Below are 55,590 nucleotides of genomic sequence, written 5' to 3'. Positions count from 1 at the left end.
GGGAGCCGCCGACGACCTCGTCGAGGGTGTTGCTGCGCAGGCCGGAGAGCTCGGAGAACTTCGTCGGGAGGTAGACGAAGGCGACCACCACGGAGGCGACGGCCGCGATGGCCGAGGAGATGTAGAAGGACTTGTTGATGGTCGTCAGCCCGCTCTCCCCCACCTTCGGGCGGGTCAGGTAGACCCCGGCCACGGCGGTCAGCGCACCGATCGCGGGGACCAGCAGCGGGAAGACCAGGCCGGCGTCGCCGAACGCCTGGGAGCCGAGGATCAGCGCGGCGACCAGCGTGACGGCGTAGGACTCGAAGAGGTCGGCGGCCATGCCGGCGCAGTCGCCCACGTTGTCGCCGACGTTGTCGGCGATGGTGGCCGCGTTGCGCGGGTCGTCCTCGGGGATGTTGTGCTCGACCTTGCCGACCAGGTCGGCGCCGACGTCGGCGGCCTTGGTGAAGATGCCGCCGCCGACGCGCATGAACATCGCCAGCAGGGCGGCGCCGAAGCCGAAGCCCTCCAGCACCTCGGGCGCGTCGGCCTCGAAGAAGATCACCACCAGGCTCGCGCCGAGCAGTCCCAGACCCACCGTGAGCATGCCGACCATCGCGCCGGTGCGCAGGCCGATGTTCATGGCCACCTCGCGCCCGGAGGTGTTGGCGGCCGCAGCCACGCGGAGGTTGGCGCGGACCGCCAGCGACATGCCGAGGTACCCGACCGCGGCCGAGAAGCCCGCACCGACGACGAAGAAGACCGACCGGAAGATCCGCACCGTCGCGTCGTCGGCGGGCAGGGCGAGCAGGGCGAAGAACGCCAGGGCGGCGAAGATCGCCAGCGTCCGGAACTGCCGGGTCAGGTAGGCGTCGGCGCCCTCCTGCACCGCTTGTGCGATGGCCTTCATGTTGTCGGTGCCTTCACCGGCAGCAAGCACTTCCTGGCGGAACATCGCAGCCATCGCCAGCGCGCCGAGCGCGATGAGGGCGACGACGATGACCAGGACGAGGTTGCCGCCGGAGACTTCCACGACAGCGGGAGCGATCCCCGTCATGTGTTTTCCTCCTGCAGGCTGGGGGGGGTGGAGCAGGTCTCAGGACGAGCCGGAGTCTACGCAGACGAGACGTACGTCACGCAGCACGGTGTGACCGGGACCACACCCGTGTCACCTGCGTGGTGCCGCGCACTCCCCCAGGGAACGACGACGCCCCGGCGTCCGCGTCGAGGCGGCCGTCCGGGGCGTGAGGTGGAAGCTGTCAGCTGCTGGCGAGCGCTGCGTCGGCGGAGTCGTGGATGACGAACACCTTCGCGAGGCCGGTGATCCGGAAGATCTTCAGCAGCCGGTCCTGGGTGCAGACCAGGTGCAGCGAGCCCTCGTGGGCGCGCACCTTCTTCAGCCCGCCGACCAGGACGCCGAGCCCGGTGGAGTCGAGGAACTCCACGGCCTCCATGTCGATCACGAGGTCGTAGACGCCGGCAGCGACGAGCTCGGTGATCTTGTCGCGGAGCTTGGGCGCCGTGTAGACGTCGATCTCGCCACCGACGGCAACGATGGTCTTCCCATCGACGTCGCGCGTTGCAAGAGTCAGGTCCACGTGTGCTCCCCTGGAGGTCTTCGGCCGTGCCGTCCGGGCGCGTCCCACGTCCGGTCGGACAATGAAACCATGCCTGCCGCTCGGACGCACAAAGATCTGAACAGCCCCTGCAGTCGGGGGCGTCGCTGTCGGCGCCCCCTGCGAGGATCGGTGGTGTGACCACGACCGCCAGCACCCCGGTCTCGGCGCGGCTCGCGCGGCTCGCGGCGGTGCCGGGCCGCGAGGACCGGATGACCCACCTCGAGGTGCTGCCGGCGCGCGCGGGCGAGCGCGCCGCCTGGCCCGCGTGGGCCGCGCCCGACGTGGTGGCGGCCTTCGAGGCGCGTGGCATCTCCTCCCCCTGGCGGCACCAGGCCGCGGCCGCCGACGCGGCCCACCACGGGCAGCACGTCGTCCTCGCCACCGGCACGGCCTCCGGCAAGTCCCTCGCCTACCAGCTCCCGGCGCTCTCCCGGATCCGCGAGGCGCGCGGCCCGCGCGGGCGCCGCGGCGCCACCGTCCTCTACGTCGCGCCGACCAAGGCGCTGGCCCAGGACCAGCTGACCTCGCTCACCGGGCTGGGGCTCGACGTCCGCACCACGACCCACGACGGTGACAGCGGCCGCGACCAGCGCGACTGGGCGCGCGACCACGCCGAGTACGTCCTGACCAACCCCGACATGCTGCACCGCTCGCTGCTGCCCGGCCACGCGCGGTGGTCGGCGTTCCTCGGGTCGCTGGCCTACGTCGTGGTCGACGAGTGCCACCACTACCGCGGGGTGTTCGGCGCCCACGTCTCCCACGTGCTGCGCCGGCTGCGGCGGATCTGCGCGTCGTACGGCGCGCACCCGACGTTCGTGCTGGCCTCGGCCACCGTGGCCGAGCCGGAGGTCGCCGCCGGGCGGCTCACCGGGCTCGACGTGCTCGCGGTGACCGGCGACGCCTCGCCCCGCGGCCAGGTCTCGCTGGCGCTGTGGGAGCCCCCGTTCACCGCGCACACCGGCGAGAACGGCGCCCCCGTGCGCCGGGCGGCGTCCTCGGAGACCGCCGACCTGCTCACCGACCTGGTGCTCGACGGCGTGCGCACCCTCGCCTTCGTCCGCTCGCGGCGCGGGGTCGAGCACGTCGCGATGACCGCGGCCGAGCTGCTCGGCGAGGTCGACCCGTCGCTGTCCTCCCGGGTCGCGGCCTACCGCGGCGGCTACCTGCCCGAGGAGCGCCGCGCCATCGAGGACGCACTCCGCCGTGGCGACCTGCTCGGCCTCGCGGCCACCAACGCGCTCGAGCTCGGCATCGACGTGAGCGGGCTGGACGCGGTGCTGATGGCCGGCTTCCCCGGCACCCGCGCGGCGCTGTGGCAGCAGCTGGGCCGCGCCGGCCGCGAGGGCCAGGACGCCCTCGGGGTGCTGATCGCCCGCGACGACCCGCTCGACACCTACCTCGTCCACCATCCCGAGGCGCTGCTCGGCCGCCCGGTCGAGGCGACCGTCTTCGACCCCGGCAACCCCTACGTCCTCGGCCCGCACCTGTGCGCGGCCGCGCAGGAGGCGCCGCTCACCGAGGCCGACCTGCCGATGTTCGGGCCGGGCGCGCGCGACGTCGTCGACGCGCTGACCACGTCGGGGCTGCTGCGCCGCCGTCCCCGCGGCTGGTTCTGGACCGACCGCCGGCGGGCCGCCGACCTCACCGACATCCGCTCGGCCGGCGGGTCGCCGGTGCAGCTGGTCGAGGCCGGCACCGGCCGGGTCGTCGGCACCGTCGACGCCGCCGGGGCGCACTCCTCCGCCCACCCCGGCGCGGTCTACGTGCACCGCGGGGAGACCTGGCTCGTCGAGTCGCTCGACCTCGAGGAGCACGTCGCCGAGATGAGCCGCGCCGACCCCGTCTACTCCACCTCGGCCCGCGAGCTCACCGAGATCTCGATCGTCCGCGAGCGCGACCACCGCGACTGGGGCGGCTGCCGGCTCTCCTTCGGCGAGGTCGACGTCAGCCACCAGGTCGTCTCCTTCCTCAAGCGCCGCCAGCCCAGCGGCGAGGTGATCGCCGAGGAGCCGCTCGACCTGCCGGTGCGCACGCTGCGCACCGCCTCGGTCTGGTGGACCGTCCCGGACCACGTGCTCGCCGAGAGCGGGCTGGCCACCGCCGACCTGCCCGGCGCGGCCCACGCGGCCGAGCACTGCTCGATCGGCCTGCTCCCGTTGTTCGCGACCTGCGACCGGTGGGACATCGGCGGCGTCTCGACCGCGGTCCACCCCGACACCGGTGTGCTGACCGTCTTCGTCTACGACGGCCACCCCGGGGGAGCCGGCTTCGCCGAGCGCGGCTTCGCGGCCGCGCGGGCCTGGCTCTCGGCGACCCGCGACGCGATCGTCGCCTGCGGGTGCCTCGAGGGATGCCCGTCGTGCATCCAGTCGCCCAAGTGCGGCAACCAGAACAACCCGCTCGACAAGGCCGGGGCGGCCGCGCTGCTGGACCTGCTGCTGGCGGGCGCCCCGCCCGAGTAGCCTCCCCGCATGCTGCTCCTCGGACTCCTCCTCATCGGCGCCGGCGCCCTGGTCATCGTCGCCGCGGTCTTCACCGCCGAGGTCGACGGCGGGGCCGTCGAGATCCTCGGCACCGAGGTGGGCGTGCTGACGCTGTTCCTGCTCGGGGTCGGCGCCGGCCTGGCGGTGCTGTGGGGCTTCGGGATCCTGAAGTACGGCACGAAGCGGTCGCTGCGCCAGCGCCGGGAGAGCAAGCGCCTCGAGGAGCTCTCCTCGAAGCTCGAGGTGGCCGACCGCGAGCGGCACCGCGACAACGACGACGCCCGCGACCACCCGCGCGGCTGACGCACACCCGACCCGCACGCCGCACCCGCTCAGGCCGGTCCGGCCCGGGCCTCCGCGGTCGGGTCGACGTCGAGCCCCAGCCACCGCGGGCCGTCGACCGCGACCGTGACGCGCACGTCGCGGCCCTCGACCGCGCACCCGGTCAGCCGGGCGGCGTTGGCGGCGGCGACCGCGCCGGCCGCGGCGCACCCGTCGTCGCCGTCCGCGAGTGCCACAGCGGCCGCCAGCGCCCCCAGGTCGGCCGCGGACTGCGCCGCGCGGTGCGCGACGACGAGGGCGGCCACCGCGCCCAGGGCGGCACCGACGAGGAGCAGCACCGCGAGGCACGCGACGGCCGGCACGCTCGCGGAGCCGCGCTCGGCACGCACCCTCACGGCACCGCCTCGTCGGCAGCGACCGCCTCGGCGCGCACCGTGACGCCCGGCAGCCACCCGAAGAGTCCGCCCGGGCCGCGCACCTCCCCTGACGCCACCGCGCGGACCCGCCCGTCGCCGCGGACTACGGTGACGCTCGCCCCGGCGGGGGCGACCTCCCGGCCCCGCGCCACCGCCTCGCCGTCGGCGTCGCCCCGGGCGGCCGCCCGGGCCGTCTCGCGGGCGGCGTCGACGACCCGGACCTGCGCCGCACCGACGGCGAGCAGCCAGACCAGGCCGACGGTCACCGCCACCAGGAGCGGCAGCGCCATCGCGAGCTCGGCGGTGACCGCGCCGCGCTCGCCGCGGCGATCCCGCCAAGGGCGGCGTCGGGCGAGGCGTCGGGTCACCCGATGCCCAGCAGGCCGAGCACGTGGTCGAACAGCGTCTTCAGCAGCTTGTCGCCGAAGCCGCCGGTGAGCATCTTGTAGAGCAGCCCGGCGAGGCCGGCGCCGGCGGCCGTGCCGACGGCGTACTCGGCGGTGGTGATGCCACGCTCGTCGGCGCGGGGTGCGTGCTGGTGCATCTCGTCTCCTTCCGTGGCCGCGGGGCGCGGCCGACTGGTCCGAGCCTCGACCTGGAGCCGGGACGGCGCCTCCGGCCGCGGGCCGGCTGTGCAGACGCCGGTCGGGGCGGGCCCGGTGGACGACAGGTGGTCCGTCACAGGCCGACGGTGGCGAGCAGCCCGGCCACCAGGGGGACGATGCCGACCAGCACGAACGCCGGGAGCAGGCACAGCCCGAGCGGCAGCGCGGCCTTGACGCCCACCGCGCGGGCGCGGTCCTCGACGTCGGCCCGGGCGGTCGCGGCGAGCTCGTCGGCGAGCCGCTCGACCGAGCGCACCACCGGGACGCCGGTGGTGTGGGCCCGGGCCAGGGCGCGGCCCAGCGGGCCCAGCGAGTCGTCGGCGGCCAGGGACTCCCAGACCCGCACCGGGTCGGCGCCGAGGGCGAGCCGCGCGGCCGCCGGCGACAGCCGTTGCGCCGCGGCACCCGGGAGCGCGGCGCAGACCACGGCAACCGCCTCGCCGGTCGACGCACCGGCCCGCAGCGCGGAGCCGAGCAGGCCGACCACGTGCGGCAGGTCGGCGCGCGCCTGCTCGCGGGCCCGGCGGACGGCCGGCGGCTCGGCCCGGCCGATCACCACCCAGACGGCGACTGCGGCGCCAGCACCGACCAGCGGTCCGACCTGGCCGCCCACGAAGACCGCGCCCGCGAGCCCGGCCAACACGCACCACAGCGGCCGGAAGCGCAGCATCCAACCCACCGCCGGGGCGGCGGCCGGTGACGGGACGGCCACCGGATCGGCGCGGATGCGGGGCCGGGACGGCACCAGCAGCGCGGCCGCTGCCCCCGCCCCGAGGACGGCGACGAGGACCAGCCCGGACACCGCGCTCACCCCGCCCGGTCGACGTCGGCGGCGAGCGCCTCGATCCACCACAGGCCGGCACCCGCGAAGCACAGCCCGCCCGCGAGGCAGGCCAGCCCGACCGGGTGGCCGAGCAGGAACCCCAGCGGGTCTCCCCCGGCCCCGGACCCCATCAGCAGGGCCAGCACCGGGAGGCCGGCCACCAGCCGGGCGGTGGCGCGGGCGGAGGCGAGCTCGCCGCGGACCACCCGCCGGGTCGCCTGCGCGGCCCGCAGCCGCGCCGCGACCCGGTCGACGGCCTCCGCGAGCCCCTGGCCGGTGCGGTGCGAGACCTGCCACGCGGCGGCGAGGTGGCGCAGGTCGGCGGCACCCGGTCGCGCGGCGACCTCGCGCCACGCGGCCGGCACGTCGGCGCCGACGCGGAACGACGCGGCCACGCCGTCGAGCGCCGGCCAGGTCGCGGCCACCCGGGCCAGCGCCGGTCCGGGTGGCTGCCCGACGCCCAGCTCGCCGGCCAGCTGCTCGCAGGTCTCCAGCACGCGCGCGGACGTCGCGTCGGCCTCCGCCTGCGCCCGCCGCCGGCGCCACAACGCGGCGCCGCCCCACCACGCGCCGCCGGCCAGCAGCGCCAGCGCCGCCGCCCGCGGCGTCGTGCCGAGGAGGACGGCCGCGCCGGGCAGCAGGAGGGGCACGGCGAGGAGCGCGCGCCGTCGGTCGCGCGGGTGGGGAACCCTCGGGACCGGCGGCAGCAGCAGCGCCGCGGCCGCGGCGGCGGCCAGCACCGCGACGAGCGCCTCCGGGGACAGCGCCGGCGCCGGGGTCACGCGAGCCCCGCCAGCGCCCGCTCGAGCGTCTCGGTCGCGGGGCCGGTGGTCTCGCCACCACCGCGCTCGAACCGGACGGCGGTCTCCATCCGCACAAGGCCGCGCTCGTCACGCACGGGGACGGCGACCTCCCGCAGCCGGCGTACGCCGTCGCGGTCGCGCACCAGGTGCAGGACCAGGTCGACGCCCGAGGCGAGCTGGCTGTGGGCGGCGTCGCGACCGAGCCCGGCCGCCAGCGCGAGGGCCTCGACGCGGGCGGGCACGTCGGCCGCGGAGTTGGCGTGCAGGGTGCCGCAGCCGCCCTCGTGGCCGGTGTTGAGCGCCCCGAGGAGATCGACCACCTCCGCGCCGCGCACCTCGCCGACGACCAGCCGGTCGGGCCGCATCCGCAGCGCCTGCCGGACCAGGGTGCGCACGTCGATGGCGCCGGCGCCCTCGATGTTGGGCGGCCGGCCCTCGAGCCCCACGACGTGCGGGTGGTCGGGGCGCAGCTCGGAGGCGTCCTCGACGACGACGAGCCGCTCCCCCGGGGGCACGGTCGCGAGGAGCGCCGCCAGCAGGGTGGTCTTGCCGCTGCCCGTGCCGCCGCTGACGAGGAAGGCCAGCCGGGCCGCGACCACGGCGGCGAGCAGCCGGGCCCCGCCGGCCGTGAGCATGCCGGCCGCGACCAGCTCGGGCACGGAGAACTGGCGGGCGCGCGGGACCCGCAGCGAGATCACGGTGCCGGGCCGGGCGACCGGCGCCAGGACCGCGTGGAACCGGCTGCCGTCGGCGAGCCGCAGGTCGGCGTACGGCGTGGCGTCGTCGAGGCGACGCCCGGCGGCCGCCGCCAGCCGTTGAGCCAGCCGGCGCACCGCCTCGTCGTCGGGGAAGCGGACGTCGGTGAGCTCGAGCCCCGCGCCCCGGTCGAGGTGGACCGCGTCGGCGCCGTTGACCAGCACGTCGGTGACGCCGGGCAGGCGCAGCAGCGGCTCGAGCGGCCCGGCGCCGAGGATGTCGCGCCGCAGCGCGTCGTGGACCGCCAGCACCGTGGCGTCGCCCACGGGCCGGCCGGCGCGCCGCAGCGCCTCGGCGACCCGGTGCGGCGTGAGGGCACCCGGGCTGCTCACCAGGTCGTCGCGGACGGCGTCGACCACGCCGGCCGGCAGGTCCACGCTCACGCCGCGGCCCGGCTCAGCGCCACCCGGTCGAGCACGGCGCCTGCCGCGCGGCCGAGCGGGCCGCGCCGGGAGCGCACCGGGCCGAGCCCGAGGTCGATGCCCTCGTCGAGCCCGCGCTGGTCGGTCATCTCGACCAGCACGGGCGCCCCGGTCGCCCGCGCCACCTCGCGGGCCGCGAGCCCCCGCCCGCGCACGACCAGCCGGACGCCGCCCGGGTCGGGGAACCGCGCGCACAGCCGCGCGGCCGAGGCCACCCCGGCGACCGTGGGCGTGACGACGACGAGCAGCAGGTCGCAGCGTGCGGCGACCTCCTCGGTCAGCGGGTCGCCGGTGCGGGGCAGGTCGACGACGACCGTGTCGTGGCCCCGCTGCGCGGCCGAGAGCGCCTCGCGCACGGCGAACGCCGGGAGCGCGGCGCGGGTGCCGGCGTACCAGGTGAGCACCCCGACCCCCGCGCGCCGCGGCAGCGCCTCGCGCAGCGAGCGCGCGCTGAGCCGGCCGGTGGTCTGGCCGAGCGCGTCCCAGCGCACCCCCTCCCGGGTCTCGACGCCGAGCACCCGGTCGATGCCGGGGCCGAGGGGGTCGACGTCGACCACGACCGAGAGGCCCGACCGGGCCGCGACCTGGCCGAGCGCGCACGCGAAGGTCGTGGCGCCGGCTCCCCCGGACCCGCCGGTCACCCCGATGGTCAGCCCCCGCGCGGCACCGTGGTCGCCGAGGTCGGTGAGGGTCTCGATCACCCACGCGTCGGACCGCGGGAGGTCGGTCACCGAGTCGGCGCCGACGTCGACGGCCGTCCGGAAGATCGCGTCGGGCGAGCCGCCCCAGGTGAGGATGTGCAGCCCGTCCCGCGGGGGTGGGGCCAGGCGGGCGGCCTCGGCGGCGACGTCGGCGCCGAGCAGCACCAGCGGGGCGGAGGTCCACGAGCGCAGGGCTGCGCCGGGATCGCGGGCCACCTCCGGCGTCACCCCGGCCGCCGCGGCGAGCCGGAGCAGCTCCTCGAGCAGGGTGTCGTCGCGGGTCACGATGAGGGGCGGGTTCATGACCGCGACGATCCCCGTCGGCACGGACCGGGCACGCCGAAGGACAGGGTGCCTGGGGAGGAGCCGCGCGCCGGGACGGCCTGTGGGTGACTCGTGGGCCGGGCGTGGCCCGCCGGTGCCTACGATGGTGCCCATGACGAGCTCGTCGGCAAGACCGACCGCGGCGTTCTTCGACCTCGACAAGACGATCATCGCCAAGTCGAGCACGCTCGCCTTCAGCCGGCCCTTCCAGGCCGGCGGGCTGATCTCGCGCCGGGCGGTGCTCCGGTCGGCGTACGCGCAGTTCGTCTACCTCGTCGGGGGCGCGGACCACGACCAGATGGAGAAGATGCGGCAGTTCATGTCGCAGCTCAGCGCCGGCTGGGACGTCGCGACGGTCCGCGAGATCGTGGCCGACACGCTCCACAACGTCGTCGACCCGCTCGTGTACGACGAGGCGGTCTCGCTCATCGAGGAGCACCGGCTCGCCGGCCGCGACATCGTGATCGTCTCCACCTCGGGCAGCGAGGTCGTCGAGCCGATCGGCGAGATGCTCGGCGCCGACCTGGTGATCGCGACCCGGCTCGAGATCGCCGACGGCCGCTACACCGGCGAGATCGCCTACTACGCCTACGCCGAGGAGAAGGCGCGGGCGATCCGCGAGCTCGCCGCGCAGCGCGGCTACGACCTGGACGCCAGCTACGCCTACAGCGACTCGGTCACCGACGTGCCGATGCTCGAGACCGTCGGCCACCCGCACGCCGTGAACCCCGACCGCGACCTGCGGCGGATCGCCGCCGCCAAGGAGTGGCCGGTGCTGGTCTTCAACAAGCCCGTCGCGCTCCGCAGCCGGGTGCTGCCGCCCGCGGGTCCGACCCTGGCGGCGCTCGCCGTGGGCAGCGCGGTCGCGGTCGGCGGGGTGCTGTGGGCGAACGCCCGCAAGCGCCGGCTCGGGGCCTGATCCCGTCCGCCGTCACCCCTCGATGTCCCGGAATGTCAAGGGTTGAACCCTGGCCCGGAGAGGCGTACACAGGAGGACACAACTCCACAGACGCACACGTGAGCCGAGGTACCCACGCGGCGACCTACCCTTCCTTCAGGGCGCTGACCGACCGGCTTGTCCGGCGGCAGCAGTTGGCAGTGCACGCTTGGTAGCCGACGGTCTCACGTGTCAGGCGGTGGCACCCGAGTCCTCGAGATGCGGGTGCCACCTGCATGTCCGGACTACGTCTCGTCCTGCTCCGCGCCCCGCCGCAGCGGGCTCGCCTCCGCGGCCGCGGCGAACGCCTCGGCCGCGTAGAGGAACCAGGCGTGCACCCCGGCGCGGCCGCCCTCGGCGTACCCCCGCAGGTTGGACTCGTACGCCGCGCGCAGCGCCAGGTGGGCGGCCTCCGGCACCACGAGCGACTTCTCGTCGACGCCCCGCGCGGCCAGCAGCAGCCGCTCCGCGGCCCGGGCGACAATCCCGTTGTGGGACGCGAACGGCGCGGCGGTGACCAGCTCGGCGTGCACGAGCGCGGCGACCAGCAGCGCCGGCGCCTCGGTCGGGGCGGTGAGCACGGCCGCCAGGCCCCGCAGCCGCTCGGCCGCGGCGGCGTCGCGCGGCCGGCCCAGGCGCTCGGCGTCCACCGCGCCGGAGGCGGCGACCGCGTGCAGCCGCGCGAACGCCTGCAGCGGCGAGGAGCGCACCGTCGGCACCAGCCCGAGCAGCTCGGTGGAGAGGCGCACGGCGTCCCGGGCGACGTCGTCGCCGGCGCCCTCGCGGACCTCGGCCAGCGTGGAGGCGGAGCCCTCGAGGACCGCGCTGGCGTGCGCGCCGCGGAGCAGCGACTCGGCGGTCGTGCCGGGCGAGGTACGGCGCAGCCCGCGGTCGCGGAGCACCACGTCGATGCCGTCGCGGGCGGCGGCGAACGCGCTGGGCACGCCCTCGAGGGACACCAGCCACGCGAGGGGGTCGTCGTTCACAAGCGGAGGCTACCCGCGGGATACCCTGGGCCGGATGAGTGACCTCCCCGCCCGCTCCTTCGGCGCCGTCGCCGAGGCCTACCACCGCGGCCGACCGGCGTACCCCCGCGAGGCGGCCGCCTGGCTGGTCGGCGACCAGCCGACGACCGTGCTCGAGCTCGGCGCCGGCACCGGCAAGCTGACCCGCGACCTGGTCGCGCTCGGCCACGACGTGCACGCCACCGACCCCGACGAGGCGATGCTCGAGGTGCTGCGCCGCGACCTGCCCGACGTGCGGGTCTCGGTCGCCGGGGCGGAGGAGATCCCCGCGCCGGACGCGTCGTACGACGTGGTGGTGAGCGCGCAGGCGTTCCACTGGTTCGACCTCGACCGGGCCCTCCCGGAGATCGCCCGCGTGCTCAAGCCCGGCGGCCGGCTGGCGCTGGTCTGGAACGAGCGCGACGAGCGGATCCCGTGGGTCCGCAGGCTGGGCCGGATCATCGGCACCCAGGACCAGCTGCGCGACCCGACCGAGGCCGTGGCGACCTCCGGCCTCTTCGGCTTCGTCGAGGACACCGCGTTCAAGCACTGGCAGGTCGTCCAGCGCCGCACGATCCTCGACCTGGTCCGCTCCCGCTCGAACGTCGCCACCCTCGACGAGGAGGCCCGCGAGGCCATGCTCGCCCAGGTGCTGGCGCTCTACGACGACTACGGCCGCGGCATGGACGGCATGCAGCTGCCGTACGTCGCGCGCTGCTACCGCTCGGTCGTCGCCCCACGGGTGCGCCCCAGCAGCGCGGCCGGCGAGCCGGACCGGGACCACCACCGGCCCGACGAGCCCACGCCGATGGAGACGACCTCGGACGGCACCAACACCGACATGCTGCTCATCGACTTCCGCTGACCAGCTGACCAGCGGAGCAGCTGAACCGGCCTCAGTCGCCGCGCGTCCGCGCGTAGGCGTGCTGGAGGAAGTCCGATCCGCCGACCACCGAGAACGTCGCGGCCCAGGCCCGGGCGGCGTTCGGCGCCAGGGCGAGCGCGGCGACGTACCCCGACGCGATCCAGGGCGCCAGGCAGAACGGGCAGGTCAGCAGCTCGCCGACGGTGTGCCCGGCGCCGTCCTTGGGCGACTCGGTCAGCTCGGCGGACCCGGCCTCGCCCTCGAACTCGGTGAACGGCGCCCGGATCGGCGTGGTCACGCCCTCCTTGCTGACGATCCGCGCGAGCTTGTGGGTCGCGACCGCGCCGAGCGCCAGGTCGAGCACCGAGTAGCGCTCGGGGACCTTGCCCGTGCGCCGTGCGGCGAGGGCGGCGCCGGCGACGGCGCTGGTGAAGACCGACATGGCGCCGGCGTACCCGGCGATGCGGTGGGGGTCGCGAGGGGATCCGGACATGCCATCCGGTTGCCCGGAGCGCCGCTCGCACTCCCCACCTGAGGGGGTGATCAGTGCCACCATGTCCGCCATGAGCCGGGCCTGGCGCCGCACGCACCTCGGGACCGAGGCCGACCGCGCCACGTTCCGGACCCTGCACACGGCCTCGCTCGCGAGCCCTGCACTGCGGGAGGGGCTGACCACCGCGAGCGCCGAGCGCTCGGTGCGGCACCTGCGGGCGCTGCTCGGCACCCCCGCCCTCGCCGTCACCGACACCGCCCGGCCGCTGGCCTGGGACGGCAGCGGCCAGCACCACGAGGAGCAGGCGGCGGCGCTGACCACCGCCACCCTGGAGGCCGGCGGCACCCGCAGCTTCGACCGCAGCGAGCTGCGGTGCGCGGAGCCGGGCTGCCCGGTCCGCACCGCGATCGCCAGCCCGCTGGTCGTCGAGGAGCGCGTGGTCGGCACCCTGCAGGCGTTCGCGCCGTACCCCACCGCCGGGCTCGCCCGGGCGACCGACGAGGTGGCCCGGTGGGTGTCGGGCCAGCTCGAGCTCGCCGAGCTCGACGCCTCCCGCACCCGGCTGATGGAGGCCGAGGTGCGGGCCCTGCGCGCCCAGATCAGCCCGCACTTCATCTACAACTCCCTCGGCGCCATCGCCTCGTTCGTGCGCACCGACCCCGACCGCGCGCGCGAGCTGCTGCTGGAGTTCGCCGACTTCACCCGCTACTCCTTCCGCCGCCACGGCGAGTACACGACGCTCGCCGAGGAGCTGCGCTCGGTCGAGCGCTACCTGCTGCTGGAGGAGGCCCGGTTCGGCGACCGGCTACGGGTCACCCTCCACGTCGCGCCGGAGGTGCTGCCGGTCGTGGTGCCGTTCCTGTGCGTGCAGCCGCTGGTCGAGAACGCCGTCCGGCACGGGCTGGAGGGCCGCGACGGCGGCGGCCACATCCGGATCAGCGCCCGCGACCAGGGGCAGGAGGCGGTGATCGAGGTGGAGGACGACGGGATCGGCGAGGACCCGGAGAAGGTACGCCGCGCGCTCGCCGGCGACGCCGCCCTCGACTCCGTCGGGCTCGGCAACGTCGACGCCCGGCTGCGCAACGCCTACGGCGACGAGCACGGCCTGGTCGTGGAGACGGCGCCGGGCGCCGGCACCCGGGTCGTCGTCCGGGTCCCGAAGTTCGCCCCCGGGGTGCAGGTGTGAGCGCCCGCCTGAAGGTCCTCGTCGTCGATGACGAGCGACCCGCCCTCGACGAGCTCGCCTACCTGCTCCAGCAGGACCACCGGGTCGGCGAGGTGCTCACCTGCGACACCGCCACCGCGAGCCTGCGGGTCCTCCAGGAGCTCGCGGTCGACGCGCTCTTCCTCGACATCCAGATGCCGGGCCTGACCGGGCTCGAGCTCGCGCAGGTGCTGGCCCGGTTCAAGGAGCCGCCGCCGATCGTCTTCGTCACCGCCCACGAGAGCCACGCGGTCGAGGCCTTCGAGCTGCAGGCGGTCGACTACGTGCTCAAGCCGGTGCGCGCCGACCGCCTCGCCGAGGCGGTACGCCGCGTGGTCGGCGTGGTCGGCCTGGTCGACGGCGTCACCGACCGCGGCCCGGCCGGCGACCTGCAGGTGCCGGTGGAGCTCGGCGGCGTGACCCGGTTCGTGGCCCGGTCGGCGATCACCCACGTCGAGGCCCAGGGCGACTACGCGCGGCTGCACACCCCCGGCGGCTCCCACTTGGTCCGCACCCCCCTCTCCCAGCTCGAGGACGACTGGGGACCCGCGGGGTTCGTGCGCATCCACCGCTCCCTACTGGTCTCGCTCGCCCACGTCGCCGAGGTCCGGATGGACGCCGGCCGGTGCACGGTGGTCGTGGCCGGCGCCGAGCTCGTGGTCAGCCGCCGGCACACCCGCGAGCTGCGCGACCTGCTGCTGAAGCGGGCGCAGGCGTGAGCGAGACGCGACCGCCGCGGGTCCGGGTCAGCGGCCCGCCGCGCCGGCGTACCGCCCCCGTGCGGCCGCGGGCCCGCGACATCGACGCCGACACCCGGCTCGGCGGGATCTACCTCGGCTCGCTCCTGCGCGCGCAGCTCGGCCTCGCGGCGCGGGTGCTGACCGCCCTCGTGGTGACCGTGGGGTCCTGGCCGCTGCTCTTCCACCTCTGGCCGGGGCTCGCCGCGGTGGAGCTCGGGGGCCTCCCGCTCGCCTGGCTGGTCCTGGGCGTGCTGGTCTACCCGCTGCTGGTGGCGCTGGGCTGGTGGTACGTCCGCCGGGCCGAGCGGCACGAGCAGGACTTCGCCGACCTGATGGGCGAGGTCGGCCGGTGAGCCCCGACCTCGACGCCGCGCCGGGCATCGTCGCGGTCGTCGTGGTCACCGTCGCGACCCTGGCGATCGGCACCTGGGGGCTGCGGTTCTCGCGCACCACCAGCGACTTCTTCGTGGCGTCCCGCTCGGTGAACCCGCGGCTCAACGCCAGCGCCATCGGCGGCGAGTACCTCTCCGCCGCGTCCTTCCTCGGGGTCGCCGGTCTGGTGCTGACCTTCGGCGCCGACATGCTCTGGTACCCCATCGGCTGGACCGCGGGCTACCTCGTGCTGCTGGTGCTGGTCGCCGCGCCGCTGCGCCGCTCGGGGGCCTACACGCTCCCCGACTTCGCCGAGGCCCGGCTCGGGTCGCGCGGCGTCCGCGCCGCCTGCTCGGTGCTGGTGGTGGCGATCGGGTGGCTCTACCTGCTGCCGCAGTTCCAGGGCGCCGGGCTCACCCTGCGCTCGGCGGTCGGGGCGCCGGTGTGGACCGGGCCGGTCATCGTCGGGCTGGTCGTCCTCATCAACGTCACCTCGGGCGGGATGCGCAGCATCACCTTCGTGCAGGCCTTCCAGTACTGGCTCAAGCTCACCGCCCTGCTCGTCCCCCTGCTCGTGCTGCTCGCGGTCTGGGCCGGGGACGGCGCCCCCGGGAGCCGGGTCGTCGGCGCCGCCGCCGGGGGCTGGTCGGTGCCGCTCGCCGACGGCGGCGGGCAGGGGCTCTACCTCACCTACTCGCTCATCGTCGCGACGTTCCTCGGCACGATGGGGCTGCCGCACGTGGTCGTGCGGTTCTACACCAACCCCGACGGCCGAGCCGCCCGGCGTACGACGCTCGTGGTGCTGGCGCTGCTCGGCGCGTTCTACCTGCTGCCCCCGGCGTACGGCGCCCTCGGCCGGGCGTACGCCCCCGAGCTCGCCGCCTCCGGCAGGTCCGACGTCCTGGTGCTGGAGCTGCCGCGGCTGATGGTGCCGGGCGCGCTCGGCGACGTGCTGACCGGGCTGGTGACGGCCGGCGCGTTCGCGGCATTCCTCTCGACGTCCTCGGGGCTCGCGATCGCGGTCGCCGGGGTGCTGAGCCAGGACGTCACCGGCCGCTCCTGGGGCGGGCGCCGGCTCGGCGGGGTGGCGGCGTTCCGCGCCGGCGCCGCGGTGGCGGTGCTGGTGCCGGTGCTGGTCGCGCTCGCCACCCCGCACGTCGGGGTGGCCCGCGCCGTCGGGCTCGCGTTCGCCGTCGCGGCCTCGACGTTCTGCCCCCTGCTGCTGCTCGGCATCTGGTGGCCGCGCCTCACCGACGCCGGCGCCGTCGCCGGGCTCGCGGTCGGCGGCCTCGGCTCGGGCGCCGCCGTCGCCTGGACCCTCGCCCCCACGACCGCCACCGGCTGGACCGGCGTCCTCCTCGAGCAGCCGGCCGCCTGGTCGGTCCCGCTCGCCTTCGCGGCGATGGTCGGCGTCAGCCTGCTCACCCCCGGCCGCGTCCCCGTCCACACCCGGCGGCTGATGGTCCGGCTGCACACCCCCGAGGCGGTCGACCTCGACCGCGGGTGACCAGGCGCCCGACCATCCGTACGATGTGCCCCCGCGGCGCCATGGGGGCACGCAGCGACACCTGACAGGAGCGCCGTGGACCGGTTCCGCCTGCAGGGCCGTCCGCCGGACGGCCCCGTCGTCGCCGCGTCGCTGGCGCTGCTCGGCGCGCTGCTCGTGGTCGATCTCGTCAGCGGCGTCCAGCTCGCCGGCGTGTACGGCGGGGCCGCGGTCGTCACCTCGATCACCTCGCGGATCCGGTGGACCGCTGCCGTCGGCGCCGCGAGCATCGCCACGGCGGTGGCCTCCGGCGCCTGGCACGGCACGGTGGACACCTTCGAGTTCTGGGTCCGGGCGGTCGGCTGCGCCGTGATCGTGCTCGCCGCCGTGGGGGCGGCCGCCGTCGGGCAGCGCTACCGCCGCCGGCTGGAGGCGACCGCGCACCTCTCCCAGCGGCTCCTGGACTCGCTGGCCGCCGACCTCACCAGCGCCTCCACCCCGCGGGAGGTGGCCCAGAGCTTCGTCGAGAACGCCGGCGCGACCCTCGCCGCCTCCTCGTCCCGGGTCTTCGTCCTGGAGGGCGAGGTGCTGCGCTCGATCGCCTGGGACGGGGCCGGCCAGGGCATCCAGGGGAAGTACGACGAGGTCCCGCTGGACTCGGCGAGCCCCCTCGCCGTCGCCGTGCGGACGGCGACCCCGCACCACTACGCCGACCGGTCGGAGATCGAGCTCGCCTTCCCGGACCTGCGCGGGTACTACACCGAGGAGCGCAGCCTGCACCTCGTCCCGCTGCTGCACGAGGGCACCGGCACCGGTCTGCTGGCGCTCTCCTTCACCCCCGGGCGCCGCCCGCACGGAGCGACCACCGGCTTCCTCGACGCCCTCGGCAACGCGCTCAGCCGGGCCCTGCAGCGGGCCGCCGGCCTCGAGCAGGAGCGCGCCGCGGCCCAGCGGCTCGCGCTGCTGGCGGAGGCCTCGATGACACTGGCGAGCACCCTGGAGCTCCCGGCGACGCTGGACGAGATCGGCCGGCTGCTCGTCCCCCGGTTCGCGGACTGCTGCGTCGTGCAGCTGCTCGAGAACGGCGTGCTGCAGACCGCGCACCTCGTGCACGCCGATCCGCCCACCTCGGCCCGCACCCGCGCCCTGCACGGCCGCTTCCCCATCCGGATGGACGCGCCGGCGGGTCCCCCGCAGGTGGTCCGCACCGGGGTGAGCGAGGTGCACCCGTCCGTCCCGCCGGAGCTGCTCGCCGCGGCCGCGACGAGCGAGGAGCACCGCGAGGTGCTCGCCGGCCTGGGGATCACCAGCGCCCTGGTGGCGCCGCTGCGCGGCCGGGACAGGGTCCTCGGCGCGATCACGCTCATCCACGCCGCGTCGGGTCGGCGCTACTCCCAGGACGACGTCTCCTTCCTCGAGGACGTCGCGGACCGCGCGGCGCTCGCCCTCGAGAACGCCGCGGCGTTCCGCGAGCAGCGCAGCCGGCTGGCCGATGTCACCCGGGTCGCGGAGGCGGCGCAGCGCGCCATCCTGGCCCCGCCCCCGGCCCGCACCGGCACCGTCGCCCTGGCCGCGCGCTACGTCAGCGCCGCCGCCGATGCGCAGGTCGGCGGCGACCTCTACGAGGTCGTGCCGCGACCCGACGGCGTCCGCCTGCTCGTCGGCGACGTGCGCGGCAAGGGCCTCTCGGCGGTGCGGACCGCCACCATCGTCCTCGGCGAGTTCCGGTCCGCCGCCGCCGACCTCGACGACCTCGCGGACGTCGCCGTGCGCGTCGACCGGCGGCTGCGCTCCTACCTCACCGACGAGGACTTCGTCACCGCCTGCTTCGTGGAGCTGCGCGCCGACGGCACGTACGACGCGCTCACCTGCGGCCACCCGGCCCCGGTCGTCGTGTCGCACGGGCAGCTCTGCGACCTGATCATGGTGCACAGCCCACCGCTCGGCCTCGGGGTCACGCCGGTGGTCTCCCGCGGCACCCTGCACCCCGGCGACCGGATGGTGCTGTTCACCGACGGTCTCGCCGAGGCCCGGCTGCCGAACGGCGAGTTCGTCGACCACCACGCGGTCCTGGCCCCCATCGCCCAGGGCCCGCTGGAGTCCTCGCTCGACGAGGCGCTCGACGTCCTGCGGTCGCTGGTGGGCGGGGTGCTGGGCGACGACCTGGCGCTGCTCGTGGCCGAGCACCGCGGCTGAGCCGTCCCCCGGCGCCGGAGCCCGCGGCACGTCGAGGAGCCCAGGTCAGCGGTCCCTCAACCACCGACCGCGAGCCGGTAGCCGCGCTTGACGACGGTCTGGACCGCCTTGGTGCCGAGGGCGGCGCGGAGCCGGGCGACGGCCATCTCCACGGCGTGCTCCGAGCCCGCGGTGCCGCTCGGCAGCATGGCGAGCAGGGCGCGCCGGGACACGACGTTGCCGGGGTTCGCCACCAGCGCCTGGAGGACGGCCGCCGGCGCCGCCGAGAGCCGCACCTCGACCCCGTCCAGGAGCACGTCGTCGCCGTGCAGGAGGAGCACGGAGCCGCCGGTGAGCGTGAGCGCGAGCCCGCCGCGGCGCGAGGGCAGCTCGGTCTCGAGCTGCTTGACCATCGCGACCAGCCGGGAGCGCTCGGGGACGATCGTGGGCACCCCCCAGAGCTCGAACGCCGCGGCGGTCACCGGGCCGACGCAGGCCGCGACCACGTCGGCCTGGAACGCGGTGACCACGTCGTCGCGGCGGCCGGTGGGTCCGGCCGCGCCCATCAGCGCGGCGACCGCGGGCGCGGAGGTGAAGGTGACGGCGTCGAGCTCGCGGTCGGCGATCAGGTCGATCAGCCGGAACATCGGCTCGGGGTCCTCGGCGCCGACGACGCGGTAGACCGTCACGACCCGGACGTCGGCGCCCCGGCGGCGCAGCGCGTGCGCGACCATCGAGAGCGACTGGCCGTGCTCCTGCACGACGATCCGGATCCCGGTCAGGTCGCGGCCGCGCAGGTGCTCGAGCACGTCCTCGAAGCACTCCGACTCCGGCGCCCACAGCTCGCGCAGGCCGCGGCGGCGCAGCGCGCCGACGGACTTGGGGCCGCGGGCGAGGATCTCGGCGTCGCCGAGCGCCGCGACCAGGCGGTCGGCGAGCCCCCAGCGGTCCGCGGCGGCGAACCACGCCTTCATGCCGATGCCCGTGGTCGCGAGGAACATGTCGACCGGCCGCGCGAGCACGTCCTCGGTCGCCGCCCGCAGCTCGACGTCGTCGACCTGGTTGGGGTCCTGGGAGAGCGCGGGTGCCCATTCGACGGCCGCCCCGCGGCGCTCGAGGAGCGCCACCTGCTCCTCGACCTTGCGGGCGGCGGTCACCCCGACCCGGAAGCCGGCCAGCGGCAGCTCGGTCACGGACCCTCCCTCCTGCGGCCGACGAGCACCGTGCCGTCGGGACCCACCTGGACGTCGTACGTCGGGACCCGGACCGCCGCGTCGTCGAGGCACTGTCCGGTGCGCAGGTCGAAGGCCTGCTTGTGCATCGGGGAGGCCACGAACACGGTGTCTCCCCGGGTCCCCACGATGCCACGGGCCAGGACCGAGGCCCGTGAGCAGGGATCGTAGTTGCCGATCGCCAGCACCTCGTCGTCGTGGGTGCGGAACACGGCGACCGCCTCGCCGTCGACCAGCGCGCACACCGCGCCCTCGACCTCGATCTGCGCGAGCCGGCAGACGGCGGTGTACGTCGTCATCGGGGCGCCCCGACCGGGATCGTCGCCCCGAGCGGCACCGGGTCGCCGGGCACCGCCTGCCCCCGCTCCTCGCGGAAGGAGATCGTGGGGTCCGGGACGCCGGGGGCGTTGACGAAGGAGACGAACCGCTCCAGCTTCGCCGGGTCCTCGATGGTCGCCTTCCACTCGTCGAAGTAGGAGTCCACGTGGGCGGCCATCGCCGCCTCCAGCTCCGAGCCCAGCCCCAGCTCGTCGTCGACCACCACCGCCCGCACCCGCTCCAGGCCGCCGTCGAGCGAGTCCACCCAGGGAGCCGTGCGCTGCAGCCGGTCGGCGGTGCGGATGTAGTACATGAGGAACCGGTCGAGGTAGCGCACCAGCGTCTCGGTGTCGAGGTCGCCGGCGAGCAGGCGGGCGTGCACCGGGGTGGCGCCGCCGTTGCCCCCGACGTAGAGGTTCCAGCCCTTCTCGGTCGCGATCACGCCGAAGTCCTTGCCGCGGGCCTCCGCGCACTCGCGCGCGCAGCCGCTGACCCCGCCCTTGAGCTTGTGCGGCGAGCGGAGCCCGCGGTAGCGCAGCTCCAGGTCGACGGCCAGCTGCACCGAGTCCTGCACGCCGTACCGGCACCAGGTCGAGCCGACGCAGGACTTCACCGTGCGCAGCGACTTGCCGTAGGCGTGCCCGGACTCGAAGCCGGCGTCGACGAGCCGGCGCCAGATCTCCGGCAGCTGCTCCATCCGGGCGCCGAAGAGGTCGATCCGCTGACCGCCGGTGATCTTGGTGTAGAGCCCGTAGTCCTGGGCGACCTGGCCGATCACGATCAGCTTCTCGGGGGTGATCTCGCCGCCGGGGATGCGGGGCACCACCGAGTAGGTGCCGTTGCGCTGGATGTTGGCGAGGTAGGCGTCGTTGGTGTCCTGGAGGGTCCGCCGGTCCGCCTCGAGCACGTGCCCGTTCAGCTGGCTGGCCAGGATCGAGGCGACCACCGGCTTGCAGACGTCGCACCCGCGACCGCGGCCGTGCGCGGCGACGATGTCGTCGAAGCGCGTGTGGCCGTGCACGGCCACCACGTCGAAGAGCTCCTGGCGGGTGAGCGGGAAGTGCTCGCACAGGCTGCGGTCGACGGTCCGCCCGACGGCCGCGAAGTGGTCCTCGACGATCTTCTTGACCAGCGGCTTGCAGGACCCGCAGGTGCTGCCGGCGCGGGTGCAGCGGGTCACGCAGGACGGGCTGTCGCACGTGCCGCCCTCGTCGACGGCGTCGAGGATGGCGCGCTTGGTGACGTCGTTGCAGGAGCACACCTGCGCCTCGTCGGGCAGGCCGACGTCGACCGCGCCGCCGCGGCCCGCGGGCAGGATCAGCTCCTCGGGGTTGGCGGGCAGCTCGATGCCGCTGGCGACCATCGGCCGCAGCACGCCGTACGCCGAGGCGTCGCCGACCAGGATGCCGCCCAGCAGCTGCCGGCCGTCCTCGGAGACGACCAGCTTCTTGTAGACCCCGGCGACCGCGTCGGCGAAGACCAGCTCCAGCGCGTCGGGGGTGGTCGCGAACGCGTCGCCGAAGCTGGCCACGTCCACGCCCATCAGCTTGAGCTTGGTCGACAGGTCCGCGCCGGTGAAGCTGCCGGACCCGCCGAGCAGCGCGTCGACGACGACCTCGGCCATCGCGTAGCCGGGCGCGACCAGGCCGTACATGCGGCCGGCCGGCGCCGCGCACTCGCCGATCGCCCACACGTGCGGGTCGGAGGTGCGACACCGCTCGTCGACGAGGACGCCGCCGCGCTCGGCGAGGTCGAGGCCCGCGGCGCGGGCCAGCGCGTCCCGCGGCCGGATGCCGGCGGAGAAGACCACCACCTCGGCCTCGACCGTGCCCGCCTCCCCCAGGTCCAGGCCCGCCGCCCGGCCGTCCTGCTCGAGCACCGCGGAGGTCCGGGCGCCGGTGTGCACGCTGAGGCCGAGCTTCTCGATGTGCCGGGTCAGCACCGCCCCGCCGGCGTCGTCGACCTGGACCGCCATCAGGCGCGGCGCCATCTCGACCACGTGCGTCTCGAGGCCCAGCTGGGCGAGCGCGTTCGCGGCCTCGAGCCCGAGCAGGCCGCCGCCGACGACCGCGCCCACGGTCGCGGCGCCGGCCGCCTCGCGGATCGCCTCGAGGTCCTCGACGGTGCGGTAGACGAAGCAGCCGGGCAGGTCGTGCCCGGGCACCGGCGGCACGAACGGGGCCGCCCCGGTCGCCAGCACCAGCTCGTCGTAGACCAGCACCTCGCCGCCCGCGAGCAGCACGGTGCGGGTCTCGGGGTCGACGCCCTCGACCGCGGTGCCGAGGACCAGCCGCACCCGCGGGTCGTCGTACGCCCCCGACGGCAGGAGGGAGAGCGCGTCCGCGCCGACCTCGAAGAACGAGGTGAGCGCGACGCGGTCGTACGCCGGCCGCGGCTCCTCGCCCACCACCACGATGTCGTGGGTCTCGGTGAGGCCGCGCTCGATCGCCGCCTGCACGAAGCGGTGGCCGACCATGCCGTGGCCGACGACGACCAGCGTCCTGCGCTGGTGGGGGCGGTGCTGGGGGCTCATCGGGGGGTTCCTTCCAAGGGGGCGGTGCGGGCGGCGAGCAGCAGGCGGACGGCGGCGGAGCAGCCGCCGCAGCCGGTGGTGGCACGGGTGGTCTGCCGGGCCTCCTCGAGCGAGGCGCAGGCCCGCACGGCCCCGGCGCTGACGCCGGCGCACGCGCAGACCTCCGCGTCGTCGGGCAGCACGGGGACGGCGGCCGCGGTGGCGCGGTCGGGCATCAGCAGCAGGCCGGGCTCGGTCGGGCCGAGGACCGTGCCGCGGTCGTAGTGCTGGGTGATCAGACCGATGCGGGACAGGTCGCCGACCAGCGTGCCGGCGACGATCCGGCCGTCGCGGACGACGAGGCGGCGGTGCGACCCGACGACGGGGTTGGTGACCTCGACGACCTCGCCGCCGGTGGCCTGCGGGTCCCCGAGCACGGCGACCTCGAGCCCGGTGGCCCGCAGCCGCGCCACGCTGCGGGTGCCGGCGTAGGTGACGTCCTCGCCGGCGAGGTGGGCGGCGACCAGCGCGGCCTGCTCCCAGGCGGGCGGCACGAAGCCGGTGGTCCGGCCGCCGTGCTCGGCGCAGTCGCCGACGGCGTGGACGCGCTCGTCGGCCACCGAGCGGAGCCGGTCGTCGACGACGATCCCGCGGCGCACGGTGAGCCCCGCGCGCCGGGCCAGGGCGGTGCTCGGGCGGCCTCCGGCGGTGAGCACGACCAGGTCGGTCTCGAGCGTGTAGCCGTTGTCCAGGACCAGCCCGGCGTCGTCGAGGCGCACCGCCCGGGCGCCGGTGTAGACGGTCACGCCCAGCCGGCGCAGGTCGCGGGCGATGATCGCGCCCGCCTTCGCGTCGACCTGGCTGCGCAGCAGGTGCTCGCCGCCCTCGACCACCTCGACGGCGAGGCCGCGGACGCCGAGCGCCCGGGCGACCTGCAGGCCGAGCAGCCCGCCGCCCACGACGACCGCGCGCCGGACAGCACCGTGGGTCGAGCCCGTCGAGCCCGATGTCACCGCGGCGTCCAGCCGGTCGCAGTCGTCGAGGCTGCGGAACGCGTGCACCGCGTCGTGCAGCCGGCCGTCGACCCGGACGAGCCCGCGGATCGGCGGGAGGGTCGGGACGGACCCGGTGGCCAGCACCAGCCGGTCGTAGCCGAGCCGGGTGCCGTCGACCAGCATCACCTCGCGGGCGTCGCGGTCGACGTCCAGGACCCGGGCGCCGAGCCGCAGGTCGACGCCCTGCTCGGCGTACCACCCCGCCGTCCGCAGGGTCAGCGCCGCGCGGCTGTGGGTGCCCTCCAGGACCGCCGACAGCAGGATCCGGTTGTACGGCGCGTGCGGCTCGTCGCCGAGCACCGTCACGTGGTGCCCGGTCCGCCGGGCGACCAGCTCCTCGACCAGCCGGGTCGCGGCCATGCCGGACCCGACCACGACGACCCGCTCGCCGCTCATGACGCCCTCTCGGTGGTCGAGTAGCCGTCGCGAGGGACGAGCGACGGCGTATCGAGACCCACCGCCGCGGCGCAGACCTTGAACTCCGGCATCCCGCTCATGGGGTCGAGCGCGTCGTGCGTGAGCCGGTTGGCGCCGACCCAGTGGAACGGCACGAAGACGGTGTCCGGGCGGATCGTGGCGACCACCCGGGCCGGCGCCGTCAGCTGCCCGCGGCGGGTGCTGACCACCACCGGCTCGCCGTCGTGGGCGCCGATCCGGTCGGCGAGCATCGGGTGCAGCTCGACGAACGGCCCGTCGTCGGGCAGCTCCCGCACCCGCCGGGTCTGGGCGCCGGACTGGTACTGCGCGAGCACCCGACCGGTCGTCAGGTGCACGGGGTACGCCACGTCGAGCGGCTCCGCGGGGCCCGCGTGGTCGACGTCCACGCACCGTGCCCGCCCGTCGGGAGTGGCGAAGGAGGCAGCGAAGAGCCGGGACGTGCCGGGGTGCTCGGGGGTGGGGCAGGGCCAGAACACCCCGTGCTCGGCGCGGATCCGGTCGTAGCTGATCCCGGCGTAGTCGGCGCGGCCGCCCGCGGAGGCGCGACCGAGCTCGGCGAAGACCTCCTCGGGGTCGGTGGCGAAGACCCCGGGCGAGCCCAGCCGCGCGGCGAGGCCGGCGATCACGTCGAGGTCGCTGCGCACCCCGTCGGGCGGGGCGACCGCGCGCTCGCGGAGCACGACCCGGCCCTCGAGGTTGGTCATCGTGCCGGTCTCCTCGGCCCACTGCGTGACCGGCAGGACGACGTCGGCCATCGCGGCGGTCTCGCTCAGCACGAGGTCGGCGACCACGAGCAGGTCGAGCGCCGCGAGCCGCTCGGCGACGTGCGTGGCGTTCGGCGCGGAGACCACGATGTTGGAGCCGAAGACCAGCAGCGCCCGCGAGCCGGTGCCGAGCGACTCGAGCAGCTCGTACGCCGAGAGCCCCTTCCCCGGCAGCGACGCGGGCTCGACGCCCCAGACCCGCGCCACGTGCTCCCGGGCGGCCGGGTCGTCGATCATCCGGTAGCCGGGCAGCTGGTCGGACTTCTGCCCGTGCTCGCGCCCGCCCTGGCCGTTGCCCTGGCCGGTCAGGCACCCGTAGCCGGCGTGCGGCCTCCCGGGCATTCCGAGCGCGAGCGCCACGTTGATCCAGCCCAGCACGGTGGCGGTGCCCTGGGCGTGCTGCTCGGCGCCGCGCGCGGTGAGCACCGTGACCCGCCCGGCGGCGGCGAGCCGCTCCGCGAGCACCCGCAGCTCGGCGACGGGGACGCCCGTGACCCGCTCGACCCGCTCGGGCCACCAGGCGGCCGCCGTACGACGGGCCGCGTCCAGGCCGGTGGTGCGCGCCGCGACGTACTCCTCGTCGACGGCGCCGGCCGCGTCGAGCAGGTGCAGCAGGCCCAGGCTCAGCGCCAGGTCGGTGCCGGGCACGGGCTGGAGGAAGGTGTCGGCGCGGTCGGCGGTCGGCGTACGCCGCGGGTCGACGACCACGACGTGGCCGCCGTTCGCGCGGAGCCGGTCGAGGTGCCGGGCCGCGGGCGGCATCGTCTCGGCGAGGTTCGAGCCGACCAGCACGAGCACGTCGGTGTCCTCGACGTCGGCCAGCGGGAAGGGCAGCCCCCGGTCGATCCCGAACGCCTGGTTGGCCGCCGAGGCCGCGGAGCTCATGCACCAGCGGCCGTTGTAGTCGATCCGGCTGGTGCGCAGCGCGACCCGGGCGAGCTTGCCCAGCTGGTAGGCCTTCTCGTTGGTCAGCCCCCCGCCCCCGAAGACCGCGACCGTGTCCGGGCCGTGCGCGGCCTGCAGCGCCCGGAGCCGGTCGGCGACCAGGTCGAGGGCCTCGTCCCAGGACGCGGCCCGCAGCTCGCCGGTCGCCCGGTCGCGCAGCAGCGGCGTGGTGAGCCGCTCGCGGTGGCCGCGGAGCCCGGTCGCCGTCCAGCCCTTGCGGCACAGGGCGCCCTCGTTCACGGGGAACTCCGGCCAGGCCCGCACCTCCAGGCGGCGGCCCTCCCGCGCGAGGGTCATGCCGCACTGCAGGCTGCAGTAGGGGCAGTGCGTCCGGGTCTCGGTCACGCCGCTCAGATCCCGGCGCCGGCGAGGCTGGTGTGCGCCCTCGCCGGGGTCGGCCGGCGCAGGAAGACGAACCAGGTCACGGCGGCGCAGAGCAGGTAGAAGCCGGTGAAGACGACGAACGCGCCCTTGGTGGCCTCCATCGGCTGCTCGACCCACGGCGAGCTGAACGCGATCGGGATGAGGAAGCCCCCGACGGCGCCGACCGCGCCGATGACGCCGATCGCGGCCGAGGCCTGCTTGGTGGCGACGCCGAGCGCGGTGGCGCGCTCGGCGGTGCCGGGGGTGCTGGCCCGCTCGGCGCGGGTGCGGAAGATCGCCGGGATCATCTTGTACGTCGAGCCGTTGCCGATGCCGGTGCTGGCGAAGACGCAGAGGAAGAACGCGAGGAACCAGGGGAACCAGGACTGGTTGTCCTCGGCGACCGCCGGGCTGGCGCCCGGGTTCGGTGTCAGCTGCGTGAGCGTCCACAGCACGGCGAGCGTGAAGACGATCATCCCGCCGAACGCCGCCAGGGTGACCCGCGCGCCGCCGTACCGGTCGGCCAGCCAGCCACCGAGCGGGCGGGTCGCGGAGCCGACGAGCGCCCCCAGGAAGGCGAAGTAGGCGAAGTAGATGCCGGTGCCGAGCGGGGCCGGGTCCGGCACCCAGAAGTTGAGCTTGATGAGCAGCGGCATCGCGGCGGAGTAGCCGATGAAGGAGCCGAACGTCCCGAGGTAGAGGAACGCCATCACCCACGTCTGCGGCTCCCTGACCACCTGGAGCTGCTCGCGCGGCCTCGACCGCGCCGAGCTCAGGTTGTCCATGAACAGGTACGCCGCGAGCGTCGCCACCACCGCGAGGCCGGCGTACACGTAGGCGGCCCGCTCGAGGTGGATCCCGCCGTCGCTCGCCTTGACCATCCCGAAGATCCCGGCGCCGCCGACGATCACCGGCAGGAAGAGTTGGATCAGCGAGACGCCGAAGTTGCCGCCGGCGGCGTTGAGACCGAGCGCGGCCCCCTTCTTGTCGCTGGGGTAGAAGAAGTTGATGTTCGCCATCGAGCTGGCGAAGTTCCCGCCGCCGAGGCCGGCGGTCGCCGCGATCAGGCAGAACACCCAGTACGGCGTGCCGGGGTCCTGCACCGCGACCGCGAAGCCGAGCGTCGGGACCAGCAGCAGCGCCGCGCTGACCATCGTCCAGGTGCGACCGCCGAACCGCGGGACCGCGAACGTGTAGGGCAGCCGGAGCAGGGACCCGACCAGGTTGGGCAGCGCCACGAGCAGGAACAGCTGCTGCGGGCCGAAGTCGAAGCCCATCGACACCAGGAAGACCGAGCTGACGCTCCAGATCAGCCAGACCGAGAACCCGAGGTGCTCGGCGAAGATCGACCAGATCAGGTTGCGGCGGGCGACCCGGCGTCCGGTCGACTCCCAGAACTCCGGGTCCTCCGGGCGCCAGTCGTCGATCCAGCGGCCGCGGCGCGGCGCCGGGTCGGTGGGTGCAGCCGCCGCGCGGGGGTCGGTGATCGTCATGACCCCGATCCTCGGGAGCCGTCGTAACACCGGTGACCTGCCGCCGTACCGGTGCCGTCAACTTCTGCTCACGACCTCACGGGCCTCACGACCTCACCGGACCTCACGACCGTTCGTCGCCCCGGAGCGACCGCTCACCGACACCGCCGATCCGCTCGGCGACAACGGCCCGGTCACCGCTGATCGGCGCGGCCCGCCGCTTCTACCGTGACGGCGATCACATCCACGTCACGCCCGAGAGGGGACCACCCGTGAGCAGCACCTCCGAGCACCACGACCCGGGGCAGGCCGAGCGCCACGACCCCGTGTACGACGAGCTGCACGACCGGCCGGAGTTCACCGAGCTGCGCCGGCTCTACCGGGGCTTCGTGTTCCCCGCGACGGTGGCCTTCCTGGCCTGGTACCTGCTCTACGTCGTCATGTCGAACTGGGCGGGTGGCTTCATGGACACCAAGCTCATCGGCAACATCAACGTGGCCCTGGTCTTCGGGCTGCTGCAGTTCGTGACGACGTTCCTGCTCGCCTGGCTCTACAGCCGGTTCTCCACCGCGAAGCTCGACCCGCTGGCGCGGGTCCTCGACGACGAGTACCGCGCCCACATGGGACAGGGGCGCTGACATGGACGACCAGGTGCTCACCTCGGGCCTCTTCCTCGTCGTCGTCGCGCTGACGGTCGGCATCACCTTCTGGGCGAGCCGGCAGACGTCCGGCACCAACGACTTCTACGCCGGCGGCCGCTCGTTCTCCGGCGTCCAGAACGGCCTCGCGATCGGCGGCGACTACATGTCGGCGGCGTCGTTCCTCGGCATCTCCGGCGCGATCGCGCTCTCCGGGTACGACGGGTTCCTCTACTCGATCGGGTTCCTCGTGGCCTGGCTGGTGGCGCTGCTGCTGGTCGCGGAGATGCTGCGCAACTCCGGCCGCTACACGATGGCCGACCAGCTGGCGTTCCGGATGCGCCGCCGCCCGGTCCGGATGGCGGCGGCGACCTCGACGGTCGTCGTCTCGATCTTCTACCTGCTCGCGCAGATGGTCGGCGCGGGCGCGCTGGTCACCCTGCTGCTCGGCGTCGACGACCAGGCGGTCAAGAACCTCACCATCGTCGCCGTCGGCGCGCTGATGATCTTCTACGTCACCGTCGGCGGCATGAAGGGCACCACCTGGGTGCAGATCGTCAAGGCCGTCCTGCTGATGACCGGCTCCGCGCTGATCGTCGTGCTGGTGCTGATCAAGTTCGACTTCAACCTCTCCGACCTGCTCGGCACCGCGGCGTCGAACTCCGGCCAGGGGTCGGCGTTCCTCGAGCCGGGCCTGCGGTACGGCGTGAGCCTGACCAGCAAGATCGACTTCCTCAGCCTCGGGCTGGCGCTGGTGCTGGGCACGGCGGGGCTGCCGCACATCCTGATCCGCTTCTACACGGTCCCGACCTCGCGCGACGCGCGGAAGTCGGTGCTGTGGGCGATCGGCCTGATCGGGGTGTTCTACCTGTTCACGCTGGTCCTGGGCTTCGGCGCCGCGGCGCTGCTGGACACCGGCACCCTGGACGCCGCGGGCAACCTCGCCTCGCCGCGGCTCGCCGAGGAGGTCGGCGGTGGCGCCGGGACCACGGGCGGGGCGGTCCTGCTGGCCCTGATCGCGGCGGTCGCCTTCGCGACCATCCTCGCCGTGGTCGCCGGCCTGACGCTGACGTCGTCGGCGTCGGTGGCCCACGACATCTACAACAACGTGATCAAGAAGGGCACCGCCACCGAGCAGGAGGAGATCCGGATGACCCGGATCGCCGCTGCGGCCATCGGCGCGATCGCGATCGCGCTGGCGATCCCGGCGCAGAACCTCAACATCGCGTTCCTGGTCGCGCTGGCGTTCGCGGTGGCGGCCTCGGCCAACCTGCCGGCGATCGTCTACAACATGTTCTGGCGCCGGTTCAACACCCGCGGTGCGGTGTGGAGCATCTACGGCGGCCTGATCTCCTCGGTCGGCCTGGTGCTCTTCTCGCCGGTGGTGTCCGGCAAGGGCGAGGACCCGACCGGCAAGAGCCTGTCGCTGCTGCCGAGCAGCATCGACATCTCCTGGTTCCCGCTGGAGAACCCCGGCATCGTCTCCATCCCGCTGGGCTTCTTCCTCGGCTGGCTCGGCAGCGTCACCTCCCAGGAGCCGACCGCCGAGGACCGCCACACCGAGCTCGAGGTCCGCGCGCTCACCGGCGCGGGCGCCGAGCAGGCGATCCAGCACTGACCCGAGCCGGACGTCGTACGGGTGGGTGGTGATCGCCGCCCACCCGTACGACGTCCCGCAACTCCCGCCTAGTGTGGCGTGAGCCACCTCCGACCCGACCCCCAGGAGCACGACGTGAGCGACCAGACCCTCTCGAACCTGCTGAAGGAAGACCGTCGGTTCGAGCCCCCGGCCGAGCTGGCGGCCGAGGCGAACCTCAAGGAGGAGGCGTACGCCCGGGCGGCCGCCGACCGGGAGGGCTTCTGGGCCGAGCAGGCCGACCGGCTCGACTGGGACCGGCGCTGGGACCAGGTGCTCGACTGGAGCAACCCGCCGTTCGCGAAGTGGTTCGTCGGCGGGCGCCTGAACGCGGCGTACAACTGCGTGGACCGGCACGTCGAGGCCGGCCGCGGCGACAAGGTGGCGTTCCACTGGGTCGGCGAGCCGGCCGACGACACCCGCACGATCACCTACGCCGAGCTCCAGGACGAGGTCTGCAAGGCCGCCAACGCACTGACCGACCTCGGCGTCGCGACCGGCGACCGGGTGGCGATCTACATGCCGATGATCCCCGAGGCGGTCGTCACGATGCTGGCCTGCGCCCGCATCGGGGCGCCGCACACGGTGGTCTTCGGCGGGTTCTCCTCCGACGCGCTCGCCTCGCGGCTCACCGACTGCCAGGCCAAGGTCGTGGTCACCGCCGACGGCGGCTACCGCCGCGGCGCGCCGTCCGCGCTCAAGCCGGCGGTCGACGAGGCGCGGACGAAGACCGACGTCGTGGAGAAGGTGCTCGTGGTGCGGCGCACGGGGCAGGACGTCGAGTGGGACGACGGGGTCGACGTGTGGTGGCACGACGCCGTCGACGGCGCCTCGACCGAGCACGCGCTGGAGTTCTTCGACGCCGAGCACCCGCTCTACGTCATGTACACCTCGGGCACGACCGGCAAGCCGAAGGGGATCCTGCACACCACCGGCGGCTACCTCACCGGCTGCGCCTACACCCACTGGGCGGTCTTCGACCTCAAGCCCGAGACCGACGTCTACTGGTGCACCGCCGACATCGGCTGGGTCACCGGCCACTCCTACATCGTCTACGGGCCGCTCGCGAACGGCGCCACGCAGGTGCTCTACGAGGGCACCCCCGACTCCCCCGAGCGCGGCCGCTGGTGGCAGATCATCGAGGAGTACGGCGTCACGATCTTCTACACCGCGCCCACCGCGATCCGCTCGTTCATGAAGCAGGGCCGCGAGATCCCCGACCGGCGCGACATGTCCTCGCTGCGGATCCTCGGCTCGGTCGGTGAGCCGATCAACCCGGAGGCCTACGTCTGGTACCGCCACGTCATCGGCGGCGACCGCACCCCCGTCGTCGACACCTGGTGGCAGACCGAGACCGGCTCGATCATGATCAGCCCGCTGCCGGGCGTCACGCACGGCAAGCCGGGCTCGGCGATGATCCCGATCCCCGGCGTCGCGGCCGACGTGGTGACCGAGGAGGGCGAGTCGGTGCCGAACGGGTCCGGGGGCTACCTCGTGCTCACCGAGCCGTGGCCGGCGATGCTGCGCACCATCTGGGGCGACGACCAGCGCTACCGCGACACCTACTGGTCCCGGTACGCCGGGTTCGGCGAGGACGGCAAGGGCTGGTACTTCGCCGGCGACGGCGCGAAGAAGGACAGCGACGGCGACCTGTGGGTCCTCGGCCGGGTCGACGACGTCATGAACGTCTCCGGCCACCGGCTCTCCACCACCGAGATCGAGTCGGCGCTCGTGTCCCACCCCAAGGTCGCCGAGGCGGCGGTCGTGGGCGCCAAGGACGAGGACACCGGTCAGGCGGTCTGCGCCTTCGTCATCCTGCGCGACGAGGCCGGGGACGGCGGCGAGGACATCGTCGAGGAGCTCCGCAACCACGTGCGGAAGCAGATCGGCGCGATCGCCAAGCCGCGCCAGGTGATGATCGTCCCCGAGCTCCCCAAGACCCGCTCGGGCAAGATCATGCGCCGGCTGCTGCGCGACGTCGCCGAGCACCGCGAGGTCGGCGACGTGACGACGCTGGCCGACTCCTCGGTGATGGACCTGATCTCCTCGGGTCTCTCCGACAAGCCCGAGGACTGACGCGCACCACCGACCAGCCTGGCGACCCCGGTCGCTAGGCTGGTTCGTGGTGCGCCGGGAAGTCTGGTCGGCAGTCGTCCCGCCGACCCCGGAGGTCCCATGACCCAGCCCGAGCCCACCCCCCGCACCCCGCAGCGCCTCTTCTCCCGCGGCTCCTTCCTGGAGAGCTCCCGCATCGCCGAGGTGCTGCGCGCCGAGACGACCGGCGGGATGCTGCTGATCGCCGGCGCGCTGGTCGCGATCGTCTGGGCGAACACCGCCTGGTCGGGCTCGTACGCCGACCTCCGCGACCTCCGGGTGGGTCCGGAGTCCCTCCACCTCGACCTCACCCTCGGCACCTGGGCGGCCGACGGGCTGCTCGCGATCTTCTTCTTCGTCGTCGGCCTCGAGCTCAAGCGGGAGTTCGTCGCCGGCGACCTGCGCGACCCGCGCCGGGCCGCGCTGCCGGTGGTCGCGGCGGTCGGCGGCATGGCCGTCCCCGCCCTGCTGTACGTCGCGTGGAACGCCGGCTTCGACGGGGACCTCGCCGGCTGGGCGATCCCGACCGCGACCGACATCGCCTTCGCGGTCGCGATCCTGGCCGTGATCAGCACCCACCTGCCGACCGGCCTGCGTACGTTCCTGCTGACCCTCGCCGTGGTCGACGACCTGCTCGCCATCACGGTGATCGCGATCTTCTACACCGACGAGCTGCGCCCGACGTACCTCCTGCTGGCGCTGCTGCCGATCGCCGCCTTCGCCGTGCTCGTGCAGAAGCGGATCCGGTCCGGGTGGCTGCTGGTGCCGCTGGCCGTGGTCGCCTGGGCCCTGGTGCACGAGTCGGGGGTGCACGCCACGGTGGCGGGCGTGCTGCTCGGCTTCACGGTGCCGGTCGTGCGCCAGGCCGCCGGCGACGGACCCGGCCTCGCCGAGCACCTCGAGCACCTGGTGCGGCCGATCTCGGCGGGCATCGCGGTGCCGGTGTTCGCGTTCTTCGCCGCGGGGGTCGACGTGGGCGGGCTCCAGGGGCTGCGCGACGCGCTCACCGACCCGGTGGCGGTCGGCATCATGCTGGGGCTGGTGGTCGGCAAGACCATCGGCATCAGCGGCTCCACCTGGCTGCTCGCGACCTTCACCCGCGCCGACCTCGACGACGAGCTGTCCTGGGTCGACGTCGTCGGGATGGCGATGCTCGCCGGCATCGGGTTCACGGTCTCGCTGCTCATCGGCGAGCTCGCGTACGGCGCCGGGACGCCGCAGGACGAGCACGTGAAGGTCGGCGTCCTCGTCGGCTCGCTGGTCGCGACGGTGCTCGCGACGATCGTCCTGCGCAGCCGCAACAAGGTCTACCGGCGCATCCAGGAGAAGGAGCAGCGCGACGCCGATCGCGACGGGGTACCGGACGTCTACCAGCAGCGGGACGCCCGGGAGGACCCGTCCGGCTTGTAGGGTCTGCACGACCACCCGCAGCATCCGCAGCACCAGCAGAGCACCCAGCACCGCATCCGCACCGAGCAGAGGGACGAACACGCATGGCCACCGCCACCGAGCCGGTCCACGGCCCCCGCGACAGCGACCCCACCATCGGTCGCCTGGTCGCCGACGCCAGCCGCGACATCTCGACGCTGGTCTCCAAGGAGATCGAGCTCGCCAAGAGCGAGCTGAAGGTCAGCGTCAAGGCCGGCGGGATCGGGATCGGGCTGTTCGCCGCCGCCGCCTTCGTCGCCGTCCTGGCGATCATCATGCTGTCGGTCTCGCTGGCCTACTTCATCCACTGGAACGGCAGCGGGCTGAGCCTGCACTGGGCGTTCCTCATCGTCTTCGGCCTCTACGTGGCCGTCGCCGGGCTGCTGGCGTTCGTCGGGGTCAAGAAGGTCAAGCAGGTCAAGGCGCCGGAGAAGGCGATCGAGCAGGGCCGCGAGATCCCCCGCGCGCTGCAGGGCAAGCACTGACCCGTCGGGCTCAGCCCGTGCAGTCGCCCGTCGACACCTCGCCCTGGCGGGTGACCCCGTCGGCGGCGGTCGCGCCGACCTGGCTCGCGGTCAGGGCGTAGCCGGTCTCCTGGTCGGTGACCGAGGCGGCGAACACCACGCCGACCACGTCGCCGTCGCGCTCCACGATCGGCCCGCCGGAGTTGCCGGGGCGCACCAGCCCGCGCAGCGAGTACACCTCGCGGATCACCGACCCGTCGCCGTAGATGTCCGGCGAGCGCAGCCGCTGCTCGGCCCGGATCCGGCCGGCCTGCGCGTCGTACGGGCCGTCCTGGGGGTAGCCGAGGATGACGACCGGGTCCTTGGCCCCGGCGCCCTCGTCGAGGTCGAGGACCGGCCGGTCACCGGAGTCGAGCGCGAGCACGGCGAGGTCGAGCTGGGAGTCGTAGAGGACGACCGTGGCGGGCACGGCGACGTCGCCGAGGATCACCTCGGGGTCGTCGACGCCGGCGACGACGTGGGCGTTGGTCATCAGCCGGTCCTGGGCGTAGAGGAAGCCGGTGCCCTCGACGCCGCGGCCGCAGCGGTTGGCGGCGCGCACCTTGAGCACGCTCTCCTGCGCCGCCACCACCGGCGCCCGGCCGAGGAGCCGCTGGTCCCCCGGCGCCACCTCGACGATCCGCTCGGGGGCGAACGGCTCGAGGTAGCGCGGGAAGAAGCCGGTGCCGACGACGTCGTTGAACGCGCCGAGGACGCTCGGCGCGGCGGCGGGGAGGACGCCGTTGACCTTGGCTAGCACCTGCGACTCCCGCACGAGCGGGGTCACCTGCCCGATCCGGCTGCCGGAGACCGCGACGCCGAGCGCCCAGGCGACCAGGAGCACGGCGACCGCGCTCAGGGCGGCGCCGCCGACCGCGTCGAGCGCGCGGATCGGCTGCCAGGTGATCCGGCTGCGCAGCCGCGCCCCGACGTACTGGAAGAGCGCCTGGCCGAGCGAGGCCGCCAGGATCACGATGAACAGCGCCCCGAGCGAGACCCAGAGCGACGGCGCGGCCTCGCCGAGCGCGGTCGGCGCGAGCCAGACGCCGAAGAGGCCGCCGAGCAGCAGCCCCGCCGTGGCGAAGGCGCCGGTGATGAAGCCCTGCCAGTAGCCGGAGAGGGCGTAGGCGAGCACGAGCGCGACGAGGAGCCAGTCCAGCAGGTTCACCCGGGCTCCTCGTCCTCGTGCTCGATGTCCAGCATCCCGGCTCGGGCGTTGCGCTGGGTGCGGGACTCGCCGACGAGCATGTACGCCGGCAGGTCGCGCACGCGGGTGGCGTCCCACGGACGGGTCCAGCCGAGGTAGTCGAAGAGCCGGGCGAGGATGCCGCCGGTGAAGCCCCAGAGGATGACGTCCTTGTCGGTGCCGATGAGGAAGCCCGGGCTGGTGTAGCCGGTGGGGTGGCGCACGGTGATGCGGTGGTCGGGGTCGAGCAGCTCGTCGATCGGCGCGTGGTGGATCGCGTGCACCTCGGCGCGGCTCACCACGCCGACGTCGCCGGGGTCGTGCCACCAGCCGAGCACGGGGGTGACCGCGAAGTTGCTCGGCGGCAGCCACAGCTCGGGCAGCGAGCCGAACACCTCGACCGAGGCGGGGACGACGCCCACCTCCTCCTCGGCCTCGCGGAGCGCGGCCTCGACGAGGGTCTCGCCGGGGTCGACCGCCCCACCGGGGAAGGAGACCTGGCCGGGGTGGGACCGCATGTCGTGGGCGCGCTCGGTGAGCAGCACCTCACCGCCGGAGGGGCCCTCGCTGAAGAGGATCAGCACCGCGCCGGTGCGGGTGGCGGACCCGGCGGGCGGCACGAAGCGGGTCAGGTGCTCGGCCTCGATCGTGGCGGCTGCGTCCCGGACCGGGAGCAGCCACTCCGGCAGCGTCACAGGTCGACCCCGAGGTGCTCGCGCACCAGGTCGACCAGCTCGTCGGAGGACTCCACGCCGCCGGCGGTCATCGTGACCTCGCCGTCGGCGGCGAGGAAGACGAACGTCGGCAGGCCGCGTGGCCGCAGCTCCGTGGCCTGGAGCTCGCCGCCCGGGTCGGCCAGCAGCGGGTAGGTCGCCCCGGTCTCCTCGACGAGCTCCATGGCGGCGTCCGGTGCGACGTCGAGGAAGTCGATGCCGATCACCGGCACCTCGTGGCCGTGCTGCTCGTGGAACTCCTGCAGCGCGGGCATCTCCTCGCGGCACGGCCCGCAGGCGGCCTGCCAGAAGTTCAGCACCAGCGGGCCCTCGAGGGTGGACAGGTCGACCGGGGGCCCGCCGCCGAAGCAGGCCAGCGTGACCGCCGGCAGGGCGCCGTCCTCGCCCCGGCCGGGGGCGCACTCCTCGACGCCGATCACGGCCTTGGCCTCGCGCAGCTCCGGGGTGTCGACGTCGACCCGCGACACGCCGGTCCCGGAGGAGTCCGCAGGTCGCGCGCCGCTGTCGGTCTCGGTGCACGCGGTGAGCACGACCAGCAGGCCGGCGGCGGCCGCCGCGAGCCGGCGCCTCATGCGCGCCCCTCGGTCTTCACGAGCTTGGCGGCCTCGTCGGGGTCGGTCGGGCCCGCGCCGTACGCCGGGCACCAGCGCGCGACCGGGCAGGCGCCGCAGGCGGGCTTCTGGCTGTGGCAGACGCGCCGGCCGTGCCAGATCAGGTGGTGGCTGAGCATCGTCCAGTCGCGCTTCGGGAACAGCGCGCCGACCGCGTGCTCGACCTTGACCGGGTCGGTCTCCTCGGTCCACCCGAACCGGCGGGCGAGCCGACCGAAGTGGGTGTCGACGGTGATGCCGGGGATGCCGAACGCGTTGCCCAGGACCACGTTGGCGGTCTTGCGGCCCACGCCGGGCAGCTTGACCAGGTCGGCGAGCCGGGGCGGCACCTCACCACCGTGGTCCTCGACGAGCGCGGCGCTAAGCTTGAGCAGGGACTCCGTCTTGGCCCGGAAGAACCCGAGCGGGCCGACGATGCCCTCGAGGGTCGCGCGGTCGGCGGCGGCCATCGCCTGGGCGTCGGGATAGGCCGCGAACAGCCTCGGCCGCACGGCGTTGACCCGCTTGTCGGTGGTCTGCGCCGAGAGCACCGTGACCACCAGCAGCTGGAAGGGGTCGTCGAAGTCGAGCTCGCAGCGAGCGTCGGGGTAGGTCTGGGCGAGCACCCGGTCGATCTTGCGGGCGCGGCGTACCAGACTCGTCGGCGTCTCGTCGGCGGGCACCCCCCCAGCGTACGGCCGGGCACGGACAGGTCGAGCCTCGGCCGGGGCGACTCGCTGGGGTCGGTGTCGCCTGTGAGATGGACCACTGGCTAGGATTCAACGAGGACGCCCCTGCGCAGGTGAGGGCCCGAGGAGGAGGACCCGTGGACAACGACGTACTGCGTCAGGCGCCGCTGTTCAGCGCCCTCGACGACGAGGCGGCCACCGCGCTGCGCGCCTCGATGACCGAGAGCCGCCTCCGCCGGGGCGATGTGCTCTTCCACGAAGGCGACTCGGGCGACAAGCTCTACATCGTCCTCGACGGCAAGGTGAAGCTCGGCCGCACCTCCTCCGACGGCCGCGAGAACCTCCTCGCGATCCTCGGCCCCGGCCAGATGTTCGGCGAGCTGTCGCTCTTCGACCCCGGCCCGCGCTCGGCGACCGTCACCGCCGTCACCGACGCGGCGTTCGCCTCGCTCTCCCACGAGGACCTGCTGCGCTGGCTCGAGGGCCGCCCGGTCGTCGCCCGCGGCCTGCTCACCCAGCTCGCCGGCCGGCTCCGCAAGGCCAACGACGTCGTCGCCGACCTGGTGTTCTCCGACGTCCCCGGCCGCGTCGCCAAGGCGCTCCTCGACCTCGCCGACCGCTTCGGCCGCACCGCCGACGACGGCGTGCACGTGCACCACGACCTCACCCAGGAGGAGCTCGCCCAGCTGGTCGGCGCCTCCCGCGAGACGGTCAACAAGGCGCTCGCCGACTTCGCCTCCCGCGGCTGGCTGCGCCTCGAGCCCCGCTCGGTCGTGATCATGGACGTCGAGCGGATGTCCCGCCGCGCCCGCTGACCCCCACCGTTGAGTTGGGCCTGCCTCACCGTTGAGTTGGGCCTCCCTCACCGTTGAGTTGGGCGAATCTTCCGCGGACTGACCCCCGGATCCGCCCGTTCCTGCGTCCTCAGGGATGAGAGGGGGTCGGGATGCCGGCTGGCACGACCGCGGAGAACGACTTCCGTGCGTACGTCGTCGCGCGCACCCCCGCCCTCTCGCGGACGGCGTACCTCCTCACCGGGGACGCTCACCTGGCGGAGGACCTCGTGCAGACAGCGCTCTTCAAGGCCGCCAAGGCCTGGCACCGGATCGAGGGTGACCCGGACCCTTACGTCCGACGCATCCTGTACACCCAGAACGTCTCCTGGTGGCGGCAACGGAAGCTCCGCGAGACGGCGCTGGGGTCGTACGACGCGGCGGCGAGCGCGCCCGACACGGATCTGCGCCTGACCCTGGAGCAGGCCCTCGCCCGGCTCACCACCCGGCAGCGCACCGTGCTGGTGCTGCGCTACTTCGAGGACCTGACCGAGGTCCAGACCGCCGCTGAGCTGGGGATCGGTGCGGGCACCGTGAAGTCGATCGGCCGCCAGGCGCTGGCGCGGCTGCGCACGCTCGCTCCGGATCTCGCCGAGCTCGTGCAGGACCGGGCATGAGCCGGCTGCGCGAGGAACTGGGCCGGGTCGCCGAGGCGGCCCCGGTGGCAGACGTGCCCGCCGACACGTGGGCGCGGGCGACCCGGTCGCGGCGCCGCGTCCGGGCGGCCGCAGTGGTGGCGTGGGTCGCAGGGGTCGCGCTCCTCGGCGGTCTGGTGGTCTGGCTCCCGGAGGGAGGGAGTCCCCCGGTGGCGGAGCGTACGGCGGGGCCCGGCGTCCCGGACCGGATCCACGCGGTGCCGGCCCGGCTCGCCGAGCGCGGGGGGGACGACGAGTCGTGGACCAGTGACCGGGTGGAGTCCGACGTGGCCGTCGGCCGGGCGGCCGCGGCGTACGTCATGGAGGAGGGCCTCCCGGTGGTCGTCGGCGCCGAGGATGGCGCCTACCACCTGCTCGACCTGCCCGGATTCGTCGGGAACGACTTCTGGACCACCGTCGCGGCCACCGCGCCGGGCCTCGCGCTCTCCCCCGACGGCCGACAGCTCGCCTACGCGTGGGCGACGATCGGGCCGGAGGCCGCGCGGCGACGCGTCCCGAGCGGCATCCGGGTGCTGGACCTCGAGACCGGCGACGTCCGCGAGGTCCCTGTCCCGGGCGGCGAAGGCGTCCTGGTGACCTGGATCGACTGGTCGCCCGCGGGAGAGTGGCTGGTGTGGCGCGGCGACCAGATGGCGTCCTGGACCCAGTTCGAGATGGGGGGCAAGACGGAGGTCGGCGGCCGGATCGCGCCGGGGGCGACCACGTCCGAGCCGCTCCCGGTGCCGCGCGGCAACGCGCTGCTGTCCTGGGCGGTCGGCGACGACGGCCGGGTGGTGGTGGTCGGCGACAGCCGGATGCTGGACCTGCCGCCGGGCGCGACGGAGCCGTCCCGCGTGCCGCTCCGGGTAGGAGGGTCGTTCTCGAAGGATGCCGAGCTGCGTGGGGAGGACGTGCTGGACGTGCGGGTGGGCCTCGAGAATGGTCGGTACACCGTGTTTCGTCACGGTGGGGACACCACCCGGACGCCTCTGCACCCTGAGGTCGCCGGCGGTGACCTCGTGCCCCTCGGCTGGGTCGACGAGGAGCACCTGCTGGCACGTGCCTCCAGCGGAGGCGACCTGACCGGTGGACGCGCGGGGCCGAGCGACCTGGTGCTCCTCGGGGTCGGCGACCGGCCGTCGTACGCCGTGGTCGGGGCGGTCGACGCCGGCGTCCCCGCCCTCAGCGTGGCCACCGACCTGGTGACGCGCGAGCGGCCGACGGTCGAGCGCCCCGAGCCGGACTGGCCCTGGAGCATCACTCGGTGGGGCCTGGTCGTCGGGGGGTCGGTGCTCGGCCTGGTGCTGCTCGGCGCCGTCGTGCTCCGGCGCCGGCGCCCCCGCCGTTGAGTTGGGCCTCCCTCACGGTCGAGTTGGGCCTCGCTCACACCAGCCGCAGCGCCTGCCGGACCTCGTGGATCCATGCGTCCACCGCCCCCGGTCGGAAGCTCTCCTTGGTGAGCACGATGACCGTCCAGCCGTGGTCGCGCAGCCACTGCCGGCGCACGCGGTCGCGCTCGCGTGCCTCCGGACCGGTGTGCCACTCCTCGCCGTCGTACTCCACCGCGACCCGCGCGTGCGGCCACGCCAGGTCGAGGCGGTACGTCGGCACGCCGCCGACCAGCACCCAGTACTGCGGCGTCGGGTCGGGCAGCCCCGCGCGGACGATCTCGAGGCGCATCCACGACTCGGGCTGCGACTCCGCCGACGGGTCGGTCAGCGGGACGAGCCGGCGCAGCTGGACGACGCCCCGACGCCGGCGGTAGCGCGGCAGCAGCCGGACCATCTTCGCGAGGGTGACGCCGTGCTCGCGCATCAGCGCATCCATCGCCGCCAGGGCGGTGCGGGGAGGGAGCTTGCAGCCGAGGTCCATCGCCGTGCGCAGCGGTGTCGTGACCCGGAGGCCAGCGATCTCGCACCAGTCGGCCGGGACCAGGTCGCGGGTGCCGCCGGCACACTCGGGCCGGTCGGTCGGGTCGCGACCGCGCAGGACGTAGCTCTCGACCGGCGGTGGTACGTCGAGCTCGCGGTAGTCGAAGACCTCGCACCCGTGGATCCACGCCGCCGTGCGATCGCAGACGACGGCCCGCGGGGCCACGACCTGGCCCACCGCCTGCACCCGCAGCCCGACACCGTCCTCGACGGACGCGTGCACGAAGACCCCGCGCAGCAGGCGGCGCACCTCGCGGTTGCGGACGGCGTCGTCGAGCTGGCGACGGGTCGCTCCCGACGCCAGGATCGTCGCGGTCGTGACCGGGGTCGTGAAGGTGGAGAAGTCGAAGCCCATGGGCCCACCGTGGGTGCCCCGACCCCCCGCCGCGCGGGACGTCGTACTCCCCTGTGGACGGTGGCTCCCCGGCCGGCCCCTGTGGGCGCCCCGTGGCCCGCGGGCACGCAAGGAAGGCCCAACTCAACAGTGAGAAGCGCCCAACTCAACGGGCAGGAAGGCCCAACTCAACCGGTAGGCAGGCCCAACTCAACGGTCGGCGAGGTAGGCGAGCTGGGCGCGGACGGAGAGCTCGGCGGCGTCCCAGAGGACCGGGTCGACGTCGGCGTACACGACCTCGACGACGCGGCGGGGCAGCTCGTCGGCGGCGATGCCCTCGGGGTGCGGGGCGGCGCCGATCTCCAGGAGCGCCGCCTCGACCTGCGCGAGCCGGTCGCGGCGGTGCACGAGGTAGTGGTCGAGGACCGCGCCGGCGTCGGCGAGCACCGGGCCGTGCGCGGGCCAGATGGTCTCGACCTCGCCGGCCGCGACCAGCGCGCGCATCTTCTGGATCGAGTCGAAGTACGGTCCCAGGCGCCCGTCGGGGTGCGCGACGACGGTGGTGCCGCGGCCGAGGACCATGTCCCCGCTGAGCAGCGCCTTCTGGGCGGGCAGCACCATCGAGATCGAGTCGGCGGTGTGCCCCGGGGTGGTGAGGATGCGCAGCGCGAGCCCGTCGACGGAGAGGTCCTCGCCGTCGACGACCGGCTCGCCGCGGAAGCAGTACGCCGGGTCCGCGGCGCGCACCGCGCAGCCCTTGGCCCGGGCGAACGTCTCGGCGACCTCGGCGTGGTCGTAGTGGTGGTGGGTGAGCAGCACCAGGCCCACCTCGCCGGTGACGTCGACGAGCAGGTCGAGGTGCCCGTCCTCGATCGGCCCCGGGTCGACCACGACGGCGCGGTCGGCGCCCGGCTCGCGCAGCACCCAGGTGTTGGTGCCGTCGAGCGTCATGATCCCCGGGTTGGGCGCGAGCAGGCACTCCGCCCGGTCGCCGAAGCGACCGCCGCTCCAGCTCACGCGCGCCGCTCCGCCACCAGCGGCCGCAGCCGGTCGGGCATCGACAGCGTCCAGCCCTCGTCGAGCGGCTCGACGGTGGGGCAGAACATCTCGACGCTCCGGCCCGCCGCCGTGGCGAGCACGTCGGCGGGGTCGCGGTGGGTGCCGATCTCCAGGCTGGTGAGGTACGTCGGGGGCATCAGCGCGAGCTCGCCCCCGTCGGCCTGCGCCGCGGCGACCCGCGCCGGCAGCCAGGTCACCGACGACGACTCGGTCGAGACGTCGCGGGTGCGCTGGCCCTCGGGCAGCATCGCGACGAAGAACCAGGTGCGGTAGCGCTTCGGCTCGAACGCCGGGGTCAGCCAGGCGTCCCAGACCCCGAGCAGGTCGGTGCGCAGCACCAGCCCGCGACGGTTGAGGAAGTCGGTCATCGCGAGCTCGCGCGACTCCAGGGCGACCCGGTCGGCCTCCCAGTCGGCGCCGGTGGTGTCGGCGACGACGGAGGAGGCCGCGTCGCCGGCCAGCAGCACGCCGGACTCCTCGAACGTCTCGCGCACCGCGGCCGCCACGAGCGCCCGCGCGGTGTCCTCGTCGCACCCGAGCCGCTCGGCCCACTCCGCCGGCGAGGGGCCGGCCCAGCCGACCGTGGCGTCGAAGTCGCGGGGGTCGACGCCGCCGCCGGGGTAGACGCACATGCCCCCGGCGAAGTCCATCGAGACCTGGCGCCGCATGTAGTAGACCTCGGGGCCCTCGTCCGAGGCCCGCAGCAGGATCACCGTCGCGGCGTCGCGCGGCTCGACCGGCGTGCGCGACCCCGCGTCGTACTCGCGGGCGACCGCGACGATCCGCTCCGGCAGCGGCACCGGGGGAAGCGGGATCCTCACACCTCCACCACGAGCTCGACCTCGACCGGCGCGTCGAGCGGCAGCACCGCGACGCCGACCGCCGAGCGAGCGTGCACCCCGGCGTCGCCGAAGACCTCGCCGAGCAGCTCGGACACGCCGTTCGCGACCTGCGGCTGGCCGCTGAAGTCGGGGGTCGAGGCCACGAACACGACCACCTTCACGACCCGCTTCACCGCGGAGAGGTCGCCGATCACGCTGCGCACCGCGGCGAGGGCGTTGAGCGCGCACTGCTGCGCGCAGGCGTACGCCTCCTCCGCGGTGACCGCGCCGCCGACCTTGCCGACCGTGATCAGCTCGCCCGAGCGCATCGGCAGCTGGCCGGAGGTGAACACGTGGCTGCCCGAGCGGACCGCCGGGACGTACGCGGCGACCGGCGCCGGCACCTCCGGCACGGCCAGGCCCATCGCGGCCAGGCGCTCCTCCGGCGTGGCCACCTCAGCCCTCCAGGGGGCGCTTGAAGTAGCCCACGAGGTTCTCGGGGTTCATGCCCGGCGCGACCTGCACGAGCTCCCACCCGTCGGCTCCGAAGTTGTCGAGGATCTGCTTGGCCGCGTGCGTCAGGATCGGCGCGGTGAGGTACTCCCACTTGGTCATGGCGCCGACCCTACTCCCGGCGGACCGGCGCCGACGCCGCGCTCGTCAGGGCCGGGCCTTCTGGGGGTACGGCGTCTCCTGACGCGCCAGCATCGCGACGAACTCCGCGATCTTGCGCTCCCGCGTCTCGGCCCGCTTGACCGCGTCGAGCCGGTGGATGAGCGCGTACCGGTTGGTCTTGGTGAGCACCTCGAACATCGCCTGGGCCGCGGGGTCCGCCGCGATCGCGGCGGCCAGGTCCTCGGGGAGCTGAGCCGTCGACGGCGGGGCGTACGCCGCGTCCCAGCGTCCGTCGGCCCGGGCCGCGTCGACCGCGGCCCGGCCGGCCGGCGCCATCCGGCCCTCGGCCTCCAGCCGGGCGACCAGGCCGACGTTGACCTGCGACCAGCGGCTGCGGGCGGTGCGCGGCGTCATCCGCTGCAGGCTGCTGCCGCTGTCGCGGCTGCGGGCCTGCCCGTCGATCCAGCCGAAGCAGAGCGCCTCGTCGAGGGCGTCGGTGCGGGTCAGCGCGGTGACCTCGCCGCCCTTCTTGGTCAGCACCAGCCAGACGCCGGGTGAGTCCGCGTGGTGCTGCTCCAGCCAGGAGCGCCACGCGGCGGCGTCGGGCACCAGCAGCTCGTCGAGGTCGGCCACGGGCATCAGTGCACCACGGAGAGAGCCGCCACGTCACTCACACGTACGGCGCCAGCGTCTCGCGGATCTCGTTGACGGCCAGCGCGACGAAGAGCACCGCGCACAGCAGCATGAAGCCGTTCGAGAGCCAGCCGTTGCGCCACTCGTCGGGCACCGTGGAGTGCGGCAGCGCGCCTGGTCGGCGCTTGTTGAGCAGCACCAGCAGGGTGATCGCGAGGAACGGCATGAACAGCGCGCCGAGGGTGCCGTACGCCAGGATCAGCCCGACCGGCTCGTCGAGCAGGAGCAGCAGCATCGGCGGGAACGTCAGCCACAGCAGGTAGGCGCGGAAGTAGCGGCCGCCGGTGCGGGTGTCGGGGTGCCCGGACGGCAGGTCGCGCAGGTTGCCGACGTAGTCGGCGAACATCAGGCTGACCCCGCTCCACACGCCGATCAGCGAGGAGAACGACGAGGCGAAGAACCCGACCAGGAAGACCGTGCCGAACACGTCGCCGTACCGGTCGTCGAGGACGTCGGAGAGCTGCACGAGCGCCTGGTCGCCGGTCTCGGCCGCGATGCCGGCGGAGTAGTAGAGCTCGGCGCCGACGATCAGCATCGCGACCACGAAGATCCCGGTGACGGCGTACGCGACGCCGTTGTCGAGGCGCATCACCCGCATGAAGACCGGCGTCGACCAGCCCTTCTCCCGCAGCCAGTAGCCGTACGCCGCGAGGGTGATCGTGCCGCCGACGCCGCCGGCGATGGCCAGCACGTTGACGACCGAGTCGTCGGGGAAGATCGGCCGCAGGCCCAGCAGGATCTCGCCGAGGTTCGGCGTCGCGAGGGCGGCCGCGCCGACGACGCACACGAACATGACGCCGACGAGGAGGGCCATCACCTTCTCGAACGCCGCGTAGCTGCCGAGCCAGACCAGCGCCAGGCCGATCACGCCGATCACGACCGCGGTCCAGCGCAGCGACAGGTCCGGGAAGATCGCGACGATCGGCAGCGCGGACGACGACATCGCGGTGGCGCCGTACACCAGGCCCCAGATGACGATGTACGGCGCGAAGTACCAGGTGGTCCACCGGCCCAGGCTGCGCCAGCCCTCGAAGATCGTGCGGCCGGTGGCCAGCGAGTAGCGCCCGGCCCCCTCGACCAGCACCACCTTGATCACGGCGCCGAGCACGGCCACCCACAGCAGGGTGTAGCCGAACTTGGCCCCGGCGACGAGGGTGGCGACCAGGTCGGCGGCGCCGACGCCGGTGGCGGCGACGACGAGCCCGGGCCCGATGACCCGCCAACGCGGCTGGGTGGTGCCGGTCGTCGCGGTCGGGGCCCCGGGGTCGCTCATCGCCAGATCATGCCCCGTCGTCGTCCCCGACGAACGCGCAGAACTCGTTGCCCTCGGGATCGGCGAGCACGGTCCACCCGATCTCGTCGTCCTGGCGCCGCACCACCCGCGCGCCGCGGGCGACCAGCGCCTCCAGGCTGGCGGGGTCGTCGACGTCGACGTCGACGTGGACGCGGTTCTTGACCGTCTTCGGCTCCGGGACCGGGACGAAGACGAAGCACTCGAACGGCAGGCCCGGGACGTCCTGGAGGTACCAGCTGCCGTCGTCGGCCGCGTGCGGGGGCACGCCGAGGACATCGGCCCACCAGGCCGCCACGCCGTGCGGGTCGGCGGCGTCGACGACCACCTCGTAGAGGCGCTCGTCGGGCACCTGCTCCCGCTCGAAGACGCACAGCTCGCCCCCCTCGGGGTCGCGCAGCACCGCCCAGGGGAACGAGTCGAGGTCGGCGGGCTCCGCGCCCAGCGCGAGGACCTCCCCGACCGAGCGGGCGTGCACGTCGAGGTGGACGCGCTGCTTGACGGTCACCGGCTCGGGGACCGGGTTGACCCAGACGGTGTGCCGCGGGGTCGGTCCGGTGAGCACCCGCAGCCCGCCACCGCGGTCCTCGAGCCGCCGCCCCAGCGCGCCGGCCCAGAACCGGCCGAGCGCGAGGGTGTCGACGGCGTCGAGGCAGAGGTCCTTGTACCGCGCGATCGGCATGCTCGCGACCCTAGGACACCGGACCGACAGGCAGCTTGTCCGGCGCGAGCACGATGTCGACCCGGCGCACCACCCCGCCGCCGACGCTCAGCGACACCACGCCGGTCACCCGGCCCTCCTCGAGGAAGGCCAGCCCGGTCGCGCCGTTGACCTCGACCGGCACCGCCTCCCGCCCCGCGGCGCGACCCCGGCGCACGATGCCGAGCAGGAACCGCGCCACCTTGTCCGGGCCCAGCACCGGCCGCCGGGCCGCGCTGATCACGCCGCCGCCGTCGCTGGTCAGCACCACGTCGGGGTCCAGGGTGCGCACCAGCGCCTCCAGGTCGCCCCCCGCGGCGGCGGCGACGAACGCGGCCAGCACCCGGTCGTGCTCGGTGCGGTCGACCTCGAGGCGGGGCGTCCCGGCGGCGACGTGCCGGCGGGCCCGGCTGGCCAGCTGGCGCACCGCGTCCGGTGTGCGGCCCACGGCCCGGGCGACCTCCGGGAACGGGACGCCGAACAGGTCGTGCAGCACCCAGGCGGTGCGCTCCGCGGGGCTCAGCTGCTCCAGCACCACCAGCAGCGCGTAGCGCACGGACTCGTCCATGGTCACCCGGTCGGCGGGGTCGGCGCGGTCGGCCGCGATCCGGTCGAGCACCGGCTCCGGCAGCCACGGGCCGACGTACCGCTCCCGGCGCACGCGCGCCGAGCGCAGCGTGTCCAACGCGGCCCGCGACACCGCCACGGTCGCCCAGCCCAGGACGTCGCGGACGGGGTCCTCGCGGTGCGCCCGGACCAGCTTCAGCCAGCAGTCCGCGACCACGTCCTCGGCCTCCGCGTGGCTGCCCAGGATCGCGTAGGCGACCCGCACCAGGCGCGGGCGCGCGGCGTCGTACGCCGTGGCGAGGTCGTCCTCGTCGCTCACGCCGCCGCCAGCCACGCGTCGAAGGTCACCGTCCCGCGGGGGCCCGCGCCGGTCGGGCAGAGCGTGCCGTCGCGCATCCGCCGTCCTGCCGCACCGGGCAGCGGGACGGCGACGACGCGCCGGCCGAGCCCCCGGGAGCGGGAGACCCGGCGGGCCAGGTCGTGCATCGGGAGCCGCTCCGGCCCGGCGAGGTCCGGCGCCTGCCCGCACGGTGCGCCCTCGGCGAGGTCGACCAGCGCCTGCGCGACCTCGACGGCGGCGACCGGCTGGCTGGTCATCCTCGGGACGACCGACACCGGCCCGACCCGGACGAAGCCCAGCACCTGCTCGGCGAACTCGTGGAACTGCGTGGCGCGCAGCACGCTCCAGCCGACGCCGCCCGCGGCCACCTGCCGCTCCTGCGCGACCTTGGCGCGGTAGTAGCCGGTCGGCACGTCCTCGACCCCGACGATCGAGAGCAGCACGTGGTGCCCTACCCCGGCCGCGGCCTCGGCGGCCAGAAGGTTCCGGGTGATCGCGCCGAAGTGCGCCTCGGCCACCCGCTGGCTCTGGGTCTGCACGTTGGTGGTGTCGACGACCGCGTCGACGCCCCTCAGCAGCTCGGTCAGCCCGGGCCGCCCGGCCTCGCCGAGCAGGTCGACACCGAGGGAGCGGGCGAGCGGCACCACCCGGTGGCCGCGCTCGCGCGCGACCTCCGCGACGTGGTGGCCGACGACGCCGGTGGCGCCGGCGACGGCGAGGGTGAGCACGGGGCGCGGGTTCCTGTTCATGCCCGGAGGACGAGACCGACCCCGCGACTGTGACACGGCGCGACGCCGGGCGCCACGGAGGCGGCCCGGCGTCGCGACGGTGACCTCAGCCCTGCTGGCGCTCCTGCTTCTTGGCCTCGGTGAGCTCGCTGAGCAGCTCGGCGTCGGCGCGCGCGTCGGCGGCGGCCTGCTTGGTCTCCCGGGCCTCGGCGAGCTCCGCCTTGGGCGCCCGCTGGGCCGCCTGCTTCTTGGTACGCGCGGCGGTCTCGACCCGCTTCTTGCGCTGCTCGGCGGTCTCGATGCGGCTCGCGGCCCGCTTGTCCGCGGCCGCCTTCTTCTGCGCGGCGGTCTGCGCCGCGGACGCCTTGGCCCGCTGCTTGCCGCGCGCCTCGGTGGCGTCGGCCTCGACCAGGCCCGCGGCCGCGCGCTCCTTGGCGGCCCGGCGCTTCTCCGCGGCCTCCCGGCGCGCGGCGGCCTGCTTCTGCTTGGCCTGCTCGCGGCGCTCGTCGGCCTCCTGCTCGAGCCGGGCCGCGGCGAGCAGCGTGTCGGAGCGCTCGATGCGGGCGGCGCCGCGCCGGGCGATGTCGGGGTTCCGCAGCAGGCCACCGGCGATCCGGTCGGCCGAGCCGAGGGCCCGGTCGAGCGTCACCCGCGTCGGCGAGGTCTCCGGCAGCCGGTCGGACAGCGTGCTGTCGACGAGCGCGAGCGGGAGTCGTGCGATCTCGTAGGGCAGGGCGATGAGCGTGCTGATCATGGTGGTCCTCACTTCTCGGTCGTGGCGCGCAGCTGGGCCGCGCGCTGGTCGGCCAGGGCGGCCTCGCGATCGAGCCGGGCGCGCTCCTCGGCGGCCTCCTGCTCGGTGGCGGTCGCGTCGGCCGCGAGCGCCTCCGCGTCCCGCAGCCGGGCCTCGGCGACCTGGTCGGCGTGCTCCTCGGCGGCCTCGAGGCCGGCGGCCTCCTGCCGGGCGGCCTCGCGGGCTGCGGCGTCGTGCTCGCCGGCGCGCTGCGCCTCGACCACCTGCTCCTCGCGGGCCGCACGGGCGCGGGCGGCGGCCTCCTGCTCCGCGGCCTCGCGGCTGGTCTCGGCGAGCTTCTCGGCGGCCTCCTCGCGCTTGGCGTCGGCCACCGCCTCGTCGGCGACCGCCTGCTTGCGGTGGCGGGCCTCGGCCTGCTGGAGCTGTCCCTCCTCGACCAGCTCGTCCTTGCCGGTCACGGCGCCCGCCACTTCCTTGGCCTTGCCCGCGACGCTGTCGAACAGTCCCTCGCGGGCTTCTGCAGCTCTGTCGTTGGTCATACCCACCTATGCCCCGACCCCCGCGAGACACCCCTCCGAGCGGTGTGATATGTCCCGCAATCGCGGCTCAGGCGCCGAGCAGCGGGGGCTCGGTCTTGGCCCGCACCTCGTCCTCGGTGACGCCCGGGGCGAGCTCGACCAGACGCAGGCCACCCTCGGGACCGGGGTCCACGTCGATCACGGCGAGGTCGGTGATGATCCGCTGCACCACCCCGCGACCGGTGTACGGCAGCGAGCACTCCTCGACGATCTTGTACGACCCGTCCTTGGCGACGTGCTCCATCAGCACGATCACCCGCTTCGCGCCGTGGACCAGGTCCATCGCGCCGCCCATGCCCTTGACCATCTTCCCGGGGATCATCCAGTTGGCGATGTCACCGGCGCGCGAGACCTGCATCGCCCCCAGGATCGCGGCGTCGACCTTGCCGCCGCGGATCATCCCGAACGAGGTCGCGGAGTCGAAGAACGACGCCCCGGGCCGCACCGTGACGGTCTCCTTGCCGGCGTTGACCAGGTCGGGGTCCTCCTCGCCCTCGAGCGGGTAGGCCCCGACGCCGAGGATGCCGTTCTCGCTCTGCAGCACCAGCTCGACGTCGTCGGCGACGTAGTTCGGCACCAGCGTGGGCAGCCCGATGCCGAGGTTGACGTAGGACCCGTCGGTCAGCTCGCTCGCCGCCCGCGCGGCCATCTCCTCGCGCGACCAGCTCATCGGCTCTGCACCGTCCTCTTCTCGATCCGCTTGTCGGCCGCCTGCTCGGGGGTCAACTCGACGACCCGGTGCACGAACACCCCGGGCGTGTGCACCTGGTTGGGGTCGATCTCGCCGGGCTCCACGAGCTCCTCGACCTCCGCGATCGTCACCCGGCCGCACATCGCGGCGAGCGGGTTGAAGTTGCGCGCGGAGTCGCGGAACACCAGGTTGCCGTGGCGGTCGCCGCGCCAGGCGCGCACCAGCCCGTAGTCGGCCACGATCGCGTGCTCGAGCAGGAACTCCTGCGGCCCCTCGGCGGTCTCGAAGACCTGGGTCTGCTTCGGGGGGCTGGACACGACCACCTCGCCGGCTGCGTCGTACCGCCACGGCAGCCCGCCCTCGGCCACCTGGGTGCCGACCCCGGTCGCAGTGAAGAACGCCGGGATCCCCGACCCGCCGGCCCGCATCCGCTCCGCGAGCGTGCCCTGCGGGGTCAGCTCCACCTCGAGCTCGCCGGCGAGGTACTGCCGGGCGAACTCCCGGTTCTCCCCGACGTAGGAGGCCACCACGCGCCGCAGCCGGCCGGCGGCCAGCAGCAGCCCCAGGCCCCACCCGTCGACGCCGGCGTTGTTGGAGACCACCTCGAGGTCGCGCGTCCCGGCGTCGAGCAGCGCCCCGACCAGCACCGACGGGATGCCGCACAGGCCGAACCCGCCCACCGAGAGCGTCGACCCGTCCGGGATGTCCGCGACCGCCTCGGCGGCTGAGCCCACGACCTTGTCCATGCCCTGATCCAAACGACGAGCACCTGTGGCGTCAAACACGGCGCCGTGTCCACCCACCCCCTACTCTTCCTGGCATGAACGACGCGACCTGGGAGCAGGTGCGCCTGCACGTCGTCACCGGCAAGGGCGGCACCGGCAAGTCGACGGTGGCGGCGGCGCTCGCCCTGGCGCTCGCCTCCCACGGCCGCAACGTGCTGCTCTGCGAGGTCGAGGGCCGCCAGGGCATCGCCCGGATGTTCGACGTCGACCCGCTGCCGTACGCCGAGCGCCGGATCGCCACCGGCCTGCCGGGCGAGGACGAGCGCACCCCCGGCGTGGTGCACGCGCTGCACATCGACCCGGAGTCGGCGCTCCTCGAGTACCTCGCGATGTACTACAAGCTCGGTCGCGCCGGGAAGGCGCTGGACCGGTTCGGCGTCGTGGAGTTCGCGACCACGATCGCCCCGGGCGTCCGCGACGTGCTGCTCACCGGGAAGGTGTTCGAGGCCGTGCAGCGCAACAGCCGCAACAAGGGCGCCGTGCAGTACGACGCGGTCGTGCTCGACGCGCCGCCGACCGGACGGATCGCGCAGTTCCTCAACGTGAGCGGGGAGCTCGCCGGGCTCGCGAAGGTCGGGCCGATCAAGAACCAGTCCGACACGATGATGACCCTGTTCCGCTCCCCGCGGACCGCGGTCCACCTGGTCACGGTCCTGGAGGAGATGCCGGTGCAGGAGACCGCCGACGGGATCGAGGAGCTCCGCCGCAACCGGCTCCCGGTGGGCGCGGTCGTGGTCAACCAGGTCCGCCCGCGCGAGATCGGCGACGCCGACCTCGCCGCGGCCAGCAAGGGCCGGATCGACAAGGACGCGGTCCGGGCCGACCTCGAGGCGGTCGGGGTGTCGGCGCCGCGCACCCTGGTCGACGGGCTCGCCGCCGAGGCCCGCGACCACGCCGAGCGGCGCGCCCTCGAGGACGCCCAGCGCGCGCTGGTCGCCGACCTCGACGTCCCGTCGTACGAGCTGCCGCGGCTGACGGGCGGCGTCGACCTCGGCGGGCTCTACGAGCTGGCCGCCCTGCTGCGCGAGCAGGGGCTCGCCTGATGGCCGCGCGCGCCTCCCGGCCCCGCGTCGGCCCGCTCGCCGCCCACGGCGGCACCGCCCCGACCCTCGACGTCGACGCGCTGCTCGACGACCGCGGCACCGGGATCATCGTGTGCTGCGGCTCGGGCGGCGTCGGCAAGACGACCACGAGCGCCGCGCTCGCGCTGCGTGCGGCCGAGCGCGGCCGCAAGGTCGTGGTGCTGACCATCGACCCGGCCCGGCGGCTGGCCCAGGCGATGGGCATCGAGAGGCTCGACAACACCCCGCGCCCCGTCACCGGCCTCGCGCCCGGGGCGACGGGGAGCCTGGACGCGATGATGCTCGACATGAAGCGCACCTTCGACGAGGTGGTCGAGAGCCAGGCCAGCCCCGAGAAGGCCCGCCAGATCCTGGAGAACCCCTTCTACATCGCGCTGTCGAGCTCGTTCGCGGGCACGCAGGAGTACATGGCGATGGAGAAGCTCGGCCAGCTCCACGCCGACGCCCAGCGGGACGGCACCTACGACCTGATCGTCGTCGACACCCCGCCGTCCCGGTCGGCGCTGGACTTCCTCGACGCCCCGGAGCGGCTCTCCAGCTTCCTCGACGGCCGGTTCATCCGGCTGATGCTCGCGCCCGCCCGCGGCCCGGCGAAGCTGATGAGCGCCGGGTTCGGGATGATCACCGGCGCGCTGAACAAGATCCTGGGCGGCCAGGTGCTGAGCGACATGCAGACCTTCGTCGCGGCCCTCGACACCGTCTTCGGCGGCTTCCGGGCGCGGGCGCAGAAGACCTACGCGCTGCTCCAGGCCGACGGGACGGCGTTCCTCGTCGTCGCCGCGCCCGAGCCGGACGCGCTGCGCGAGGCGGCGTACTTCGTGGAGCGGCTCGGCGAGGACCGGATGCCGCTCGCGGGGCTGGTCGTCAACCGGGCGGCGCCGCCCCCGCGGGGCACGCTGTCGGCCGAGGAGGCGACCACCGCGGCCGCCCGGCTGCGCAAGCGCGACCCGGGCTCGCTCACGGCCGGCCTGCTCCGGCTGCACGCCGACCGCGTGCGCATGGTGGAGCGCGAGGCCGTGCTGCGCGACCGGTTCGCGGCGGCGCACCCGCACGTCGCGACGACGGTGGTGCCGGCGCTCTCCACCGACGTCCACGACCTCACCGGGCTGCGGCGGATCGGGACGCTGCTGGCGAAGGGCTAGCTCAGCTGGCGGTCTGCGAGACCGGGGAGACGACCTGCTGCTCCCGGGCGGTCTCGAGCACCGAGCGCCAGGAGGAGGTCGGCCGCCGGCGGAGCAGGGCCCGGCGCTCGCGCTCGGTCATGCCTCCCCAGACGCCCCACTCGATCTGGTTGTCCAGTGCCTCGGCCAGGCACTCGGTGCGCACAGGGCACCCGGAGCACAGCTGCTTGGCCTTGTTCTGCTCCGCGCCGCGCACGAACAGCTGATCCGGCGTTGCCGACTTGCAAGCAGCGCGAGGCGTCCAGTCTTCAACCCACATGATGATGTCCCCACATCGTTCCGGGATGAGTAGGCGTCCCCATGACGCCCTCCCGGTGACTCTCGAGTCCCCAAGGTAAAGACAATTGGGCCAGAGGGACAGACCCCATCGGCCTACGTGGGATAGTCCGAAATGACTAGTCCGTCCTAGTCATCTCCCCCTCGGGTCGGCTCCCGGGCGACCTCTCGGAGATGCCGGGCCACGGCGCGCTCCGCGTACCCTGGGAGCATGCCGACGACGCCCCCGCCCGCCGCGCCGCGCCTGACCCCTCGCCGGGTCGCCAGCCACATCGCCGTCATGCTCGCGGTCTCGGCCGTGCTCGGCGTCATCGTGGCCGGGCTGGCGATCCCGTTCGCGGGCGTGCTCGGCGTCGGGGCACGCAACGCCTCGGAGGCGCTCAGCGACCTCCCGGAGGAGCTCGACACCCAGGCGCTGCCGCAGCGCACCCAGATCCTGGACCGCCAGGGCGAGGTGATGGCGACCATCTACGACCAGAACCGCGTCGAGGTGCCGCTGCGCCAGATGTCGCGGACGATGGTCAAGGCGATCGTCGCGATCGAGGACTACCGGTTCTACGAGCACGGCGCGCTCGACCTCAAGGGCACCCTGCGTGCCTTCGTCACCAACGCCGCCAACGACGGCGCGTCGGTCCAGGGCGGCTCCTCGATCACCCAGCAGCTGGTCAAGCAGACGCTGGTGACGCAGGCGAGCTCCAAGCGGGAGCGCCGCGAGGCCACCGACAACAGCTACGCGCGCAAGCTGCGCGAGCTGCGCTACGCCATCGCGATGGAGGAGGAGCACTCCAAGGACTGGATCCTGGAGCGCTACCTCAACATCGCCTACTTCGGCGACGGCGCCTACGGCATCCAGGCGGCCGCCAAGCACTACTTCGACGTCAACGCCCGCGCGCTCAACCTGCGCCAGTCCGCGCTGCTCGCCGGGCTGGTGAAGAACCCCACCGGCTACGACCCGACCAACTACCCCGACCGGGCCATGGAGCGCCGCAACGTCGTGCTCGACCGGATGGCCGAGCTGAACGTCGTCCCCGCGGCCAAGGCCGAGAAGATCAAGGACAGCCCCCTGGGGCTCGACCCGCAGCCCGCCGACAACGGGTGCGTCTCCTCCGCCGCGCCGTTCTTCTGCGACTACGTCATGGAGTACCTGCTGCGCGACAAGTCGCTCGGCAAGAACCGCGACGAGCGCAGCCAGCTGCTCAAGAACGGCGGCCTCACGATCCGCACCACGCTCGACCAGCGCTTCCAGCGCTCCGCGGATGAGGCGGTCAGCACCCACGTCTACGCCAAGGTCAACGCGATCGGCGCGCTCGCGATGGTCGAGCCGGGCACGGGCGAGGTCCGGGCGGTGGCCCAGTCGCGGCCGATGGGCCGCAACAAGGAGAAGGGCCAGACCTACCTCAACTACGCGATCAACGAGAAGTACGGCACCGCCAAGGGGTTCCAGGGCGGCTCGACGTTCAAGGTCTTCATCCTGGCCCAGGCCATCGAGGACGGCACCCCGCTCTCCGAGGCCATCTACGCGCCCGACCCGGCGGTCCTCCGGCTGGAGGACTACGAGGACTGCGACGGCGAGCCCTACGGCTACGGCGAGTTCCCGATGACCAACTCCACCACCGACAGCATCACCGCCAACCTCTACAACGGCACCCGGCTCTCGGTGAACACGTTCTTCATGAAGCTCGAGCAGATCACCGGCCTGTGCGAGCCGTTCAGCCTCGCCCAGGAGATGGGCATCGACCTGGAGAACCCCACGGGCAAGGAGCAGCCCGACCGGCTGCCCGAGCGGGTCCCGACCTTCACCCTCGGTGTCGCCGACGTGAGCCCGCTGGAGATGGCCGAGGCCTACGCGACCTTCGGCGCCCGCGGGCTGCACTGCGACGCCCGCCCGGTCACCGCGATCGAGGACAGCAAGGGCAACCTGCTCAAGGAGTACCCCGCCCGCTGCACCCAGGTGATGGAGGAGTCCACGGCCGACGCGGTCAACGACATCCTCCGGGGGGTCATCGAGGGCGGGTTCGCCAGCGCCCAGAGCCTCGGCCGCGACGCCGCCGGCAAGACCGGCACGACCGACAGCGGCAACTCGGTCTGGTTCGCCGGCTACACCCCGACGATGGCCACCGCCGCGATGATCGCGGGCGCCAACGAGTTCGGGACCCCGTCCAGCCTCGAGGGCGTCAACATCGGGCCGATCACCATCTACGGCGCCTCCGGCTCCGGGTACGCCGCGCCCATCTGGGGCCAGGCCATGCGCGGCGTGCTGCCCTACATCGACGCCGAGTCGTTCGTCTACCCGTCCGGCGTCCCCGGCGCCGGGGTCACAGCCCCGGCCCCGCCGCCCGCGCCGCCGTCCAGCGGCGGCGGTGGTGACGACGGTGGCGGCGGTGGCGGCGGCGGCGGTCCTCGTGGCGGCGGCGGGCCGCGCGGCGGCGGAGGCGGCGGACGCGGCTGACCGCGCCGGTCAGCCGAGCTGGCGGCGTACCTCCGCGGCCACGGCGGCGCCGTCGGCCCGGCCCTTCACCTGGGGCTGGACCACGCCCATCACCTTGCCCATCGCCCGCATCCCCTCGCCCGCGGCGCCCACCTGCGCGACCGCCGCGGTGACGATCT

The 55,590-nt window shown here is 74.5% G+C and carries 57 protein-coding genes (2 of these 57 running past the window's edge); 20 read left to right on the top strand and 37 right to left on the bottom strand.

Going from position 1 to position 55,590, the window contains the following annotated elements:
* Both H4O22_RS02090 and H4O22_RS02085 read right to left on the bottom strand, forming a co-directional pair.
* Positions 1-1,039, bottom strand: the beginning of a protein-coding gene (locus tag H4O22_RS02090) for a sodium-translocating pyrophosphatase (RefSeq protein ID WP_182525459.1). Its footprint begins 1,319 nt before the window's first position; the window shows 1,039 of its 2,358 coding nt (coding positions 1-1,039); it begins with the start codon at positions 1,037-1,039; its stop codon lies off the left edge, out of view.
* Positions 1,040-1,241: 202 nt separating this feature from the next.
* Entirely contained in the window at positions 1,242-1,580 is a 339-nt protein-coding gene (locus H4O22_RS02085; RefSeq protein WP_182525458.1) for an anti-sigma factor antagonist, read from the bottom strand.
* 230 nt (positions 1,581-1,810) lie between these two features.
* On the opposite strand from H4O22_RS02085, the gene H4O22_RS02080 reads away from it, so the two are divergent.
* Together H4O22_RS02080 and H4O22_RS02075 are read left to right on the top strand one after the other, a co-directional pair.
* On the top strand, positions 1,811-4,063 hold the full coding sequence (locus H4O22_RS02080) for a DEAD/DEAH box helicase (RefSeq protein ID WP_182526888.1): 2,253 nt from the start codon (positions 1,811-1,813) through the stop codon (positions 4,061-4,063).
* Positions 4,064-4,072: 9 nt separating this feature from the next.
* The gene (locus H4O22_RS02075) at positions 4,073-4,387 is read left to right on the top strand and encodes a hypothetical protein (RefSeq protein ID WP_182525457.1); all 315 of its coding nucleotides are present in this window, start codon (positions 4,073-4,075) and stop codon (positions 4,385-4,387) included.
* A 29-nt stretch (positions 4,388-4,416) separates the two neighbouring features.
* Here H4O22_RS02075 and H4O22_RS02070 read toward each other — a convergent pair whose 3' ends face one another.
* The 7 genes from H4O22_RS02070 to ssd all read right to left on the bottom strand — a co-directional run bounded on the left by H4O22_RS02070 (position 4,417) and on the right by ssd (position 9,195).
* Positions 4,417-4,761, bottom strand: coding sequence for an Rv3654c family TadE-like protein (locus H4O22_RS02070; RefSeq protein WP_182525456.1), 345 nt, complete (start codon positions 4,759-4,761; stop codon positions 4,417-4,419).
* Entirely contained in the window at positions 4,758-5,150 is a 393-nt protein-coding gene (locus H4O22_RS02065) for a TadE family type IV pilus minor pilin (protein ID WP_244963069.1), read from the bottom strand. The genes H4O22_RS02070 and H4O22_RS02065 overlap by 4 nt, the downstream gene beginning before the upstream one ends.
* Entirely contained in the window at positions 5,147-5,326 is a 180-nt protein-coding gene (locus H4O22_RS02060) for a DUF4244 domain-containing protein (RefSeq protein WP_182525455.1), read from the bottom strand. The genes H4O22_RS02065 and H4O22_RS02060 overlap by 4 nt, the downstream gene beginning before the upstream one ends.
* A gap of 134 nt (positions 5,327-5,460) precedes the next feature.
* Positions 5,461-6,198 (bottom strand): type II secretion system F family protein, encoded by a 738-nt coding sequence (locus tag H4O22_RS02055; protein WP_244963068.1) that lies wholly within the window; start codon positions 6,196-6,198, stop codon positions 5,461-5,463.
* The gene (locus tag H4O22_RS02050) at positions 6,195-6,992 is read right to left on the bottom strand and encodes a type II secretion system F family protein (protein WP_182525454.1); all 798 of its coding nucleotides are present in this window, start codon (positions 6,990-6,992) and stop codon (positions 6,195-6,197) included. The genes H4O22_RS02055 and H4O22_RS02050 overlap by 4 nt, the downstream gene beginning before the upstream one ends.
* On the bottom strand, positions 6,989-8,146 hold the full coding sequence (locus H4O22_RS02045; protein ID WP_182526885.1) for a TadA family conjugal transfer-associated ATPase: 1,158 nt from the start codon (positions 8,144-8,146) through the stop codon (positions 6,989-6,991). The genes H4O22_RS02050 and H4O22_RS02045 overlap by 4 nt, the downstream gene beginning before the upstream one ends.
* Before the next feature lie 2 nt (positions 8,147-8,148).
* Complete coding sequence (gene ssd / locus H4O22_RS02040; RefSeq protein ID WP_182525453.1) at positions 8,149-9,195, bottom strand: septum site-determining protein Ssd; 1,047 nt, start codon at positions 9,193-9,195, stop codon at positions 8,149-8,151.
* Positions 9,196-9,328: 133 nt separating this feature from the next.
* Between ssd and H4O22_RS02035 the strand changes: the two genes are divergently transcribed.
* Positions 9,329-10,135 carry an HAD family hydrolase gene (locus tag H4O22_RS02035; RefSeq protein ID WP_182525452.1) on the top strand — a complete coding sequence of 269 codons (807 nt, stop codon included), beginning with the start codon at positions 9,329-9,331 and terminating at the stop codon, positions 10,133-10,135.
* A gap of 263 nt (positions 10,136-10,398) precedes the next feature.
* On the opposite strand, the gene H4O22_RS02030 is transcribed toward H4O22_RS02035, so the two are convergent.
* Positions 10,399-11,139 carry a Fic family protein gene (locus H4O22_RS02030; protein WP_182525451.1) on the bottom strand — a complete coding sequence of 247 codons (741 nt, stop codon included), beginning with the start codon at positions 11,137-11,139 and terminating at the stop codon, positions 10,399-10,401.
* Positions 11,140-11,173: 34 nt separating this feature from the next.
* Here H4O22_RS02030 and H4O22_RS02025 point away from each other — a divergent pair, with 34 nt between their 5' ends.
* Complete coding sequence (locus tag H4O22_RS02025; protein WP_182525450.1) at positions 11,174-12,022, top strand: class I SAM-dependent methyltransferase; 849 nt, start codon at positions 11,174-11,176, stop codon at positions 12,020-12,022.
* Between the two features lie 31 nt (positions 12,023-12,053).
* Here the strand turns inward: H4O22_RS02025 and H4O22_RS02020 are convergent, their stop codons facing one another.
* A complete protein-coding gene (locus H4O22_RS02020) occupies positions 12,054-12,515 on the bottom strand; it encodes a DUF1360 domain-containing protein (protein WP_182525449.1) in 462 nt (153 codons plus the stop codon).
* Positions 12,516-12,585: 70 nt separating this feature from the next.
* Here H4O22_RS02020 and H4O22_RS02015 point away from each other — a divergent pair, with 70 nt between their 5' ends.
* The 5 genes from H4O22_RS02015 (at position 12,586) to H4O22_RS01995 (ending at position 18,513) form a co-directional block, all read left to right on the top strand.
* Positions 12,586-13,701 (top strand): sensor histidine kinase, encoded by a 1,116-nt coding sequence (locus tag H4O22_RS02015; protein WP_319804130.1) that lies wholly within the window; start codon positions 12,586-12,588, stop codon positions 13,699-13,701.
* Entirely contained in the window at positions 13,698-14,438 is a 741-nt protein-coding gene (locus H4O22_RS02010) for a LytR/AlgR family response regulator transcription factor (protein ID WP_182525447.1), read from the top strand. Before H4O22_RS02015 ends, H4O22_RS02010 begins: the two co-directional genes overlap by 4 nt.
* Positions 14,435-14,812, top strand: coding sequence for a DUF485 domain-containing protein (locus tag H4O22_RS02005; protein ID WP_182525446.1), 378 nt, complete (start codon positions 14,435-14,437; stop codon positions 14,810-14,812). The genes H4O22_RS02010 and H4O22_RS02005 overlap by 4 nt, the downstream gene beginning before the upstream one ends.
* The gene (locus tag H4O22_RS02000) at positions 14,809-16,338 is read left to right on the top strand and encodes a sodium/solute symporter (protein WP_182525445.1); all 1,530 of its coding nucleotides are present in this window, start codon (positions 14,809-14,811) and stop codon (positions 16,336-16,338) included. Before H4O22_RS02005 ends, H4O22_RS02000 begins: the two co-directional genes overlap by 4 nt.
* Before the next feature lie 75 nt (positions 16,339-16,413).
* On the top strand, positions 16,414-18,513 hold the full coding sequence (locus tag H4O22_RS01995) for a PP2C family protein-serine/threonine phosphatase (protein ID WP_182525444.1): 2,100 nt from the start codon (positions 16,414-16,416) through the stop codon (positions 18,511-18,513).
* Positions 18,514-18,569: 56 nt separating this feature from the next.
* Here the strand turns inward: H4O22_RS01995 and H4O22_RS01990 are convergent, their stop codons facing one another.
* From H4O22_RS01990 to H4O22_RS01965, 6 genes are read right to left on the bottom strand one after another with little or no spacing between them, the layout of a single operon-like run.
* Positions 18,570-19,685, bottom strand: coding sequence for a uroporphyrinogen-III synthase (locus H4O22_RS01990; protein WP_220451250.1), 1,116 nt, complete (start codon positions 19,683-19,685; stop codon positions 18,570-18,572).
* A complete protein-coding gene (gene nirD / locus H4O22_RS01985) occupies positions 19,682-20,023 on the bottom strand; it encodes a nitrite reductase small subunit NirD (RefSeq protein WP_182525443.1) in 342 nt (113 codons plus the stop codon). Before nirD ends, H4O22_RS01990 begins: the two co-directional genes overlap by 4 nt.
* Positions 20,020-22,575 carry a nitrite reductase large subunit NirB gene (gene nirB, locus H4O22_RS01980; RefSeq protein WP_182525442.1) on the bottom strand — a complete coding sequence of 852 codons (2,556 nt, stop codon included), beginning with the start codon at positions 22,573-22,575 and terminating at the stop codon, positions 20,020-20,022. Before nirB ends, nirD begins: the two co-directional genes overlap by 4 nt.
* A complete protein-coding gene (locus H4O22_RS01975; RefSeq protein ID WP_182525441.1) occupies positions 22,572-24,005 on the bottom strand; it encodes an FAD-dependent oxidoreductase in 1,434 nt (477 codons plus the stop codon). The genes nirB and H4O22_RS01975 overlap by 4 nt, the downstream gene beginning before the upstream one ends.
* The gene (locus tag H4O22_RS01970) at positions 24,002-26,101 is read right to left on the bottom strand and encodes a molybdopterin oxidoreductase family protein (RefSeq protein WP_280530176.1); all 2,100 of its coding nucleotides are present in this window, start codon (positions 26,099-26,101) and stop codon (positions 24,002-24,004) included. The genes H4O22_RS01975 and H4O22_RS01970 overlap by 4 nt, the downstream gene beginning before the upstream one ends.
* 5 nt (positions 26,102-26,106) lie before the next feature.
* A complete protein-coding gene (locus tag H4O22_RS01965) occupies positions 26,107-27,612 on the bottom strand; it encodes an MFS transporter (protein WP_182525440.1) in 1,506 nt (501 codons plus the stop codon).
* A 251-nt stretch (positions 27,613-27,863) separates the two neighbouring features.
* Here H4O22_RS01965 and H4O22_RS01960 point away from each other — a divergent pair, with 251 nt between their 5' ends.
* The 5 genes from H4O22_RS01960 to H4O22_RS01940 all read left to right on the top strand — a co-directional run bounded on the left by H4O22_RS01960 (position 27,864) and on the right by H4O22_RS01940 (position 33,872).
* A complete protein-coding gene (locus tag H4O22_RS01960) occupies positions 27,864-28,229 on the top strand; it encodes a DUF485 domain-containing protein (protein ID WP_182525439.1) in 366 nt (121 codons plus the stop codon).
* Position 28,230: 1 nt separating this feature from the next.
* Positions 28,231-29,847 (top strand): solute symporter family protein, encoded by a 1,617-nt coding sequence (locus H4O22_RS01955; protein WP_182525438.1) that lies wholly within the window; start codon positions 28,231-28,233, stop codon positions 29,845-29,847.
* Between the two features lie 114 nt (positions 29,848-29,961).
* Positions 29,962-31,941 (top strand): acetate--CoA ligase, encoded by a 1,980-nt coding sequence (gene acs / locus H4O22_RS01950; protein WP_182525437.1) that lies wholly within the window; start codon positions 29,962-29,964, stop codon positions 31,939-31,941.
* Positions 31,942-32,040: 99 nt separating this feature from the next.
* Positions 32,041-33,369, top strand: coding sequence for a Na+/H+ antiporter NhaA (gene nhaA, locus H4O22_RS01945; RefSeq protein WP_182525436.1), 1,329 nt, complete (start codon positions 32,041-32,043; stop codon positions 33,367-33,369).
* Between the two features lie 83 nt (positions 33,370-33,452).
* Complete coding sequence (locus H4O22_RS01940) at positions 33,453-33,872, top strand: phage holin family protein (RefSeq protein WP_182525435.1); 420 nt, start codon at positions 33,453-33,455, stop codon at positions 33,870-33,872.
* Between the two features lie 10 nt (positions 33,873-33,882).
* On the opposite strand, the gene H4O22_RS01935 is transcribed toward H4O22_RS01940, so the two are convergent.
* From H4O22_RS01935 to nth, 4 genes are read right to left on the bottom strand one after another with little or no spacing between them, the layout of a single operon-like run.
* Complete coding sequence (locus H4O22_RS01935) at positions 33,883-35,058, bottom strand: MarP family serine protease (protein ID WP_182525434.1); 1,176 nt, start codon at positions 35,056-35,058, stop codon at positions 33,883-33,885.
* Positions 35,055-35,771, bottom strand: a complete 717-nt coding sequence (locus tag H4O22_RS01930) for an NUDIX hydrolase (protein WP_182525433.1) — start codon at positions 35,769-35,771, stop codon at positions 35,055-35,057. The genes H4O22_RS01935 and H4O22_RS01930 overlap by 4 nt, the downstream gene beginning before the upstream one ends.
* Complete coding sequence (locus H4O22_RS01925; RefSeq protein WP_182525432.1) at positions 35,768-36,382, bottom strand: TlpA family protein disulfide reductase; 615 nt, start codon at positions 36,380-36,382, stop codon at positions 35,768-35,770. Before H4O22_RS01925 ends, H4O22_RS01930 begins: the two co-directional genes overlap by 4 nt.
* The gene (nth, locus tag H4O22_RS01920; protein ID WP_182525431.1) at positions 36,379-37,083 is read right to left on the bottom strand and encodes an endonuclease III; all 705 of its coding nucleotides are present in this window, start codon (positions 37,081-37,083) and stop codon (positions 36,379-36,381) included. The genes H4O22_RS01925 and nth overlap by 4 nt, the downstream gene beginning before the upstream one ends.
* 143 nt (positions 37,084-37,226) lie before the next feature.
* Here nth and H4O22_RS01915 point away from each other — a divergent pair, with 143 nt between their 5' ends.
* The 3 genes from H4O22_RS01915 to H4O22_RS01905 all read left to right on the top strand — a co-directional run bounded on the left by H4O22_RS01915 (position 37,227) and on the right by H4O22_RS01905 (position 39,906).
* A complete protein-coding gene (locus H4O22_RS01915) occupies positions 37,227-37,904 on the top strand; it encodes a Crp/Fnr family transcriptional regulator (protein WP_182525430.1) in 678 nt (225 codons plus the stop codon).
* 131 nt (positions 37,905-38,035) lie between these two features.
* Entirely contained in the window at positions 38,036-38,539 is a 504-nt protein-coding gene (locus tag H4O22_RS01910) for a SigE family RNA polymerase sigma factor (protein ID WP_182525429.1), read from the top strand.
* Positions 38,536-39,906 (top strand): hypothetical protein, encoded by a 1,371-nt coding sequence (locus tag H4O22_RS01905; RefSeq protein WP_182525428.1) that lies wholly within the window; start codon positions 38,536-38,538, stop codon positions 39,904-39,906. Before H4O22_RS01910 ends, H4O22_RS01905 begins: the two co-directional genes overlap by 4 nt.
* 34 nt (positions 39,907-39,940) lie before the next feature.
* On the opposite strand, the gene H4O22_RS01900 is transcribed toward H4O22_RS01905, so the two are convergent.
* The 14 genes from H4O22_RS01900 to H4O22_RS01835 form a co-directional block, all read right to left on the bottom strand.
* A complete protein-coding gene (locus tag H4O22_RS01900) occupies positions 39,941-40,843 on the bottom strand; it encodes a hypothetical protein (protein ID WP_182525427.1) in 903 nt (300 codons plus the stop codon).
* A 189-nt stretch (positions 40,844-41,032) separates the two neighbouring features.
* On the bottom strand, positions 41,033-41,839 hold the full coding sequence (locus tag H4O22_RS01895; RefSeq protein WP_244963067.1) for an MBL fold metallo-hydrolase: 807 nt from the start codon (positions 41,837-41,839) through the stop codon (positions 41,033-41,035).
* Positions 41,836-42,702, bottom strand: a complete 867-nt coding sequence (locus tag H4O22_RS01890) for an NUDIX hydrolase (RefSeq protein ID WP_182525426.1) — start codon at positions 42,700-42,702, stop codon at positions 41,836-41,838. The genes H4O22_RS01895 and H4O22_RS01890 overlap by 4 nt, the downstream gene beginning before the upstream one ends.
* Positions 42,699-43,157 carry a RidA family protein gene (locus H4O22_RS01885; RefSeq protein ID WP_182525425.1) on the bottom strand — a complete coding sequence of 153 codons (459 nt, stop codon included), beginning with the start codon at positions 43,155-43,157 and terminating at the stop codon, positions 42,699-42,701. The genes H4O22_RS01890 and H4O22_RS01885 overlap by 4 nt, the downstream gene beginning before the upstream one ends.
* Position 43,158: 1 nt before the next feature.
* Positions 43,159-43,317, bottom strand: a complete 159-nt coding sequence (sp36, locus tag H4O22_RS01880) for a Sp36 family protein (RefSeq protein ID WP_167736105.1) — start codon at positions 43,315-43,317, stop codon at positions 43,159-43,161.
* A gap of 45 nt (positions 43,318-43,362) precedes the next feature.
* Positions 43,363-43,950, bottom strand: coding sequence for a YdeI/OmpD-associated family protein (locus H4O22_RS01875; RefSeq protein ID WP_244963066.1), 588 nt, complete (start codon positions 43,948-43,950; stop codon positions 43,363-43,365).
* A 37-nt stretch (positions 43,951-43,987) separates the two neighbouring features.
* Positions 43,988-45,283, bottom strand: coding sequence for an Nramp family divalent metal transporter (locus H4O22_RS01870; RefSeq protein WP_182525423.1), 1,296 nt, complete (start codon positions 45,281-45,283; stop codon positions 43,988-43,990).
* Between the two features lie 7 nt (positions 45,284-45,290).
* Positions 45,291-45,983 (bottom strand): VOC family protein, encoded by a 693-nt coding sequence (locus H4O22_RS01865; RefSeq protein WP_182525422.1) that lies wholly within the window; start codon positions 45,981-45,983, stop codon positions 45,291-45,293.
* Between the two features lie 10 nt (positions 45,984-45,993).
* The gene (gene sigJ / locus H4O22_RS01860) at positions 45,994-46,902 is read right to left on the bottom strand and encodes an RNA polymerase sigma factor SigJ (protein WP_244963065.1); all 909 of its coding nucleotides are present in this window, start codon (positions 46,900-46,902) and stop codon (positions 45,994-45,996) included.
* Positions 46,884-47,657: an SDR family oxidoreductase gene (locus tag H4O22_RS01855; RefSeq protein WP_182525421.1), complete on the bottom strand. Its 774-nt coding sequence runs from the start codon at positions 47,655-47,657 to the stop codon at positions 46,884-46,886. Before H4O22_RS01855 ends, sigJ begins: the two co-directional genes overlap by 19 nt.
* An 85-nt stretch (positions 47,658-47,742) precedes the next feature.
* A complete protein-coding gene (locus H4O22_RS01850) occupies positions 47,743-48,390 on the bottom strand; it encodes a hypothetical protein (RefSeq protein WP_182525420.1) in 648 nt (215 codons plus the stop codon).
* Positions 48,391-48,398: 8 nt separating this feature from the next.
* Positions 48,399-48,929, bottom strand: a complete 531-nt coding sequence (locus tag H4O22_RS01845) for a CsbD family protein (protein ID WP_182525419.1) — start codon at positions 48,927-48,929, stop codon at positions 48,399-48,401.
* 67 nt (positions 48,930-48,996) lie between these two features.
* Entirely contained in the window at positions 48,997-49,638 is a 642-nt protein-coding gene (locus H4O22_RS01840) for a CoA transferase subunit B (RefSeq protein ID WP_182525418.1), read from the bottom strand.
* The gene (locus H4O22_RS01835) at positions 49,635-50,405 is read right to left on the bottom strand and encodes a CoA transferase subunit A (protein ID WP_182525417.1); all 771 of its coding nucleotides are present in this window, start codon (positions 50,403-50,405) and stop codon (positions 49,635-49,637) included. Before H4O22_RS01835 ends, H4O22_RS01840 begins: the two co-directional genes overlap by 4 nt.
* Before the next feature lie 74 nt (positions 50,406-50,479).
* Here H4O22_RS01835 and bagA point away from each other — a divergent pair, with 74 nt between their 5' ends.
* A complete protein-coding gene (bagA, locus tag H4O22_RS01830) occupies positions 50,480-51,487 on the top strand; it encodes an ATPase BagA (RefSeq protein WP_182525416.1) in 1,008 nt (335 codons plus the stop codon).
* Positions 51,487-52,668, top strand: a complete 1,182-nt coding sequence (bagB, locus tag H4O22_RS01825) for an ArsA family ATPase (protein ID WP_182525415.1) — start codon at positions 51,487-51,489, stop codon at positions 52,666-52,668. The genes bagA and bagB overlap by 1 nt, the downstream gene beginning before the upstream one ends.
* A 1-nt stretch (position 52,669) precedes the next feature.
* Here bagB and H4O22_RS01820 read toward each other — a convergent pair whose 3' ends face one another.
* Entirely contained in the window at positions 52,670-52,966 is a 297-nt protein-coding gene (locus tag H4O22_RS01820; RefSeq protein WP_182525414.1) for a WhiB family transcriptional regulator, read from the bottom strand.
* 228 nt (positions 52,967-53,194) lie between these two features.
* Between H4O22_RS01820 and H4O22_RS01815 the strand changes: the two genes are divergently transcribed.
* The gene (locus H4O22_RS01815) at positions 53,195-55,432 is read left to right on the top strand and encodes a transglycosylase domain-containing protein (RefSeq protein ID WP_182525413.1); all 2,238 of its coding nucleotides are present in this window, start codon (positions 53,195-53,197) and stop codon (positions 55,430-55,432) included.
* Between the two features lie 9 nt (positions 55,433-55,441).
* Here the strand turns inward: H4O22_RS01815 and H4O22_RS01810 are convergent, their stop codons facing one another.
* Positions 55,442-55,590 carry the final stretch of a GatB/YqeY domain-containing protein gene (locus tag H4O22_RS01810; protein ID WP_182525412.1) on the bottom strand. The gene runs 310 nt beyond the window's last position, so 149 of the gene's 459 nt are visible here — the last part of the coding sequence; its start codon lies beyond the right edge, outside the window — the gene reads right to left on this strand; the stop codon is at positions 55,442-55,444.

Source organism: Nocardioides dongkuii (genome assembly GCF_014127485.1).
Taxonomy (GTDB): Bacteria; Actinomycetota; Actinomycetes; order Propionibacteriales; family Nocardioidaceae; genus Nocardioides; species Nocardioides dongkuii.
The sequence above is the reverse complement of the archived record's forward strand: the minus strand, read 5'-3'. Positions and strand labels throughout refer to the sequence as shown.

Excerpts from the sequence above, each read along its gene's own strand:
- H4O22_RS02080 (WP_182526888.1), top strand. The coding sequence starts at position 1,811 with ATGACCCACCTCGAGGTGCTGCCGGCGCGCGCGGGCGAGCGCGCCGCC.
- H4O22_RS02075 (WP_182525457.1), top strand. The coding sequence starts at position 4,073 with ATGCTGCTCCTCGGACTCCTCCTCATCGGCGCCGGCGCCCTGGTCATC.
- H4O22_RS02060 (WP_182525455.1), bottom strand. The coding sequence starts at position 5,326 with ATGCACCAGCACGCACCCCGCGCCGACGAGCGTGGCATCACCACCGCC.
- ssd (WP_182525453.1), bottom strand. The coding sequence starts at position 9,195 with ATGAACCCGCCCCTCATCGTGACCCGCGACGACACCCTGCTCGAGGAG.
- H4O22_RS02035 (WP_182525452.1), top strand. The coding sequence starts at position 9,329 with ATGACGAGCTCGTCGGCAAGACCGACCGCGGCGTTCTTCGACCTCGAC.
- H4O22_RS02025 (WP_182525450.1), top strand. The coding sequence starts at position 11,174 with ATGAGTGACCTCCCCGCCCGCTCCTTCGGCGCCGTCGCCGAGGCCTAC.
- H4O22_RS02020 (WP_182525449.1), bottom strand. The coding sequence starts at position 12,515 with ATGTCCGGATCCCCTCGCGACCCCCACCGCATCGCCGGGTACGCCGGC.
- H4O22_RS02015 (WP_319804130.1), top strand. The coding sequence starts at position 12,586 with ATGAGCCGGGCCTGGCGCCGCACGCACCTCGGGACCGAGGCCGACCGC.
- nirD (WP_182525443.1), bottom strand. The coding sequence starts at position 20,023 with ATGACGACGTACACCGCCGTCTGCCGGCTCGCGCAGATCGAGGTCGAG.
- nirB (WP_182525442.1), bottom strand. The coding sequence starts at position 22,575 with ATGAGCCCCCAGCACCGCCCCCACCAGCGCAGGACGCTGGTCGTCGTC.
- H4O22_RS01975 (WP_182525441.1), bottom strand. The coding sequence starts at position 24,005 with ATGAGCGGCGAGCGGGTCGTCGTGGTCGGGTCCGGCATGGCCGCGACC.
- H4O22_RS01965 (WP_182525440.1), bottom strand. The coding sequence starts at position 27,612 with ATGACGATCACCGACCCCCGCGCGGCGGCTGCACCCACCGACCCGGCG.
- H4O22_RS01955 (WP_182525438.1), top strand. The coding sequence starts at position 28,231 with ATGGACGACCAGGTGCTCACCTCGGGCCTCTTCCTCGTCGTCGTCGCG.
- nhaA (WP_182525436.1), top strand. The coding sequence starts at position 32,041 with ATGACCCAGCCCGAGCCCACCCCCCGCACCCCGCAGCGCCTCTTCTCC.
- H4O22_RS01940 (WP_182525435.1), top strand. The coding sequence starts at position 33,453 with ATGGCCACCGCCACCGAGCCGGTCCACGGCCCCCGCGACAGCGACCCC.
- H4O22_RS01925 (WP_182525432.1), bottom strand. The coding sequence starts at position 36,382 with ATGAGGCGCCGGCTCGCGGCGGCCGCCGCCGGCCTGCTGGTCGTGCTC.
- H4O22_RS01910 (WP_182525429.1), top strand. The coding sequence starts at position 38,036 with ATGCCGGCTGGCACGACCGCGGAGAACGACTTCCGTGCGTACGTCGTC.
- H4O22_RS01905 (WP_182525428.1), top strand. The coding sequence starts at position 38,536 with ATGAGCCGGCTGCGCGAGGAACTGGGCCGGGTCGCCGAGGCGGCCCCG.
- H4O22_RS01900 (WP_182525427.1), bottom strand. The coding sequence starts at position 40,843 with ATGGGCTTCGACTTCTCCACCTTCACGACCCCGGTCACGACCGCGACG.
- sp36 (WP_167736105.1), bottom strand. The coding sequence starts at position 43,317 with ATGACCAAGTGGGAGTACCTCACCGCGCCGATCCTGACGCACGCGGCC.
- H4O22_RS01870 (WP_182525423.1), bottom strand. The coding sequence starts at position 45,283 with ATGAGCGACCCCGGGGCCCCGACCGCGACGACCGGCACCACCCAGCCG.
- H4O22_RS01865 (WP_182525422.1), bottom strand. The coding sequence starts at position 45,983 with ATGCCGATCGCGCGGTACAAGGACCTCTGCCTCGACGCCGTCGACACC.
- H4O22_RS01855 (WP_182525421.1), bottom strand. The coding sequence starts at position 47,657 with ATGAACAGGAACCCGCGCCCCGTGCTCACCCTCGCCGTCGCCGGCGCC.
- H4O22_RS01850 (WP_182525420.1), bottom strand. The coding sequence starts at position 48,390 with ATGATCAGCACGCTCATCGCCCTGCCCTACGAGATCGCACGACTCCCG.
- H4O22_RS01845 (WP_182525419.1), bottom strand. The coding sequence starts at position 48,929 with ATGACCAACGACAGAGCTGCAGAAGCCCGCGAGGGACTGTTCGACAGC.
- H4O22_RS01840 (WP_182525418.1), bottom strand. The coding sequence starts at position 49,638 with ATGAGCTGGTCGCGCGAGGAGATGGCCGCGCGGGCGGCGAGCGAGCTG.
- H4O22_RS01835 (WP_182525417.1), bottom strand. The coding sequence starts at position 50,405 with ATGGACAAGGTCGTGGGCTCAGCCGCCGAGGCGGTCGCGGACATCCCG.
- bagA (WP_182525416.1), top strand. The coding sequence starts at position 50,480 with ATGAACGACGCGACCTGGGAGCAGGTGCGCCTGCACGTCGTCACCGGC.
- bagB (WP_182525415.1), top strand. The coding sequence starts at position 51,487 with ATGGCCGCGCGCGCCTCCCGGCCCCGCGTCGGCCCGCTCGCCGCCCAC.
- H4O22_RS01820 (WP_182525414.1), bottom strand. The coding sequence starts at position 52,966 with ATGTGGGTTGAAGACTGGACGCCTCGCGCTGCTTGCAAGTCGGCAACG.
- H4O22_RS01815 (WP_182525413.1), top strand. The coding sequence starts at position 53,195 with ATGCCGACGACGCCCCCGCCCGCCGCGCCGCGCCTGACCCCTCGCCGG.